Below are 56,795 nucleotides of genomic sequence, written 5' to 3'. Positions count from 1 at the left end.
GCCGCAATGACATCCGCAACCATGCCGCCCTCACACGTGGCCGCCACCGACTGCAGGTTCGTGAACGACGGATCCCGGAAATGCACCCGAAACGGGCGGGTGCCGCCATCGCTCACCATGTGCACACCGAGCTCACCCCGCGGCGACTCCACTGCCACATACACCTGACCCGGCGGCACCCGGAAACCCTCCGTCACCAACTTGAAGTGATGGATCAGCGACTCCATCGAAGAATCCATGATCTCGCGGACGTGCCCGGGCGAATTACCCAGACCGTCGGGACCCAACGTCAGATCCGCCGGCCACGCGATCTTCTTGTCCTCCGCCATGATCGGGCCCGGCCGCAATTTGTCGAGGCACTGCTCGACGATCTTCAGCGACTCCTTCATCTCGTCGACCCGGATCAAATAGCGGCCGTACGCGTCACACCCCGTATCGGTACTGACATCGAACTCGTAATTCTCGTAACCGCAATACGGCTGCGACTTCCGCAGATCGTGCGGCAGACCCGTCGCCCGCAGCATCGGACCCGTGATACCGAGCGCCATGCACCCCGTGAGGTCCAGATACCCGATGCCCTGCGTACGCCCCTTCCAGATGCGATTGTCGTTGAGCAGATTCTCCATGTCCCGCAGCCGTTCCGGCATCAACGCGAGCAACTCGCGCACCTTCTCCACCGCACCCTCCGGCAGATCCTGCGACAAACCACCCGGCCGGATATACGCATGATTCATGCGGAGACCCGTGATCATCTCGAACACGTCCAGAACCAGCTCACGCTCCCGGAAACCGAACAGCATCGCCGTGACCGCCCCCAACTCCATACCACCCGTGGCCAACGCCACCAGATGCGAAGAGATGCGGTTGAGCTCCATCAACATCACCCGGATGACACTCGCCCGCTCCGGCACCTCATCCGTGATGTCCAGCAACTTCTCCACACCGAGGCAATACGCCGTCTCATTGAAGAACGGCGACAGGTAATCCATCCGCGTCACAAACGTCACGCCCTGCGTCCACGTCCGATACTCGAGGTTCTTCTCGATACCCGTATGCAGATAACCGATACCGCACCGGGCCTCCGTGACCGTCTCACCCTCGATTTCCAAGATGAGCCGCAACACCCCATGCGTCGACGGATGCTGCGGACCCATATTGACGACGATCCGCTCCTCGCCGCCCTCCGAACCCCCACCACCCGACGACGCCTTCACCGCATCGACAACCTCGTCCCAGTCCTGACCTGCGACAGTGAAAACCGTGTCCTCGCTCATCAGTTGTACCCCCGCCGTTCGTCGGGCGGCGCGATCTCCGCGCCCTTGTACTCGACCGGAATACCGCCGAGCGGATAATCCTTCCGCTGCGGATGACCCGGCCAGTCATCCGGCATCTCGATCCGCGTCAACGACGGATGACCATCGAACACGATCCCGAAAAAGTCGTACGTCTCCCGCTCGTGCCAATCATTCGTCGGATACACCTCATACAACGACGGGATGTGCGGATCCGCATCCGGTGCCGCCACCTCCAAACGAATCCGCCGATTGTGCGTAATCGACAACAACGGATACACCGCATGCAACTCCCGGCCCGCATCCTGCGGGAAATGCACACCATTCACACCCAGACACATCTCGAACCGCAAATCCGGCTCATCACGCAACACACGCGCCACCAACGGCAAGAACTCGCGCCGCACCCCGAACGTCACCTCACCCCGAAACACCACAACCGACTCGATCGCCACCTCGAAACCCACACCCGACTCCGCCAACGCCGCCCCCAACCCATCCGCGACATCATCGAAATACCCCCCGAACGGCCGCGGCGTACTCCCCGGCAACAACACCGGACGCACCAACCGCCCATACCCCGACGTGTCCCCACTACCCCGCACCCCGAACAAACCCTTACGCACACCGATCTGTTCTGTAACTCGGCTCGCTTTGCTCGCTTGTGCCGGAGCTTGGTCGTGCGGTCTTCCCTCGTCACTCACTCGCTACGCTCCCTCGCTCCTCAGTCCAGACCGCACGGCTCCGGCACCTTCTGCTCGGCTCGCTTCGCTCCCTCGACACCACCACACGGCCCCGACCCCTTCTGCTCGGCTCGCTTCGCTCCCTCGACACCACCACACGGCCCCGACCCCTTCTGCTCGGCTCGCTTCGCTCCCTCGACACCACCACACGGCTCCGGCACCTTCTGCTCGGCTGGCTTGGCTCCCTCGACACCACCACACGGCTCCGGCACCTTCTGCTCGGCTCGCTTCGCTCCCTCGACACCACCACACGGCCCCGTCGCTGAATCTCGGTCCGCTTCACTCCCTCGCCCGCGCCGGTCATCTCAGAAGGCCCTTCATCTGGATGGTGGGGGTGGCGGCCAGCGCCGCCTGCTCCGCCGCACGCGCCACCTCCTCGCGGTGAACACCGAGCGGCATCTGCTGGATCTTCTCGTGCAAGGTGAGGATCGCGTTCAGCAGCATCTCCGGCCGCGGCGGGCACCCGGGCAGATAGATGTCCACCGGCACGATGTGGTCGACGCCCTGCACGATCGCGTAGTTGTTGAACATGCCGCCCGACGACGCGCAGACACCCATCGCCAGCACCCACTTCGGCTCCACCATCTGGTCGTAGATCTGCCGCAGCACCGGGGCCATCTTCTGACTCACCCGGCCCGCCACGATCATCAGGTCCGCCTGCCGTGGCGACGCCCGGAACGCCTCCATGCCGAAACGGGCGATGTCGAAGCGTCCGCCGGCGGTGGCCATCATCTCGATCGCACAGCAGGCGAGCCCGAAACTCGCCGGCCACAGCGAGCCCTTGCGGACATAGCCCGCGAGCCCCTCGACCGTGGTCAGCAGGAAGCCGCTCGGCAGCTTCTCCTCGATGCCCATATCCGACTCTTCTCTTCCGACTTAGCTTTTGGATCGCTGACGGGACCGATCAGTCCCAACTGAGACCGCCACGCCGCCACTCGTACGCGTAGGCGACGGAGACGTTGAAGATGAACAGGGCCATGGCCCCGAGACCGAAGAAACCGAGAGCATCGAAGTGAACTGCCCACGGATAGAGGAACACGATCTCGATGTCGAAAATGATGAAGAGCATGGCCGTCAGGTAATACTTCACCGGGATGCGGCCGGCGCCCAGAGGCGAGAGTGTCGGCTCGATGCCGCACTCGTAGGCGTCGAGCTTGGCACGGTTGTAGCGCCTCGGACCGACGATCCTCGCCACGATCACGGAGAAGACCGCGAACGCGACCGCAATCGCCCCGAGCACGAGGATCGGCACATAGACATTCATGCCGTCTCAGCTCCCCTCTTCCCGAGCCTGTCCGCCCGATTCCCGGACGGTCGTTTCCGAAGCTACGCTCTTGTGAGTTATGCCACAGCGTACAAGGGAAGTCGTCGGGCCCGGTCGATTTGACCGTGCGAGTTCCAGGCGATCTCGAAGCACGGAAAACCCCTGCGGCACAGGCGCTCGATGCACCTTCACGCGGAGGGAAACGGAGTCAGGCGAGCCTAAGCTGAGAGGCGGGTGCGCAGCAGCGCTATGACCGCTTCGGACAACCGGATCGGGTCGAGCGGGTGAGGCACCGCGGCCTCGGCCCGCGACCAGCTGGCCAGCCAGGCGTCGTCTGGGCGGCCGGTCAGCACCAGGATCGGGGGGCAGTCGTCGATCTCGTCCTTCAACTGCTTCGCGATCCCCATCCCGCCGGCGGGCACCGCCTCCCCGTCCAGGACGGCCAGGTCGATACCGCCGGCATCCATCTGCCGGATCACCACGGGCGCGGTCGCCACCTCGACGTACTCCAACTCCGGAAGGTCGGGGTGCGGACGCGTCCCCAGCGCCAGAACGACCTTCTGGCGGGTGTTCGCATCGTCGCTGTAGACGAGGACACGCAACCGATCAGGACGGCTGGTGTTGGCGGTCGCGTCGGTCACGGACCCGATGCTACCGGTACCCCGCCCTCCAGACCGGAGGCTCGCGTCGATCGAAAAACGGCGCGTCGACATCGAATTGGTCCACCAGCGGCGCGAGCCGCCCGGCTACAGCTTCTCGGCGACGGCGAGCGCCGTCGAGCCGAGCTTCGGCAGGCGGAGATCGGCGATCGGGGTCAGCATGTTGCCGAGCCGGTTGGTGACGAAGGCGATCGACAGCCCGGTGTCGGCGTCGGCGAACGCACCCGACCCGCCCAACCCGTAGTGCCCGAAAGTATTCGACGGCTGCCTGCGACGTGCCACCATCCCCGCGTGGTAGCCGAGCCGCCAGTTCATCGGAATGCCCAGGACGTAGTCGCGGGCCGTCGTCTGCACCTGGCTCAGCTGCGCCACGACGTCCGGTGGGAGGAACTCCACACCGCCGACCGTTCCGCCGTTCGCCAGCGCCCCGTACATCCGCGCCAGCGCGCGGGCGCTGAACACGCCGTTCCACCCGGGCATCACGCTGTCGTGGATCGCGGGGTTGCGGACGAGGGCATCGAAACCGGCGGGCATGCCGGCGTCGGCCACGTTGCGCAGACCGGGCAGCCGCGACATCGCGAACGACGTGGCACCCCACGGAACGCCGAACGGGTTGATGTGCGGGAAGGTCCTCGCGATCCGGGCACGCTCGGCCGGCGGCACCTCGTACCAGAACTCCTTCACCCCGAGCGGTTCGGCGACCTCGGTGCGCACCAGTTCCGTGAAGGGTTTCCCAGCCGCGCGGGACGTCAGTTCGGCAACGAGGGAGCCGAACGTCACCGCGTGATAGCCGGGGACCTTCAGCCGCCGCTGATCCGGGGTCGCCGCGGCCAGTGCGGCGCTGACCAGGGAATGGTCCATCAGACTCAGTGGTCCGGGCACGAGCCCGCGTACCCGGTGCAGTCCGGCGCGGTGCGACAGCAGTTCGCGCACCGTGATCTCGTCCTTGCCCTCGGCGGCGAACTCGGGCCAGTACTGCGCCACCGGCGTGTCGTAGTCGACGATCCCGCGTCCCGCGAGACGGTGCAGCACGGTGGACGCGACGCCCTTGCCGGTGGAGAACGTGAGGGTGACCGTGTCGTCCTGCCAGAACGTGTCGCGGCCGGCCCATCCCGCCCACACGTCGACGACCGGTTCACCGTGGAGATAGACGGCCAGCGCGCCGCCCCCCTGGCTGCTGTCGTGGAAGAGTCGGAAGAACTGGTCGACGAGCATCCCGAAGCGACGGTCCGCGAGCATCCCGGCGGGCGGCCGTGCCCTGTGGCCCTTCAACGGCCACGGCGCCGTGGTCGTCATTTCGACTTCCCTCGATCGTCTTCACGTCAGCGACATGTGTATTTAACTTCCTCTTTACACACGAGAGGACGCTGTCGGCACCGCTTCAGGGCCTGCGTGATCGCTTCGTGGCCATACCGCAACGGGAAAGAGTGTCCGGGCGCCGGTTAGGTGACCCAGCGCTCATCATTTCGGCTCCAGCGAGTGGAAGTAATCGGACCTGACCTCGACGTCCTCGACGAGGCGCGTGGTGGTCTGGACACCCAGTGAATGCTCCTTCAACAGGTCGCACAGCCGGTCGCCGTCGATGAGGTCGATCGGCGGCGCCCCGTCCCTCTTGGACTCCGTGCGGGCGTCACCGGTGAAGGTTCCGGTGGTGATGAGCAGGCCCTTCTCGCCGCGGCCCGCCATCGCGCCGCGGAAATCGCGCACCGCCCCCGCACCGACGCTGCCGCTGTAACGCTTGCACTGGAAGAACACGGGGAAACTGAGCAGCGACAACTGGTACACGCCGAGTCCCTCGATGTCCCCGTCGCCGCCGCGACCGGTGACGGACGCGCTCGAGAACCCGGCCTCCCGCAGTAACCGCTGGGTCAGCCGCTCGAACGCGGGCGGCGACATCTTCAGGACCGTGTCGAGGAGGAGGTCCTTCCAGTCCGCGTCGTTCTCGGCCTCGGCGATGTTGGCATCCGGTTCGTCGTTGCGGCGGGACGCCGCCTTCGCCGATTTGCGGGCGGCGTTCTTCTTGCGGTTCTCGGCGGAGAACTCGGCGTGCAGGGGGCGGATCTCGCTCTCGGCGACCTCGCGGCCCTTCGCCGTCACGCTCCACACCCCGCGCCGGCTGTTCGTGAGCAGACCCATCCCCTTGAGGTAGGTGCGGGCCCACGCCAAGCGGTACTCGATCTCGGTGCTCGGACCGTCACCGTGCAGCACCCCCTGCACGTCGGACGAAAGTCCTTCTCGCTCAACGACGGCGCTGTCGAGTTCCTCGTTGGACGCCGAACCACCGAGAGCAATGGCAGCCTGAAGCGCTGGCCAGAGGAGGTCGACGTACTGAGGAACGTGAACAGTCATGGCCACAAGCATGCCGGAATCCACCCGGCCCTCCACACACGGACCCCGATCCGATCATCCCGGGGCGAGCCGAGCCTCCGCGCGGTTCTCGCGCTGCGCCCGGTAGATCGTCTTCCCCGATCGGCGCACGATGAGATAGGCGAGGCCGACGGCGATCATCCCCGGCACCAGCACACCGACGCTTCCCGTCATCTCCGCGACCATCAGCATCACCGCGAGAGGCGCGCGGGCGATGCTCCCGAAGCAGGCCATCATGCCGACGATGACGAAGGGCGCCGGATTGTCGGGGACGCCCGGGGCGATCGGTTCCAGCAGTCGCCACACCGCGGCGCCGGTGAACGCCCCGATCACCATTCCCGGGCCGAAGATGCCGCCTGATCCCCCCGAGCCGATGGACAGCGACGTCGCGAGGATCTTCGCGAACGGCAGGAGCAACACCACCCACAGCGGGATGGCCGTGAGGTCGCCGCGGGCCATCGACTGCTGGATCCAGCCGTAACCGCTGCCCAGCACCTCCGGCAACACGAGCGCCATCAGCCCGACGAGCAGTCCGCCGACCGCCGGTTTGACGATCCGGCTGCCGGGCAGCCGGTGAGTGAGATCGACGGCCGTGTAGAACGTCCCGCTGTACAACAATCCGATCAGGCCGCCGAGCACACCGATGAGCGCGAACCACACCAGCTGGACCGGGGTGTCGAAGACGTAATCCTGAGCGGCATACCCGAACAGTGGCCCGAAACCGAGGAAGCTGCCGAACACGGTGTAGCTGACGATCGACGTGACCAGCGCCGGCACGAGCACCTCGAAATCGAAGTCTTCCTTGTAGGGAATCGTGCAGCACAACACCGCGCCGCCGAGCGGGGCGCCGAAGATCGCGCCGATGCCGGAGCCGATCCCGATCGCCACGGCGATTCGACCGTCCCGTGGGGACAGGTCCAGCCTGCGGGCGAGAAGCGATCCGAAACCCGCCGAGATCTGCGCGGTGGGTCCCTCGCGACCGCCCGACCCGCCGGACCCGATCGTGATCGCGGACGCGACCAGCTTCACGAGGACGACGCGGACGCGGATCATCCGGGGGTCCCGGTGAACGGCGTCGATCGCCGCGTCGGTGCCGTGTCCCTCGGCCTCCGGTGCCAGCGTGAACACGATGATGCCCGACACCAGACCACCCAGGCACACCACGAGCGGGATCGCCCACGGTCTCGTGAACTCCCGGCTGCCGACCGCCCCACCATCGCCCGCCGCGGTGGGCGGGGTGTAGCCGCCGATGCCGACGATCAGCAGTTGCGTCGCCTCCCTCAGCGCAACGTAGAACACGACCGCTCCGAGCCCGGCGACGATCCCGATCACGACGCCGAGAACCAGCCATTTGCGGGTGTAACCCGAAGTCCGGATCCACTTTCCGGCTGACGTCCCGATCGACCGCAGAGCCCTCGACCCGGGCGCCACCCGGATCACTCCAGCTTTCCGAAGACCGTTCGACCCTCCAGGATCGTGGCGAGCACCTCGAGGTCCGCGATGTCGTCGGGATCCACCAGCAGCGGATTGGCCGACAACACGACGAGATCGGCGTGCATACCGGGGACGATCGCCCCGATGGCGTCCTCACTCCGGAGGTGCCACGCCGAGTTGATCGTCTCCGCCCGCAGGGCGTCCGGGACGGAGATCCGTTCCTCGGGAGCGAGCACACGTCCCGACCGGGTGCGGCGGGTGACGGCGTCGGCGATGTTGCGCAGCGGGTTGGTCGGGGTGACCGGGCCGTCGTTGTGGAACGAGATCCGCTGTCCTGCCTTGATCGCGGAACCTGCAGCCGCCCAACGTGCTCCGCGCTCGGGACCGAAGAGGTCGTCGACGAGCACGTCGCCCCAGTAGTAGAGGTGGTCGACGAAAATGCTGCACGTGACGCCGAGTTCGGTCGCTCGGCGGAACTGGTCCGGGGTCATCGCACCGACGTGCTCGAGCCGGAGCCGGTGATCTTCGCGTGGGGAGTCGGCCAGCATCCGCTCCCATGCGTCGAGCACCAGCGTGACCGCGGCGTCGCCGTTGGCGTGACAGGAGATCTGCCAGCCGTTCTCGAAGTACGGCTTGCTGATCTCGAGAATCTCGTCCGTCGTGTAATTGGCCTCCCCACGCGTTCCGGCGAGGCCGAGCGCCCGGGTGACGTCCGTGTCGAGGTACGGAAAGCTGGTGGCCGCGTTGCCCACCCACGGCGAGCCGTCCGACCAGATCTTGATGCCCACCTGGCGCAGCAGGTCGTTGCCGACTCCGGGTGAGACGTCCGTGGCGCGCTCCGGGTTCGACATCTCGTACAGCCGCAGCCGGGTGGTGAGCGCGCCGGACCGGGCGAACGCGGTCAGGGCGCTCCGGAAGCGTGGGTCGAACGCCATTTCACTGGCGGTGGTGATCCCTGCCGCGTTCATCCGCGCGCATTCCGCGGCGAGGAGCTCCGGGAGCCGGGTGCTGGCTCCGGCGAGGATCGTGGCGGCCACCGCCATCACCGCGGGCGCCTCGAACGCCGAACCGTCAAGTTCACCCGACTCGTCGCGGCCGAAACTACCGCCCTCGGGGTCCGGTGTGTCTTTGGTCAATCCGGAATCCCGCGCGGCGACGTCGTTGAAATAGGCCACGTGGCCGGTGTTGTGCAGGATCACCAGGGACGTGTCGGGAGCGATCGAATTGAGCCATTCCCGGGTCGGTTCGGGCAGTCCCTTCTGGAGCAGGGGGTCCCAGCCGTTGAGCACGGCGCCGTCGGGGTGTTCGTCGACGGCGCGGCGTACGGCGTCGACCACCTCCCCCGCATCGGCGATGGTCACCGGCCTGACGTCCACCACCGGTTCGCCGAGCAACACCGCGGAATTCAGTGGGTGGCCGTGCGCCTCGATGAAGCCGGGGAGTATGCACGCGCGGTGCAGGTCGACCGTGATCGTTGCCGGTCCGATCAGCGGAAACACCGCAGAATCGTTGCCGACGGCGGCGATCCGACCGTCACGCACCGCGACCGCCCGAGCGCGTGGAGCGGCGTCGTTCATGGTGACCACGTCACCGAACAGCACCAGATCGGCAGGTTTTCCGTCGTTCGTGCCCATCAGTGCACCCTCCCGTCAGACCGGGCGTGGACGAGAGCCCACGCACCGGCAGCGAGTGTCGACTGTGACTTCAGATTACAACTACACAGCAGGCCGTATGCAGGAATAGTGCGTAACCAAGATCAGTTGCAGACAGGCATGACCGACACACCGCTACCCGTGGACGGGCTCTTCGAGCCGTTCGCCGTCAAATCCCTCCGGCTACGGAACCGCTTCGCGATGGCACCCATGACCAGGGCTTTCTCCCCAGGCGGCGTTCCCGGGGACGATGTGGCGGCGTACTATCGCCGACGCGCGGCAGGCGGGGTCGGACTCGTCATCACCGAGGGGACGTACATTCCCGACCCGGCCGCCGGATCGCACACCCGGGTGCCGGTCCTCTACGGCCAGGACAGCCTGGCGGGCTGGAAATCGGTGGTGGACGCGGTCCACGACGAGGGCGGGCAGATCATCCCGCAGCTGTGGCATCTGGGCGTCGAACGCGGCCCGCAGCCCCGCATGAATCCGGACGTGACCACCGCCAGCCCGTCCGGAATCGCCCTGGACGGAACCCGCCTGGGACGCGAATTCACCGCGTTCGATCTCGACGCGCTGCGCGAGGCCTGGGTGGCGGCCGCCGTCAACGCGCGCGACGTGGGCTTCGACGGCATCGAACTGCACGGGGCGCACGGCTACCTTCTCGACCAGTTCCTGTGGGACCGGACCAACGTCCGGGCCGACGGCTACGGCGGATCCCTCGAGGCCCGCACCCGATTCCCCGTCGAGGTGGTCGCAGCGATCCGCGAGGCCGTCGGCGAGGACTTCGCGATCGTCTACCGCTTCAGCCAGTGGAAGTCGAACCATTACGACTCGCGGATCGCGCAGTCCCCCGACGAACTCGCGGCCGTGCTCGCGCCCCTCGTCGACGCCGGTGTCGACGTGCTGCACCCGTCCACCCGCAGGCACTGGGATCCGGCGTTCCCCGAGCTGGCCGGTGACGACGGGGAACTCGGCCTGGCGGGTTGGACCAAACGGCTGACCGGACTACCCACCATCACGGTCGGTTCGGTGGGCCTCGACGACGTGTTCACGACGGCCTTCACCTCGGACGGCGCGTCGAACACCGCCGGTATCGACCGCTTGCTCGCGCAGTACGAGAACGGCGAGTTCGATCTCGTGGCCATCGGCCGCGCACTGCTGTCCGATCCCGAGTGGGTCCTCAAACTTCGCGAAGGCAGAACCGCCGAGCATATCCCGTACAGCAACGAGCACCGGGCGGTCCTGCACTGACCGGGCCGGTCAGCTGTCCTCGACGGTGATCTCCGCCTGATCGACGTTGACACCTTCGGGCGGGTTGGCCGTTCCGTCGACCGAGATGCGGCCCTTGTCGACGCCCTGCGCTTCGAGCGCGTTGGCGACGGCCTGGGCGCGCTGATCGGCGAGTAGTTCGGCGGCCGCCTCGTCCGAGTTGGTGGCGTACGCTTCGATCTCGATCTTGCTGTCGCCGGCCTTCATCGCGGCGGCCACCGCCTTGATCGTCACGTCCGAGACGGCGTTGAGCTCGGCGGTTCCCGACTCGAATCCGATCGGGACCGCCGCGATGGCCGAGTTGATCGCGTTCTGGGTGGCCTCGCGCGCGGTGTTGACGGCGGACGACGCCGTGGCTTGCACGCTGCTGATCGCGCCCTCCACCCGCTCGGACGCCGACGAGGTCGTCGTGGTCGCGATCGGGGCCTCGTTCGAGCTGTCGTCGGAACAGCCGGCCGCACCGAGCAGCGCGATGGCCGCGACCGCGATACCGGTGACGATGGTCTTGCGCATGATGGATTCCCCTATACGTCGGTATGTCCGGAAGGCGCTACACGTCGTGGGACGAGGATAGCCCCGCCGACGCCCGCCGACGGCGTATTCGAGCACGGCCGCGGCTCCCACATCGTGGGATCCCGAGCGTCGGATGTGAATCCGGACACGGGCTTCTCACCTGGTCGGAACCCGGTAATTCGCCCCGCGTTTCATTTCGGTTAAACCTTCGGATTGCGATCTCATTTCAATAACGGTAGGAATGAATCCGGCGCCCGCTCAGCGCCGACATAAATGCCCACAACCGAGCAAGGAGTTAAAAGCATGGATCTCGCCTTCCTGTCCGAATTCTTCTCCGCCTTCTCCGACCTCGCCGGTGCCCTGGACTTCTTCTCGGGTTCCGCCGACGCATTGGGCGGTGGCGCAGACGCCGCAACCGCGGCCGCGGCCACGATTGGCTAGCATTTTCGCTGGCACAAGACTTGAACACCCGTGACGGGGTTCGCACGCTTCAGGCGCGCGGACCCCGTCACGGCGTTGTCGGCGACCTTCGATCGACTCAATCACGTATCTATCACGACGGCCAATTCCCTACGTGAACATGTTCATTATCCGCGTCACCAGCATTTTTCCCGGAATTGGTCGGGCGACCAATTGAGTCGACCATCGAAGATCAACTTTCCCGCTTCACGGTTGATTTATTCTCGAAATAATCGGCCGCACCGCATATTCTCGGCCCTTCCGTAACACGCGCACATCTCAGTGCACATGCGTACACTCAAATTTCGTGACCGACGCGCAGATCAGACGCCGCTCCGAGGTGCGGGCCCTCGCCCGGCTGGCCCTCGAGGAAATCGGGGGCGCGGCCACCGGCATCGGCAGCATCCACCGCGCCATCGCGGATCGCGTCTTTGCCGGCATCCGGCTCGGCGTCGGCTCCCACGCCCTTCCTGCAAAGCTGCTCCACGACGAGATCTCGGGCGCCGTGTACACACTCGTCGCCGACACCGCGCGTCTCGGCGGCTCCCTCGCAGGACGGTTCCTGGATCTCCCGTCGTCGGAGAATCTCGCCCCGTCCCAGACACGCCGCGGAGCCCCGGCCATCGCCGCGATCCAGGGGCTGATCGGTGACGTACTGGAATCCGAGGGATCGCCGCTCGCCGAACCCCTGGCGATACGGGTGAACGGTGTCGCGCTCGCGCCGGACGCATCCACGCTCGCCGACGCCTTCCCGCACGCCGGCGGCCGCATCGTCGTTTTCCTGCACGGACTCGTCGAAACCGAAGACGCGTGGGCGCTGGGCCGCCGTCCCACCTACGGTGAACGGCTCGGGACGGACCTGGGGCATACGGCGCTGCAGATCCGGTACAACTCCGGCAGGCACATCTCGGACAACGGCAGGAGCCTGTCCGAACTTCTGGACGCGGTCACCGAGAACTGGCCGGTCGAGGTCGAGTCGATCGCACTCGTCGGGCATTCCATGGGAGGCCTCGTGGCCCGCAGCGCCTGCCGGATCGCCTTCCTCGACGACCGGCCGTGGGTGAGACGGGTTCGGCAGGTCGTGAGTCTCGGCTCGCCCCACCTCGGCGCCCCACTGGAGCAGGCCGTCCACTATGCGAGTGCCGGCCTGGCCGCACTGCCGGAGACGCGCGCGATCTCCGGGCTCCTGCGCAGAAGGAGCGCCGGCATCCGGGATCTGAACCAGGGTTCACTCGTCGACGAGGACTGGCGCGATCGCGATCCGGACGCACTCCGCGCCGCGGCGTGCAACGAGGTCCCACTCCTCGACGGCGTGACGTACTACTTCGTCTCCGCGACCATCACGCGCAGCCCGCGGCATCCGCTGGGTCGCCTGCTCGGCGACGGCATGGTGCTCGTGCCGAGCGCGTCCGGCCGGAACAGGACGCGGATGATCGGCTTCCGCGACGAGCACGGCATGCACCTCGCGTCCGCGAACCATTTCACGATGCTCAACCACGAGTCGGTGTACGAAAAGCTGCTCGAATGGCTGGGCACGCCGGAAACCGGCTGACTCCCGGACTCAGGCCATGGTCGTGTGCCACACGATGGCGGCTGCGAGCGCGCCCGCGCCGTTCAGCGACCAGTGCAGCGCGATGGGCGCGATCAGGCTGCCGCTGCGGCGACGGAGCCAGGTGAACACGACGCCCGCGGCGGCGGTGGCGACGACTGCCCCCAGGATGCCCAGCACCTGACCGACAACCCCGCCTCCGAGGAAACCGGACAGCCCCTTGTTACCCGACGTCAGTCCCAGCGACGACGCGATGTGCCAGAGACCGAACATCAGCGATCCGGCCGCGAACACGCCGCGTGCGCCGTAGACCCGGCCGAGGGTGCCCTGCAGCACGCCGCGGAACGCGAGCTCCTCGGGGATGACGGTCTGCAACGGGATGACGATCATCGACGCGACCAGCGCACCGGACAGGGTGGCGTACCGGTCGGCCATGAAGAAGGGGCGGGTGATCGGCAGGGCCGCGCCGATCGCCACGACGCCGATCACGAGTCCCATCGCCGCCAGCGCGTACAGCGAGCCCTTTCGCCAGTGCCGGGGCGAGAGCCCCAGCTCGGCCCAGCCGAGTCCGCGACGGCGGGTGAGCACGAGCAGCACGACAGCGGCGATGGGAACGGTGGCGATGCTCGCCCACGCGGTGGTGAAGTGTGCGATCAGATTCGTGGCCACGAGGACGACCACCACGATCGCGATGTCGAGGTAGGCGTGCAGCACGGGCCGCTTCGCGCGTCCACCGGACGTCTCGCTGTCGACAGCTCCGGCGTACTGGACTTCAAGGGTCATTCGGCCGGCCGATCTGGTTCGTGAACACGCATCAAGTCAAGTGTACGGATTTGTCTGTGAAACCTCTGTGAGCCACGCCACTGCGCAGGTCGAAGCATGCCCCCGCGTCACAGGGCCGCCGGAGCCCGCGTCTAGCCTGGATACGAACTTCACACAACCCGCTGTCCAGGAGATAGAATGGCCGACTTCCTCTACGAGGACTTGCTGCCCATCGGTGAGGACCCCACCGAGTATCGGCTGCTGACCACCGAGGGGGTGTCGACCGTCGAAGGACCCGACGGCCGCACCTTCCTGTCCGTCGAGCCCGAGGCGCTGCGCCTGCTCACCGAGACCGCGCTCCACGACATCTCTCACTACCTGCGCAGCGACCATCTGACGCAGCTCGCGAGCATCCTCGACGACCCCGAGGCTTCGGGCAACGACAAGTTCGTGGCACTGGATCTGCTCAAGAACGCCAACATCTCCGCGGCCGGCGTGCTGCCGATGTGCCAGGACACCGGCACCGCGATCGTCATGGGCAAGCGCGGCCAGCACGTCCTCACCCCCGGCGACGACGAGAAGGCCATCGCCCGGGGCGTCTACGACGCCTACACCCGGCTCAACCTGCGGTACTCGCAGAACGCGCCGATCACGATGTGGGACGAGAAGAACACCGGGAGCAACCTCCCCGCCCAGATCGAGCTCTACGCCGACACGGCGACCGGCCACGAGAACGCCTACAAGTTCCTGTACATGGCCAAGGGCGGCGGCAGCGCCAACAAGTCCTACCTGTTCCAGGAGACCAAGGCGATCCTGAACCCGGACGGCATGATGCGGTTCCTCGAAGAGAAGATCCGCGCCCTCGGCACCGCGGCCTGCCCGCCGTACCACCTCGCGATCGTCGTCGGCGGCACGTCCGCGGAGTTCGCGCTCAAGACGGCCAAGTACGCGTCCGCGCACTACCTCGACGAACTCCCCAACGAGGGAGCGATCACGGGCCGCGGCTTCCGCGACCTGGAACTCGAGGAGAAGGTGCTCGAGCTGACCCGTCAGATCGGCATCGGCGCACAGTTCGGCGGCAAGTACTTCTGCCACGACGTCCGCGTCATCCGCCTCCCCCGCCACGGCGCCTCACTGCCCGTCGCTCTCGCCGTGTCCTGCTCGGCGGACCGCCAGGCCAAGGCGAAGATCACCCCCGAGGGCGTCTTCCTCGAGCAGCTCGAATTCAACCCCGGCCGGTTCCTCCCCGAGGTCACCGACGCCCAACTCGACGCCGAGACCGACGGCATCTCCGGCACCGGCAAGGGCGCCGCCGTGAAGATCGACCTCACCAAGCCGATGCCCGAGATCCTCGCCGAGCTGTCCAAGCACCCGGTGAAGACACGGCTGTCGCTGACCGGCCCGCTCGTCGTCGCACGCGACATCGCCCACGCCAAGATCAAGGAACGGCTCGACGCCGGCGAGGACATGCCGCAGTACCTCAAGGACCACCCGGTGTACTACGCCGGTCCGGCCAAGACCCCCGACGGCATGGCGTCCGGCTCCTTCGGACCCACCACTGCCGGTCGCATGGACTCCTACGTGGAGCAGTTCCAGGCCGCGGGCGGCTCGATGGTGATGCTCGCGAAGGGCAACCGCTCCAAGCAGGTCACCGACGCGTGCAAGTCGTACGGCGGCTTCTACCTCGGGTCCATCGGCGGTCCCGCGGCGCGTCTCGCCCTCGACTGCATCAAGAAGGTCGAGATCGTCGAGTACGAAGAACTCGGCATGGAAGCGGTCTGGAAGATCGAGGTCGAGGACTTCCCCGCGTTCATCGTGGTCGATGACAAGGGCGAGGACTTCTTCGCCGGCGTCTCCACCCCCACCCTCACCATCGGCAAGCGTCCCGGCCTGTAGGCGGCTCCGCCGCCCGTGAGTGGTTGACGAGTCCAGGGACTCGTCAACCACTCACGGGTGCTACGCGCCTACGGCGATCTCGATCACCGGGTTCTTCGCCGGGTCGAGCCGGCCGAGGACTGACGTCAGCGTGCCGCGGTCGATGGCGACGCACCCTTCGGTGGTGGTGCCGTCCGTGACGTGCAGGAACATCGCAGAACCGAGGCCGGGAATGCGGGCGGCGTTGTAGCCGATCGCGACCGCGTGGTCGTACAGCGGTCCAGCCGCGTAGAGATTCTCGCTGTTCCCACCGGGGCTCGCGTCCTGCCGGACGTGCGTGTTGTAGGTCGGCGAGAGTGGATTCGCATCCCACCAGTCACGTCGATCGGACTGGAAGTACGGCATCGCCGTCTCCGGTGCGGGCTGCCGGCCGAACGCCTGCGACAGCGGAAAGACACCGGCCGGCGTGCGGGTGGAGAATTCGTTCGCCGCGCCGATTCCCTCCGCGCCGACGTCGGCGGGGACGGGGCCCGCGAACACCTGCCACGTGCCGTCCGCATTCCGTTCCCAGGCGGTCAGTTCGGCGACCACTGCCCCCGCGGATGGCGCGTAGACGGTGATCACCTGGTCCGATGCGCCGGAGAAGACTGCTCGGTTCGGGGTCGCGGAGGCGCCGGGAACGAGCACCAGCCCGATCAGAGCCACCATCAGTCCCGCCAACCACAGTCGACCCACCCGTAACGTCGTCATGGGGCGAGTGTTCCATCCTCGGGCACTCGTCGCGAGATTTTCCCTCCGCGCTGCTACACGCGGCAGAGGATCTCGCTGTGCAGGAGCGCGAACCAGCCGTCGTCCTCCCGCACCCACGAACGCCAGCCCGCAGCGATGCGTTCCAGGTCCGCCTCGGTGGCGAGCCCCAGTTCGAGCGCGCGGTCTGCGTAGTTCGACTGCAGCGAGCGATCAGCCCAGGACCCTCCCCACCACTCGCGATCCTCGTCGGAGGAGAAGCACCACGTGCTCGCGGTGTTCACGACGTCGGCGAAACCCGCCTCGTGTGCCCAGGCCCGCAGGCGGCGGCCGGCGTCCGGTTCACCACCGTTCGCCCGCGCGATGTTTTTGTAGAGCGTCAGCCATTCGTCGAGTTCCGGTGTCGCCGGAAACCACGTGAAGGTGCCGTAGTCCGCGTCGCGGGCGGCGACGATTCCGCCGGGCCTGCACACCCGCTTCATCTCGCGCAGCGCCTGCACCGGGTCACCGACGTGTTGCAGGACCTGATGCGCGTGCACGACGTCGAAGCTGTCGTCGGGAAAGTTCAGGGCGTGGACGTCCGACACCACGGTCAGGGTGTTCGGGACTCCCCGCTTCGCGAATTCGTTCCGGGCGAGGGACAGCGCGTCGTCGTTCATCTCGACGGCGGTGACGACTCCGGGTGCGACGAGTCCGGCGAGGTCGGCGGTGATCGTGCCCGGCCCGCACCCGACGTCGAGCAACGTCATGCCTGCGCGCAGGTGCGGGAGCAGATAACCGGCGGAGTTCTCGGCGGTGCGCCACCGATGGTTTCGCAGCACCGATTCGTCGTGACCGTGGGTGTAGACCGTCTCGTCGCCGTTCATGCCTCGACGCTAGCAACATCGACCAGATAATGGGATAGTCCTCCCGTATTTTGAGATATCGTGAACTCCGGTAGCGGCGAGTCGTGAGTGTTACGTTGTTGCACACCAACGCGGCAACCGAGGGACTGCCATGACTTTCAGCCTCGCTCTCACTCCGGCGCAGAAAGACCTCGTCGAGCGGACGCACGCCTTCGCGGAGAACGTGATCCGACCGGTGGCTGCCGAGCACGACCGCGCGCAGGAGTTCCCCTGGGACGTTCTCGAGAAGGCCGCCCAAGAGGGTTTCTACAGTCCGCTGTTCTACCGCGACCTCATCGGCGACCCGACCGGCCTGTCCCTCCCCCTGTTCATGGAGGAGTTGTTCTGGGGTTGCGCCGGAATCGGGCTGGCCGTCGTGATGCCCGCGCTGGCGCTGTCGTCGATCGGGCAGGCCGCGACGCCGGAGCAGATGCTGCGGTGGGCGCCGGAGTGCTTCGGCGAGCCTGGCAACCTGAAACTCGCGGCACTGTGTATCTCGGAACCCGAGGGCGGCAGCGACGTGCGGAATCTGCGGACCACCGCGACGCGCGACGGCGACGAGTGGGTGATCGAGGGCCACAAGATGTGGATCGGCAACGGGGGCATCGCCGACGTGCACGTGGTGAACGCGACCGTCGATCCGGATCTGGGCCATCGCGGGCAGGCGCTCTTCGTGGTCCCCGGCGGAAGCCCGGGTATCGAACTCGTCCGCAAGCTCGACAAGCTGGGCTGCCGCGCGTCGCACACGGCGGAGCTGAAATTCCATCAGGTGCGGGTACCCGCCGACCACCTGCTCGGCGGCGACGACAAGCTGCAGAACCGCATGCGGAAGGCCCGTGAGGTGCAGGAGGAGGTGGCCACCGGCGCGCCCCAACGCAAATCGGCCACCCTCGGCACGTTCGAGCAGACACGCCCCATGGTCGCCGCTCAGGCGCTGGGCATCGCCCGCGCCGCGCTCGAATACGCCACCGAGTACGCGAACCGCCGCGAGGCATTCGGCGGCCCCATCATCGACAACCAGGGCATCGCATTTCCGTTGGCCGACCTCGCGACCCAGATCGACGCCGCGCGGCTGCTCACGTGGCGGGCGTCGTGGATGGCGGCGGCGGGCGTGGAGTTCCGCCACGGCGAGGGTTCGATGGCGAAACTCGCGGCGTCGGAGGTCGCGGTGAAGACCACGGAACGCGCACTGCAGACGATGGGTGGGTGGGGGTACATCAGCGACCACCCCGTCGAGAAGTGGTACCGGGACGCCAAGCTGTACACCATCTTCGAGGGCACCAGCGAGATTCAGCGGATGGTGATCGGGCGCGCACTCGGCGCCGCGGACGGCGCCCCGCCCCTCCACTTCGATCAGCCGACCGAGGGATCCGCCTTCAACCGGCGGTTCGGCAGGGGCACGTCCGTGCGCACGAAGGCGGGCGAGTTCGCGATGTCGATGAAGGACCGGATGCCCGAGTCCGCGCAGCGACTCGCGATGAAAATCCTTGCTCCACCAAAGAAGTGATGCCCGCCCGAGATCAGGTCCAGAGTGCGGCCACCAAGACGGTGACGATGCCGAGCCCACCGGTCACGTGGACCAGGTTCGGGTTCTCCTGCCCCTTCTTCTGCTTGCCCCGGACGATCTCGGCGAGCGCGACCACCACCAGTGAGAGCACAAGCTTCACGCCGATCTTGACGTGGTTGTAGTCCTTGTCCAGTACGGCCTCGCCGAGCCCGACCAGGATCAGTCCCGTCACGAATTGGAGCCGCGCACCCCACACCATCACCTCGGAGATCCGCGGCGCTCCGAGCACCGCGAAATAACCGCCCACGAGGGCGGCCATGCCGAGCAGGTGGCAGACGAAGAAGAGGTTGTAGACGACGGTCATCTCCGCAGCCTAGCGACCCGCCCGGTCAGCCGGAAACGCTTCCCGCCTCGATCGCCGCCTCGCGGTACGACGCGGCCAGGGTGGCGACGGTTTCGTGGGCGTTGAGCCCGCTGGGATTGGGTACCAGCCACAACTCCGCGCCCTCGAGGTCGCGGGGTTGCTTACCCTTCTTCGCGGCACGCTCCCCGAATGCCGTGCGATAGGCGGTGATTCCGGCGACGGCGACCACCCGGGGAGCGGTGCCGCGGACCACGGCGCGCAGGCGCTCGGCTCCGACGGCCAGTTCCTCGCCGGACAACTCGTCCGCTTTCGCCGTGGCGCGCGGGGCCAGGTTGGTGATGCCGACACCCCGCTCGATCAGGTGATGGCGATCCGCGTCCGACATCCCGGACGTCGGGTCGATCGGACGCTCGATGATCCCGGCGGCCAGCAGGGCCGGATAGAAGCGGTTGCCCGGGCGCGCGAAATGCGCCCCGGTCGCGGCGGTCCACAGTCCCGGGTTGATACCGACGAACAGCAGCCTGCAGCCCGGTCCGATGAGGTCCGGAACCTCGGCGTCGCGGAACGACTCCAACTCCGCACGAGTAAAGCTCACAGTCGGCCCGCCTCCGCCAGCCCGGCAACGGTGTCGGCCAGGGTTTCCGCCGAATCGCGGTACTTCACACCCAGTTCGCTCTCGCTCGGCCGGTCGTCGGTGTCCGGCATCCGCGTGTAGTACTCCATCGCGGCCTCCGAGATCGGGGTGTCGATGGGGACGAACCGGTCGACGGCGTCGACCAGCCTGCCCACCAGGCGCAGCGCGGCGTCCGGAACCGGGAACACGCCCATCCATTTGCCGGTGATCACGCCCAGCATCTCGGCGATCCCCGCGATCGGAATCCGGGGACCACCGAGCATGTACCGGCGGGCACCGCGTCCCTGCTCGAGGAGGGCGGCGTGCGCGCTCGCCACCTCCCGGACGTCGACCATCGTCCACGCGGCGCCCCGCCCGGGCAGACCCCGCAGGTGGACGGCGGCCTCGACTGCCTGGGCGGCCTCGCCGAACTGGGTCCCCGCCGGCGGGCCGATGATCATGCCCGGATAGGTGATCGCGATGGGTGCGCCGTCGGCCTGAAGGTCGCGAGCGTACTGCTCCACACGTGCCTTGCTCCGGCCGTAGGCGTCGGGGGGCCCGCACACCGGCAGGTCGGGAGTGAGCAGCCGGGCCCCCGGCTGGAACAGCGCAGCGATACTCGAGACGTAGACGATCGGATCGAGGCCCAGCTCGACCGCGGTTCCCAGCACGTTCTGCGCGCCGGCCAGGTTGGTCTGCAGCATCTCCTCCGCGCGCCGCGGGTCGACCGCGACCACGGCGGCGGCGTGGACGACGGCGTCGCAGCCGTCGAGCGCGCGGCGCACGGACTCGGCGTCCGTGATGTCACCGACGACGTGATTCGATGTGTTGAGTCCGAGTGCCGCGGCACTGGTCACGAGGCGAGCAGGATCCCGCACGAGGAAGCGCACCCGGTGACCGGCGTCCACCGCCGCCTTCGCGCTCCATGCCCCGACGAACCCTGTTCCCCCCGTGACCAATACCAGCAAGGTGAACTACACCGTCCTGGCGAGACGGTTGGCGAGCATGGTGGTGAACCGGGCGGGATCCTCGAGTTCGCCGCCTTCTGCCAGCAACGCCATCCCGTAGAGGAGCTCCGCGGTCTCCCCCAGCGCCGGATCCTCGTTGCGTTCGCCGTGCGCCTCCCGCAGCCCGGTGACGAGCGGGTGGGTCGGGTTCAGCTCGAGGATGCGCTTCGTCACGGGGACGGGCTGCCCGGACGCCCGGTACATCCGCTCCAACGCCGGCGACATGCTGAAGGCGTCGCCGACGATGCAGGCCGGTGATGTGGTCAGCCGCGTGGACAGTCGCACCTCCTTGACCTGCTCGCTCAGCGCGTCGGCCATCCAGGAGAGCAAGCCGGCGAAGTCCTTCTCCTGCTCCTCCCGCTCCGATTCGTGTGCCTTCTTGTCTTCCTCGGTGTCGAGATCGACCTCGCCCTTGGCGATCGACTGGAACGACTTGCCGTCGAATTCCGGCACGGCGCCGACCCACATCTCGTCCACGGGATCGGTGAGCAGCAGCACCTCGAAGCCCTTCGCGCGGAAAGCCTCCATGTGCGGTGAGCTCTCGAGCAGCTGCCGGGATTCGCCGGTCGCGTAGAAGATCTGTTCCTGACCGTCCTTCATCCGTGCCACGTAGTCTTCGAGCGAGGTGAGCTCCTCCTCGCTGTGGGTGGACGCGAACGACGAGATACCCAGCAGCACATCCCGATTGTCGGTGTCCGACATCAGGCCTTCCTTGACCGCGCGGCCGAACTCCGCCCAGAACGTGCGGTAGTCGTCGGGCCGCTCGGTCTTCAGGTCCTTGATCGTGGTGAGGACCTTCTTGGTGAGCCTGCGCCGGATGGCACGAATCTGCCGGTCCTGCTGAAGGATCTCACGAGACACGTTGAGGGACAGGTCCTGAGCGTCGACCACACCCTTGACGAAGCGGAGGTACTCCGGCATCAGCTGGTCGCAGTCGTCCATGATGAAGACGCGCTTGACGTACAGCTGCACACCCGTCTTCCCGTCCCGCATGAACAGGTCGAACGGGGCGTGGGACGGGATGAACAGCAGTGCCTGGAACTCGAACGTGCCCTCCGCCTTCATCGGGATGACCTCGAGCGGATCGTCCCAGGCGTGGGCGATGTGCTTGTAGAACTCCTTGTACTCGTCCTCGGAGACGTCGTCCTTCGATCGCGCCCACAGCGCCTTCATCGAGTTGATCGTCTCGGACGTCGTGGTGACCTCGTCCTCACCGTCGCCTTCCGCGGGAACCGTGCGCTCGACGTTCATCCGGATCGGCCACGCGATGAAGTCGGAGTAGCGCTTGACGAGTTCCTTGATCTTCCGTTCCGACGTGTAGTCGTGCAGGTGATCCTCGGCGTCCTCGGGCTTGAGGTGCAGGGTGACGGAGCTGCCTTGCGGGGCGTCGTCGACCGCCTCGATCGTGTAGGTGGCCTCGCCGCTCGACTCCCAGCGCGTGGCCTCGCTCTCGCCGGCCCTCCGCGTCAGCAGCGTCACCTTGTCGGCGACCATGAACGTCGAGTAGAAGCCGATGCCGAACTGTCCGATCAGTTCCTCGGAGGCGGCGGCGTCCTTCGCTTCCTTCAACTTGCGGCGCAGGTCTGCGGTGCCGGACTTGGCCAGCGTGCCGATGAGGTCGACGACCTCGTCGTGCGACATGCCGATGCCGTTGTCGCGGACGGTCAGCGTGCGCTTCTCCGCGTCCACCTCGATCTCGACGTGCAGATCCGACGTGTCGACGTGGAGCTCCTTGTTGCGGAAGGCTTCGAGCCGCAACTTGTCCAGCGCATCCGACGCGTTGGAGATGAGCTCCCGCAGAAACGAGTCCTTGTTGGAGTACACCGAGTGGATCATGAGGTCCAGGAGCTGGCGGGTCTCCGCCTGGAACTCCAGTTGTTCGATTTTCGTGCTCACTTCGATTCCCTTCGACAGCAGAACCCTCGACACCAGATTCGTCGTCGGAATGATAGCCCGCGGCCGAATATCGGATTCATCGCGGCGAGAGGTCCGGAGATGGCTGCGCCAGGGCGGCGAGGAACCTCCCGCGCCGAACCCGGACCGGGGCCGTCAGGCGGCGGCGTCCTCCTTCAGGGTGTGGGCGACCAGCGCGTTGGCGTGGCCGTGACCGAGGCCGTGCTCGGACTTCAGCCAGCTCACCAACTCCATGTGCTTGGTCAGCTCGGACGCCCGGATGAGCGTCTGCCATTCACTGATCGGCCGACCGTACTTCTCCTCGATCGACGGGAAATACGACGCGGGACCCTTCACTGGTTCAGCCATGCGCGACAGGCTAGCCGAACCCTCCGACACATACTGTCCGACAGGGATCTTCGGATGTAGCGACACTCAGACGGGACGCGCCCAATCAGCGAGCTGCCGCGACACCTCCCGGTACCCCTGCTCCCCGCTCGACACAGCGATGACCAAGTCGTACGCCGGATCTTCGGGAGCATCCAGGTCGTAGCCGTTCAGTCCATAGAACACGTGAACCGCCAGCCAGGACAGCCTCTTGTTCCCGTCGACCAGCGCCTGGTTCCTCGTCAGGGACTCGAGCAGAACGGCAGCCTTGTCGTGAATCGACGGGTACGCCTCCTCGCCGACCAATGACGTCTGCGGACGATGAGCCGCCGAGTCGAGCAGTCCGAGGTCCCGGACGGACGCAACGCCGAGATCCTCGGCCAGCGCGAGCAAGTCCTCGAGAGTCAGGTAGTCGATCGTCACTGAGCGAGGCGGTCCAGCAAAGTGGCATACCGCTCGCGGCCGCCACGGGACAGCGCGCGAACCCGCTCGTCATGGGTGTGTCGGGCAGCAGCCTCCACGATCGCGCGGACGGTCGCCTCCTGCTTGCTGACACCTTGAGCGTCGGCGAGAAGCGTGAGCGCGCGCTCCTGCTCCTCAGTCAGTCGCAATGTCATGGCCATGTACCCATGATACCAAAGTGGTACCAGGTGACGGCACCTCCTGGCGAATCACCACGAGTCGCCGCGAACCCCACAACTCTTTCGCGGCGGAAGCCTTCTCGGGTTTGCTCGGGGATCCGTAGGCTGAACGTATGTATCCGTCACGCGCGAAGAGAATTCCGGCAAGGTGACGCCGTGGCGGAGCTGATTCTGGGGCCACTGCTGAGGCATGTCGGCACGTGCGATGCGACGGTGTGGGTCGAGACGTCGGAGGCATGCACCGTCCGGGTCCTCGGCCACGAGGAGCGCACGTGGAACGTGTCGGGTCACCACTATGCGCTCGTCGTCGTGGAGGGTCTGGAGCCCGGGTCGACCACCCCGTACGAGGTGACCCTCGACGGCCGCGCGGTGTGGCCGTTGCCGAGTGCCGTCCCGTCGGTGATCCGCACCCTCCGGGAGGACGACGACACGCTCGTCCTGACGTTCGGGTCGTGCCGGTTCGCCACGATGTCCACGACGGAGGACAACCGGCACCTCGGCGCCGACGCGCTGGACGCCTACGCGGTGCGGATGGCCGAACAGTCCCCGGACCAGTGGCCCGACGCCCTGCTACTGCTCGGGGATCAGGTGTACGCCGACGAACTCTCCCCCGAGACCGAGGCCCGGGTCGCCGAGATCCACGACGTGAAAGAGCCGCCGGGGCCGCAGGTGCGCAATTTCGAGGAGTACACCTGGCTCTACGCCGAGTCGTGGACGGACCCTCAGGTGCGCTGGCTGATGTCGACGGTGCCGACGTCGATGATCTTCGACGACCACGACGTCCGGGACGACTGGAACACCTCGGAATCCTGGCGTGCCGAACTCGAGGCCACGTCGTGGTGGGAGGAGCGCATCGTCGGCGCGCTGTCCTCGTACTGGGTGTACCAGCACCTCGGGAACCTGGCGCCGAGCCTGCTCGCCGAAAATGAACTGTATCAACGGGTTCGGAAGCACGGCGGCGACGTCGAGCCGATGCTCCGCGAATTCGCGTCGGCCGCCGACGAGGAAGCGGACGGGGCGAAGGGCACGCAATGGTCGTATCGCCGGGACCTCGGGGTCGCGCGGCTGCTCGTCATCGACTCGCGGTGTGGTCGTGTCCTCTCCGGCGGTCGCCGCGAGATGGTGTCCGACCCCGAATTCTCCTGGATCGAACGTCAGACCGAGGGCGATTACGACCATCTGCTCGTCGGGACGTCGCTGCCGTGGTTGCTGCCCCGCGCCCTGCACGACCTCGAGTCCTGGGACGAACGACTCGCCGCCGGGTCCCGCGGCCCGCGGGTGGCGGCCGTGGCGGAGAAGATCCGGCGGGGTGCGGACCTCGAGCACTGGGCGGCGTTCCGTGACTCGTTCGACCGGTTGGCCCGCCTCTTCGCCGAGGTCGGAGCAGGCCGCAAGGCCGGTCCGGCCGGCCGGGCGCCGTCCACCATCTCGGTGCTGTCCGGGGACGTCCACCACGCCTATGTCGCGCAGGCGCACTACGCCGAGAAGCTGCAGTCACTGGTGTATCAGCTGACGTGCTCTCCCCTGCACAACTACGTTCCGGCCGCCATGAAAGTGACGTTCCGGATCTCGTGGCGGCGCGCGACCGAGCGGACCGTGCGTTTCATCCTCGGCCGGGTGTCGCGGGTGCCACCCGTTCCCATCGACTGGTCGAAGGTCGCCGGACCGTTCTTCGGCGACCAGGTCGCGACGCTCCACCTGAACGGACGGTCCGCCCGCCTCGTGATGGAACAGGCACGCAACGACAGCGACGGCACACCCCGCTTCAAGACGATGACCGACCTCGAGTTGACGACGGGAACCGACGCCTAACGCTGCTCGGCCGTCGCCTTCAGTTGCGCGAGCCCCTTCTCGAAGTCCTTGCCCACCATCTTGTCCATCGGGAAGAGGACTCCCACGATCTTGAAGAAACGGTTGGTCTTGCCGGTCATCTGCCAGCGGACGGTGGTCCCGGCGCTGTTCGGTTCGAGGAGGAACGTCGTGACGTTGTCCGCCTTGAACGGTTTGAGGAACTTCAGGTCGAGCACGACCTTCGAACCGGGCACCGACTCGGTGATCACCATCGACCCCGCCCCCGCCTTGCGATTGCCCTCCCAGGCGTAGGCGGCGCCGACACCCGACTCGGGGCCGGAGTACGTGCGTTTCAGGTCGGGATCGACGTTCTCCCACGGCGACCACGACTGCCACTGCCGGAAGTTGTCGAGGAGCGGCTGAACGACGTCGGGGCTCGCATCGATGACGGTGGAACGTTCGACGAGGAAGTCGTCCGAAGCCATGCCGGTCTCCATTCGCTGTCGGGTGTGGTGGAACGAGGTCGCGCCCACCTGGACAGGTGGAAGATAACGCCTCGCCGACGGTCGCGCGCGCTGTATCGTCGGGAGCGACCCAACGACAGTGCTGTGGTGGGGGTGGCAGTGACGACCGAGACGGATCTGATCCGCAATATCGCTCTGATGGGACATCAGGGTAACGGGAAGACGACGCTCGCGGAGGCGATGCTCTTCCGCGCCGGTGTCGTCACCCGGCCCGGACGCGTCGAGAGCGGTAACACCGTGCTCGACACCCAACCGGAAGAGCACGACCGCACGCAGTCGCTGGCGCTCGGCCTGGCCTCCTTCTCGTGGGGCGACTACCGGATCAACCTGCTCGACCCGCCGGGTTATGCCGATTTCATCGGCGACGCGATGACCGCTCTCCGGGTCGCGGACGTCGCCGTGTTCGTGATCGACGGCGTCAGCGGTCTGCAGGTGAACGACGAGTTGCTGTGGCAGGCGGCCGGTGAGCGTTCCATCCCGCGCATCCTGTTCGTGAACAAGATGGACAAGGAGCGGGCGTCGTTCGACGTCGTCCTGGCCGGTATCCGCGACCATTTCGGGTCCGGGGTCGAGCCGGTCGACCTGCCCGTCGGCGAGGCGTCGGCGTTCACCGGGGTCGCCGATCTCCTCACCGAGCACGTCATCCTCTACGACAGCGGGTCCGCGAACACGAGCGACGAACTGCCCGCCGATATCGCCGACCGCGAGCACGAACAGCACGAGCATCTCGTGGAGGACGTGGTCGAGATCGAGGACGACCTGCTCTCGAAGTATCTCGACGGGGAGGACATCTCCGTGGCCGAACTCGAGCACGCGCTCCGCGCGGGTTTCGCGGCGGGCTCGCTGTGGCCGGTGCTGTGCGGGTCGGCGGTCGATGCGATCGCCGTCGACCGGTTGCTCGACTTCGTGTGCCGGATCGCGCCCGCACCGTCGGAGGTCCCGGGCATCGAGGTTCACGGCGACGGGGTCGCCGAGGTGCGGTGCGATCCGTCCGGTGATCCGCTCGCGTACGTCTTCAAGACGCAGACCGACGAGTACGTCGGGCAGGTGGCGTTGGTGAAGATCCTGTCCGGCACCGTGCACGCCGACGACGTCCTCGTCAATCAGCGCACCGGAGCGAAGGAGCGCCTGCACAACCTGCTTCGCGTCCTCGGCAGCAAACACACCGCGATCGACACCGCGGAGGCGGGCGACATCGTCGGCGCCATCAAACTGACCGACGTCTCGACGGGTGACACCCTCGCGCCGATCGGCTCGTCCCTCACCGTGCCCCCGATCGTGCACCGGCGTCCCGTCTACGGAATCGCCGTGGCCGCCGAGAGCGCGGGCGACGAGGACAAACTGGCGACCGCCCTGACGGAGCTCGTCAGCGACGACCCGACGCTGGAGGTGACCCGCGACAGCGAAACCCACCAGACGGTGGTCCGGGGCGCCGGCGATGTGCACGTGCAGGTGGCGCTGACCCGGTTGAAGCGGCGGTACGGCATCACCCTCCAGACCGAACCCGTCAAGATCGCGTACCGCGAGACGCTGCTCGGCACCGTGGAGACGGAGGGCCGCCACAAGAAGCAGAGCGGCGGCCACGGCCAGTTCGGGGTGGCGACGGTCCGCTTCGAGCCGCTCCCCCGCAACGAGGGCTACGAGTTCGTCGACGAGACCCGCGGTGGAGTGATACCCAAGTCCCTCATCCCCGCGGTCGGCAAGGGGATCGCCGAATCGATGGGACGCGGAGGCCGGCACGGGTTTCCGCTTGTCGACCTGCGGGCCACCGTTCTCGACGGCAAGCATCACTCGGTCGACTCCGACGATTTCAGTTTCCGGATGGCGGGGGCACTCGCCCTCCGTGCGGCCATCGACAAGGTGGGCACCCTCGTCCTCGAACCCGTCGACCACGTCGAGGTCACGGTGCCGTCGGCGCTTCAGGGCGACGTGATGGCGGATCTCGGACGGCGCCGCGGCCAGATCGAGGGCACCGAACCGGCAGGGGACGGCGAGGTCACCGTCATCGCGTCGGTGCCGACGAGCGAGGTCACCGACTATCCGGTCGCCCTGCGCTCGATGACACACGGGCGTGGCCGTCTCGCACTGAGTTTCAAGTGCTACCAGGAACGGCCCGAACCGCGCTGAGCCGCCGTGGAGGGCGGGGCCGGTTCGTGAGCCGCCGCTAGTGCTCGCGACCGGTCCGCAGCCGAGCGGCGAGCTCCGCGCGGCTGCGGACCCCGGCCTTCGCGTACACCGATTTCAGGTGGTCCTGGACGGTGTTCACAGTGATGCCGCGGCGGTCCGCGATCTCGGACGTCGCGTAGCCGGCCATCACATCGGCGCACACGTCACGCTCGCGTGCGGTCACCGCATACGCCGCGAGCAACAATCCGGTGAGCTCGCCGCCGACGGCGGGTTCGAGGGTGACCACCGTCTGCGGTTCGTCGCCGCCGATCAAGGCCGTGGCGCGCACCAGAATCCAGCCGCCCTCCGCGTCGCGCACACGCGCCTTGAAGATCCCCGAACCGCTCGACCGCGCTCCGAACGTCGCGGCCCGCAGCACCACGGTCAGCCTGCCCGGGGCGACCTCGTCGAAGCGGTCCTGCCAGCCACGGGCAGCGGCCGTGAGCGCAATCGGATCGCCGGCGGCGTCGGTGACCACCACCGCCGGACCCTGGTCGCCGCGACCGGAGACCGCCGGGGCGTGTACGGATGCGGCCCGCGTCGCGACCGCCAGGCCGGGAGCCACGAGTGTGAGGAACTCGAGCTCACGGTCGGTGAAATCCGGCCCGGACCGCACGAATCCGGCTGCGCCCCAGCACACACCGTCGACGCGGAACACGATTCGGACCTCGCTGCCGAGCTGCAGCGGCGCCCACACCGCGCCGTGGCGGAGGCTGTGCGCGACCTCGTCCGCGGGTAAGTCCGAGGCACGCGCGACGGTTCGGCCGCTGCGGGCGAGTTCGGCGAACGTGCCCGGATCGTCGCCGTTGTACTCCGATTCGGCGAGCAGCGGTTCGTACTGCTGCGGTATCCGGCTGCGCCCGCTGGTCATCGAACTGATCGCGAGTGTCTCCGGGTCGAGCATCGCCCAGCACGTCAGGTCGCTGCGCACCGTCTCACCGACCAGTTCGATGGCGCGCTGGTGCAGCTGCGTGACACCGGCACCCGATCCCGCGACCGCGAGCACCTCCCGGCGCAACTTTTCCGCCCGGACCTCCAGCATGAACACAGTATGCGCTGGTCACAGGCACACCACCATCCCAGATTCCGGGGATGGGCAGCGGGGTGCACCGGTCATACCGTCGCAGTATGTCCACTCACGTTCACGTAAACAGAGCAGGCGACGGCCGCCACCTCACCGCGCCGGACGCCGACATCACGGTCCTGGTCGGCGGCGAGCACACCGGCGGAGCGTACGAAGTCTTCCTCGTCGAAGCGTCCCGGACCGCACCGGACGGCCCGCTGCACGCCGAGCCGTGGTCGAAGTCCTACCACGTGCTGCGCGGCCGGATGCTGGTCCAGGCCGGAGACACCGGGTACGAACTCGCGGCGGGGGAAACCATCGCCATCGAGGCGGGAACGATGAATACGTTCACGGTCCTCTCCGAGTCCGCCGACTTCCTCCTCGTCTCCGCCGGGGCATCCCACAGCCGTTTCTTCGGTGATCTCGACGCGGTCGGCCGTGGCGGGGACTCGCCGGGAGAAATGGACCGGCTGCTGCACGGGGTCACCGATCGGTACGGCGTCGAACTCGCGACCGGGTCGGGTGCGCCGTGACCATCGTCGCGCAGATCGCCACACTGGTCGCCGCGGGCGTGCACCTGCTGGCATTCGTGTGGGAGTCGGTCCTGTTCTGCGCGCCGTCGGTGCACGAGGGCATCTTCCGCATCCCCGGCCGCGATGTGCCCGCCGCCCATCTGTGGGCGTTCAACGTCGGCTTCTACAACCTGTTCCTCGGTTCCGGCGCCATCGCCGGCGTCGTCCTGTGGTGGGCGGGTCACGACACTCCGGGTCGCACCCTCGTCGTCTACACCTGCCTCTTCATGTTCCTGGCGGGCATCGCCCTGGCCGTTTCGGACCGGATGGCGCTCAGCCGACAGCGCGGGGACGGCGTCGTCGGCGCACTGTCGCAGAGCGTGCCCCCGCTGGTGGCCTTGATCGCGCTGACGATCGGGTGACAACCCACGGCGCTCGATTGCCAGGAACTTCTCAGGGTCGCCCGAACGGATCCTTACCCGCGGTCGGCATGATGGGAGCCATGTCCCAGGTGACCGTTCTCGCCGTCGGTGGCACCGGAGAGTCCCACCCCGATGACCACCGACGCCACGTCTCCGGACTGTTGCGTGACGTCACCGACGCCCTCGACGACCGGTTCGCGTCGCGGTGGGTCGGCTATCCGGCGTCGTACGGGCCGGTCGCCGCGGGCGGGCTCAGCTACCGGGAGAGCACCGAGGTCGGCGTCCGCCGCTTGACCGACGCCATTGAGGACGCTCCGGGATCGGTCATGCTGATCGGCTACTCGCAGGGATGCACCGTGATCCGTGAAGTGCTCGGACAGATCGCCACCGGCGCCCTGCGCGCCGACAACCTCTCCGCGGTGGGTCTCGTCTCCGACCCCGAGCAACCCGCGGGGGTGGTGCCGGGCTGCCGCGGGCGCGGTGTCGCGGGCGACGGCGCCCCGATCCCCGACTCCGTACCGGTCCAGTGGATCGCGCACCCGGACGACATGATCTGCAATGCCAGCGAAGACAGCTACGTGCGCGACATCGCGGACCTCACCCGGTGGATGTCGTTTCGCGCGCTGCGGACGTGGCTCGCACAGACGTGGGAACTGATCCGCAACAACAGCTTCCAGAATGCGACCAAGACCCGCGTCAGCCCCCGGCAGTGGCGCACCGACCTGCGCCGGCTGCGGACCGCGGCCATCGAGGTGCTCGGCTACCTGCCGCCGCGCCTCGCCTGGCGCGGTGTGCGCGTCGTCAATGCGCGGGGTGGGCGGCACGTCGCGTACGCCAGCGAACCCCTCGATGCGAGCGGGCTCACCGGATGCCAGATCCTCGCCCAGTGGTTGCAGGTGCGGGCGACGTTCGAACCGGCCCTGCCCGTCGCGGCGTGAGGGTCGCGTCGATCAGGCGCTGTGCGGCCGCAGTGGAGTGAGCATCCGGCGCGGCTCACGCAGGGCCACGGCGACGGCGTCGCTGCGGGGACGGACGGCCTCCCCCGGCCCGGGCGCGACCACCAGGTCCTCGGGGCCCGGGATCGTGCCGCAGTCGGGGCATCGCCCGAAACGATCGAGTTGCGCTCCGCACACCGCGTGCGAGAACACGCGACCCGGGTAACTGCCGGGCGACACGTACTGCTCACCCCATTGCGACAGCGCATAGATGCTCGGCCACAGAGCCTTCCCGGCCTCGGTGAGTTCGTACTCGGGATGACCGCCGTCTGCGACACGGACGAGGACGCCGGCCTCGACGAGAGCGGTCAGCCGGTCCGTCAGGACGGCGCGCGAGATGTCGAGGTGGGCAAGCAGATCACTGAAGCGGCGGACCCCGTAGAAACAGTCGCGCAGCACAAGCATCGTCCACCGCTCACCCACCACTTCGAGGGCGCGAGCGAGGTTGCAGTTCTGCTGCGAGTACCCGGTTCCCAGTGCCACACCCACATGCTAACGCAATTCAGTCTTGTCACCAGACCAAAATGGTTCTAAGTTCAGTCTTGTGAACAGACCAACTGCGGTTGCCCCACTGATCCGTGCACACACTCCCCGCCCGGGGACCACGCTGGCCGTCGCATCGCTCGGGACGTTCGTCGCCCTGGTCGCGTTCTGCGCCCCGCTCGGCAACATGCCCACCGTTGCCGCGGCGCTGTCGGCGGGCCCGGCAGCGCAGACGTGGATTCTCAGTTCGATGAGCGTCGGCCTCGCCGCGGTCCTGCTGACCGCGGGCGCACTCGCCGACGACTACGGCAGGCGCCGGGTGTTCCACTGGGGTGCCTGGCTTCTCGCCCTGGGCGCGGTGGTCGGCGCGGTCAGTCAGGAACCCGTCCTATTCATCGTCGGACGACTGATCCAGGGAGTGGCGGGGGCGGCATTGATCGCGGCCAGCCTCGGCGCCGTCGCACATGCCTTCACCACCCCGGCGGCAAGGGCGACGGCGAGTGGAATCTGGGGTGCGAGCGTCGGCGCCGGCATCGCCGTCGGCCCCGTCGTCGCGGGCCTCCTCGACCTCGCCGGGTGGTGGCGCGGCCTGTACTGGGCACTCGCCGTCGCATCGCTCGTGATCGGACAGGTCGCGACGCGCGCGCTCGCGGAGTCACGCTCCGCCGTCCCCAAGCGGATCGACGTCCCGGGAGCGGTCACGCTGTGCGCCGCGATGGTCCTGGTGCTCGTCGCACTTGTCGAGGGCAGACAGGGCAACATTGCCGCCACCGTGCTCTGCGGCGTCGGCGCGGCCGTGTTCACCCTTGTCTTCGTCGCGGTCGAGCGGCGGCGACCGTTCCCGATGCTCGACCTCACATTGTTCCGTCGACGCGACTTCCTGGCCGCCACCCTCGCGGCCCTCGCGACCGGGGCGGGCATCATCGGCCTGATGTCGTTCGCGTGCACGTTCCTGGTCAAGACGATGCACGTCAGCACGCTGGCCGCAGCCGGGGTGATCGCGCTGTGGTCGGGCACGAGTGTCGTGGCGTCGCTGCTCGCCCGCACACTCCCGGCAAGGCTCGCCGGCTCACCACAACTCGTCATCGGACTCGCCGGCGTCGGCCTCGCCATGCTCACGATGACGGGCCTCACCCCCGACTCGTCCCTGCTGCGATTGGTCCCGGGACTGCTGCTCGCCGGCGTCGCGAGCGGCCTGCTCAACGCCGGCCTCGGCCGCCAAGCCGTCGCCAGCGTGCCCGCCGATCAGGGCGGACTCGGCAGCGGCGCCAACAACACCGCCCGCTACCTCGGCTCCTCCATCGGCGTCACCGTCGTCAGCATCATCGCCCTCGACCCGGCAGGCACCGTCGATGGCATGATGTTGGGCTGGAACTCCGCCGCCGTCACCACCGGGCTGATCTCACTCGTCGGCGCAGGAGTGGTCGGGGTGCTCGTGCGAGGAACCGCCGTCAGACGTTGAAGCGGAACTCCACCACGTCGCCGTCGGCCATGATGTAGTCCTTGCCCTCCATGCGGACCTTGCCAGCGGCCTTGGCGGCTGCCATGGATCCGGCGGCGATGAGGTCGTCGAAGGAGACGATCTCGGCCTTGATGAAGCCGCGCTCGAAGTCGGTGTGGATGACGCCGGCGGCCTGGGGGGCGGTGTCGCCCTTGTGGATGGTCCAGGCGCGGGATTCCTTGGGACCGGCGGTGAGGTAGGTCTGCAGGCCGAGGGTGTGGAAGCCGGTGCGGGCGAGTGCGTGCAGGCCCGGCTCGGACTGTCCGATGGAGTCGAGCATCTCCTGCCGGTCCTCTTCGTCCAGCTCGAGCAGCTCCTGCTCGACCTTGGCGTCGAGGAACACAGCGTCTGCCGGGGCGACGGAGGCGCGCAGTTCGGCGACCTTCGCGTCGTCGGTGAGCACGGCCTCGTCGGCGTTGAACACGTACAGGAACGGCTTGGTGGTGAGCAGGCTCAGCTCGCGCAGCAGCGCGAAGTCCAGCTTGTCCTTCGCACTGAACAGGGTCTTGCCCTCGTCGAGGACTTCCTGCGCCTTCAGCGCCTCCTCGTGGATGGGCTTGAGTTCCTTGTTCTTCTTCGCTTCCTTCTCCAGGCGCGGCAGGGCCTTCTCCAGCGTCTGCATGTCGGCGATGACGAGCTCGGTCTCGATCACCTCGATGTCGGATGCCGGGTCGACGCGGCCGTCGACGTGCACGACGTCGTCGTCGTTGAAGACGCGAACCACCTGGCAGATGGCGTCGGCCTCGCGGATGTTGGCGAGGAACTTGTTGCCGAGGCCGGCGCCCTCGGAGGCGCCCTTGACGATGCCGGCGATGTCGACGAACGACACCGTGGCGGGCAGGATGCGCTCGGAACCGAAGATCCGGGCGAGCTCGGACAGCCGCGGATCGGGCAGTTCGACCAGGCCGACGTTGGGTTCGATGGTCGCGAACGGGTAGTTCGCGGCCAGCACGTCGTTGTTGGTCAGCGCGTTGAACAAGGTGGACTTGCCGACGTTGGGCAGTCCGACGATTCCGAGGGTAAGGCTCACGGTCGTTGGATTCTACGGCGTCGGCGTCCGATCAACGACCATCGCCCTCACCAGCTGGAGGTATTGCTGTTCGCGACGAGGGCGATGATCAGGATCGCGTACCCGATCACGAAGACGACGATCAGCGCCACCCAGATCCACAGGGCGATCTTGCCGAGCGCCTTCGCGCGGTCGGACGCGTACTGGGCGCCCTGATAGTCGCCCATCGCCCACTTGGGGTACACGTCGTGGACGTGGTTGAACGCGGCGAAGGCGAGCGGCCAGAAGAAGAGGACGGCAGCCACCGCCCATCCGGCGTTCGAGGGCGGCAGTGGCGGCGGGCCGTACTGGCCCGGGTACGGCTGCGACTGCGGCGGCTGCTGTTGCTGCGTCGGGTACTGGTAGCCGTAGGTACCCGTGTCGCCGGGCTTCGGCGGCACCGGGTTGCTCGACGATTCCGGATTGCTCGGCGACTCCGACATGACTCCCCCTGTCGTGGCAGCTGACCTCGTGCGTCCACTATCCCACCTGTCTCCCCATGTGAGTGCGAAAGTGCGCCGGAGTACGCGTCGGCACTCATGTGAGGTTCTAGTCTCAGCGAGTGACCCGCTGGTTGATCGTCCTCGCGCTATGGATCCTCGGACTGGGCGCTCTTGCGTTGACCCTCGGTGTGGCGACCGGGTGGTGGTTCGCCGCGGTCGTCCTTCTCGCGCTCGCAGCCCTGGGGACGTGGGATCTGCTGCAACGGCGCCACAGCATTCTGCGGAATTATCCGGTGCTGGGGCACGCGCGGTTCCTGCTCGAGAAGATCCGCCCCGAGATCCAGCAGTACTTCGTCGAATCGTCCACGGACGGAACGCCCTTCGACCGCGACACCCGCGACCTCGTCTACGAGCGGGCCAAGGGGACGCTCGCCGAGGAACCGTTCGGCACCGAGCGGGACGTGCACGCCGTCGGCTACGAGTTCATGGCCCACTCGCTGCGCGCCCGGATGGCACCGCCCGAGCCGCCGACCGTCCGCATCGGCGGCCCCGACTGCGAACGGCCCTACGACATCGCGCTTCTCAACGTGTCGGCGATGAGCTTCGGCTCGCTCTCCGCGAACGCCATCGAAGCCCTCAACGCCGGGGCCGCGCGCGGCGGGTTCGCGCACGACACCGGCGAGGGCGCGATCAGCCCGTACCACCGCAAGCACGGCGGCGACCTGATCTGGGAGATCGCGTCCGGCTACTTCGGCTGCCGCACGGACGACGGCCACTTCGACCCCGGCAAGTTCGCCGAACATGCGGCATCAGACCAGGTGAAGGCGATTTCGATCAAGCTGTCGCAGGGCGCGAAACCCGGGCTCGGCGGCGTGCTGCCCGGGGCGAAGGTGTCGCGGGAGATTGCCGAGACGCGCGGCGTGCCGGTCGGGAAGACGGTGATCTCCCCGCCCTCGCACACCGCGTTCTCCACCCCGAACGAGCTGATCGACTTCATCGTCACCCTGCGAACGCTCTCCGGCGGCAAACCCGTCGGGTTCAAATTGTGCGTCGGATCGCGCACCGAGTTCCTCGGCATCTGCAAGGCGATGCTCGAACGCGACGTCACCCCGGACTTCGTCATCGTCGACGGCTCCGAGGGCGGAACCGGTGCAGGTCCAGTGGAATTCGAGGACAACATGGGCATGCCCCTCACCGAGGGGCTGATGCTCGTGCACAACGCGCTCACCGGCGCCGGACTGCGGAACCGCATCAAGATCGGCGCGTCCGGGAAGGTCGCCAGCGCATCCGACATCGTCAAACGGATCATTCAGGGCGCCGACTTCACCCTGGCCGCCCGCGCGATGATGTTCGCCGTCGGCTGCATCCAGGCGCAGATGTGCCACACCAACCGCTGCCCCGTCGGAGTGACGACGCAGGACCCGGCGCGGACCCGCGCGCTCGACGTCCCCGACAAGGCGGCCAGGGTGTTCCGGTTCCAGAAGTCGACGGTGGCCGGCGCCCAGCAGATGGTGGCATCGATGGGTCTCGACAGCTTCGACCAACTGACACCGTCGATGCTCAACCGCCGGATCGACGGGGTCACCACGCGCACCTACGCGGAACTGTACGAGTGGCTGATGCCCGGCGAACTGCTCGAGGATCCGCCCTCGGATTGGCTCACCGACTGGATCGACGCCGATTCGTCTCGCTTCTGACGTCGTTTTTTCGTCGAACCGAACGTCGGCGCAATAGGGTGACGGGGGCCACAAAAGATGTGGCATCTGTCGACGGCGTCACCCCCGGCACACAATGACGACGGGGGCGCTGGGAAGGAGTTCGCGATGGCCCTGAGAGCCGCCCCCGAATCCGAGATCGAGTACCTGAAAACGGATCCGGATCTGCCAGCGGTCGGCGTCGTGGACCGCACCCCCATCTCACCGGCGGCGCGGATCACGTTCGCCGTCCTCGGCCTCCTCGGTGGCATCGCCTGGGTGATGATCGCGTTCATCCGCGGCGAGAACATCAACGCCGTCTGGTTCGTGGTGGCCGCCGTCTGCACGTACCTCATCGCCTACCGCTTCTACGCGCGGATGATCGAGCGCAAACTCGTCCAGCCCCGTGACGACCGGGCCACCCCCGCCGAAATCCTGGAAAACGGCAAGGACTACATGCCGACGGACCGGCGGGTGCTGTTCGGGCACCACTTCGCCGCAATCGCCGGCGCAGGTCCCCTCGTCGGTCCCGTCCTCGCCGCACAGATGGGCTACCTGCCCGGCACGCTGTGGATCATCATCGGCGTCGTCTTCGCCGGAGCGGTCCAGGACTTCCTCGTCCTGTGGATCTCGACGAAACGCCGCGGACGCAGCCTCGGTCAGATGGCCCGCGACGAACTCGGCCTCGTCGGCGGTGTGGCCGCCATGATCGGCGTCTTCGTCATCATGATCATCCTCATCGCGGTACTCGCCCTCGTCGTCGTCAACGCGCTCGCGGAAAGCCCGTGGGGCGTCTTCTCGATCGCCATGACCATCCCGATCGCCCTGTTCATGGGCGTCTACCTGCGGTACCTGCGCCCGGGCAAGGTCGCGGAGGTGTCGCTGATCGGCGTCGTGCTGCTGCTCCTCGCCATCGTGTCCGGCGGCTGGGTCGCCGACACCGGTTGGGGCGCCGACTGGTTCACGCTCTCCAAGGTGACCATCGCCTGGCTGATGATCGCCTACGGTTTCGCCGCCTCCGTCCTGCCCGTGTGGCTGCTGCTGGCCCCGCGCGACTACCTGTCGACGTTCATGAAGATCGGCACGATCATCCTGCTGGCCATCGGCATCCTGGTCGCGCAGCCCACCATCAAGATGCCCGACGTCACGACGTTCGCCATCCAGGGCAACGGTCCCGCGTTCGCGGGCTCGCTGTTCCCGTTCCTGTTCATCACGATCGCGTGCGGCGCGCTGTCGGGCTTCCACGCCCTCATCTCCTCCGGCACCACACCCAAGCTGCTGGCGAAGGAAAAGCAGATGCGGCTGATCGGATACGGGGGCATGCTCACCGAGTCGTTCGTCGCGATCATGGCGCTCGTCACCGCGTGCATCATCGACCAGCACCTGTATTTCGCGCTCAACGCGCCGGCCACCCTCACCGGCGGAACCCCCGAGACGGCCGCCGCCTACGTGAACGGCCTCGGACTGTCCAGCCCGAACATCAGCCCCGACACCCTCTCGCAGGCCGCGGAGAACGTGGGCGAGGAGTCGATCATCTCCCGCACCGGCGGTGCCCCGACGCTCGCGTTCGGCATGTCGGAAGTGCTCAGCCAGTTCCTCGGCGGCGCCGCCCTCAAGTCGTTCTGGTATCACTTCGCGATCATGTTCGAGGCGCTGTTCATCCTCACCACCGTCGACGCAGGCACCCGTGTCGCCCGGTTCATGCTGTCGGACTCGCTCGGCAACTTCGGTGGACCCGCCCGCAAGTTCAAGGATCCGTCGTGGCGCGTCGGAGCCTGGGTGTGCTCGCTGGCCGTCGTCGGACTGTGGGGCGCGATCCTGCTCATGGGCGTCACCGACCCGCTCGGTGGAATCAACACCCTGTTCCCGCTCTTCGGCATCGCGAACCAGCTGCTCGCCGCGATCGCGCTGACGGTGGTCCTCGCCATCGTCATGAAGAGGGGCCTCTTCAAATGGGCATGGATTCCCGGCGTTCCCCTCGTCTGGGACCTGATCGTCACCATGACGGCGTCCTGGCAGAAGATCTTCTCCGGCAACACCGCCGTCGGCTACTGGTCCCAGCACGCCGCGTTCAAGGAGGCGAAGGAAGCCGGCAAGACCAGCTTCGGTTCCGCCAAGACTCCCGAGGCCATCGACGCCGTCATCCGCAACACGTTCATCCAGGGCACCCTGTCGATCGTGTTCGCCGGACTCGTCCTCGTCGTCGTGGTGGCCGGAGCGCTCGTCTGCATCAAGGCATTCCGGGCGGGTGGACTGCCGACCACCGAGTCACCCGAGCAACCGTCGAAGATCTTCGCGCCCGCCGGGTTCGTCCCCACCGCCGCCGAGAAGGAACTCGACAAGGAATGGAACGAACTCATCGCATCGGGCGTCGTGCGCGCACCCGGTGCTGCACACACCCACACGGACAGGGCACATCACCATGATGAATAGGGTCGTGGGGGCCGTCCGGACCGCCTGGTGGTGGACGGGGTCGCTGATGGGCGACCACGACTACAGCAGGTACGTCGAACACCTTCGCCGGAACCATCCGGAGGCCGAGGTGCCGACCGAGCGCGAGTACTGGAAGGCCCGCTACGCGGACGCCGACGCGAACCCGGGTGCCCGCTGCTGCTGACCTCACCGGGCCGTCCCGGCGTCCCCCAGTACTGTCAGTACTGATCGGCTGAGCAGACACGGCAGGGAGGACCATCTGTGACGGAGAAGGAAGCCCCGGCACCGTCCGGGAGCGCAATCACGAAACCGGACCGCGGGCATCTCATCGGGGTGGGTGCGATGTGGGTGGCCAAGTGGTCGCTGGTCCTCGTGGCCATCTCGCTGGGCGCGTTGTTGTTCGGGTGGATCATCGAAAAGCTCTGGGTGATCGTCCTCCCCGTGCTGCTGGCCGTCGTGGTGTGCACGGTGCTGTGGCCGCCGACGCGGGCGATGACGCGACGGCGTATCCCCCCGGCGGCGGCCGCCGCGACGTCGCTCGTCGTGTTCATCGCCGTCGTCGCCGGAATCATCGCGGGCATCGTGCCGTCCGTGGTCAACCAGGCACCCGAGCTGGCCAACAAGGCCACCCAGGGCATCAACCAGGTGCAGGACTGGTTGAAGGGTCCGCCGATCAACCTGCAGGACGATCAGATCGACCAGGGCATCCACACCATCGTCGTGAAGGTGCAGGAAAGTGGGACGGTCATCGCGTCCGGTGTGTTCACCGGCGTCAGCACCGCCAGCTCCCTGCTGCTCACACTCGGCCTCGTGCTGGTGCTGTCGTTCTTCTTCATCAAGGACGGCCCGCGGTTCATCCCGTGGCTGCACTCCGTCGGCGGCGGCCGCGCGGGCCGTCACCTCGAAGTGGTGCTGGGCCGCATGTGGGACACGCTCGGCGGGTTCATCCGGACGCAGGCACTGGTCAGCCTCATCGACGCCGTCTTCATCGGCGCCGGACTGCTCATTCTCGGTGTGCCGCTCGCACCGGTCCTCGCGATCCTGACGTTCATCGGTGGCTTCGTCCCGATCGTCGGTGCGTTCGTCGCCGGTGCTCTCGCCGTGCTCGTCGCGTTGGTGGCCAACGGTCTCACCACCGCGGTGATCGTGCTGATCATCATCCTCGTGGTGCAGCAGATCGAGGGCAACGTGCTGCAGCCCGTTCTCCAGAGCAAGAGCATGAAACTGCACGCCGTCGTGGTTCTGCTCGCCGTCACCGCCGGTGGCTCCGTGTTCGGGATCGTCGGCGCCTTCCTCGCGGTGCCCGCCGCCGCCGTCGCCGCCGTGGTGGTGCGCTACATCGGTGAGCAGATCGACGAGCACAGCGCCGAAAGCAACATCGCCGACGCCGTCGCCGCGAACGACGACCTCGACGACGCCGAACGGGAGGGCGTCACCGTCGACGAGGCCGCCGTCGCGCCCAAGGCGGACTGACCGGCGGTCAGCCGGCGACCACCTCCACGGTGGAGCCGGTGCGTCCGCGAATCACGTGCAGTCGGCTCGGGATTCGCTGACGCATCTCGTCGACGTGACTGACGATCCCGACCACCCGGCCGCCGTCACGAAGCTCGTCGAGCACGCCCATCACCGAGTCGAGGGTGTCCGCGTCGAGGGTGCCGAATCCCTCGTCGATGAACATCGTGTCGAGGACGACGCCTCCCGACTCCGCCGCGACGACATCGGCGAGACCGAGCGCCAGCGACAGCGACGCCAGGAACGACTCACCGCCGGACAGGGTCTTGGCCGAACGCACCACCCCGGTGTAGTCGTCGCGGATGTCCAGCCCCAGACCGCCGCGGCGGCCTCGCGGACCGGCCTCGTCGCTGTGGACGAACTCGTACCGTCCCGCCGACATCCGGCCGAGCCGCGCGGATGCCGAGACGGCCACCTCTTCCAGCCGGGCCGCCAGCACATACGATCGCAGCGACATCTTCCTGGCGTTCTGGCCACGGCCCGCGATCACCTCGGCGAGGGCAGCCAGCTCCTCGTGCGCGGCCTGCATCGGCGCAATCGCCTCGGCGGCCTTGTCGAGCTGACCGACGAACCGTTCCAGATCGAGCAGTCGGCGCTCGGCGTCGGACGCCGCCGCGACGGCGACGTTCACGACCTCCGCGGCCACGTCGTGCGCGTGCTGGACGGACGCCAGTTCCACGGGATCCGCCTCGGCGACGGCAACGACCTCGGGGTCGTCGAGCACGCTGCGCGCCCCGACCTCGGCGTCTCGCGCCGCCGTGAGGACGGCCTCGATCTCGCCCTGACGGGCGGCCGTCCGGACCGCGGCCACGGCGTCGGCAGTGCTGTCGAAACCGGCGTCCCCGGCCAGTGTTTCGGCCTTGGCCGCGAGTTCACGGGCCGCCGACTCGGCTCCGGCACCAGCGTCCCGCGCGTCGAGCAGCTCGGATGCGGACTCGGCGAGCGCGTCGAGTCGTGCGCGGCGCGCCTCCACGCTCGGGTCGTCGCCCGCCGCCTCGCTCACCCGGGCCCGGATCTCCCCGAGCTGTGTCGTGCTCGCCGTGATCCTCTCGGCGACGGTGGCGGCGTCGACGCCCAGGTCCCGCGACCGTTCCTGCAGGTGACTCTCGCGGTCCCGTAGCTCGGTGAGCGACGCGGACCGACGCTCGACCTCGTCGCCGAGCGCAGTCGCCTCCCCCACCGCCGTCTCCGCGGCCGTGAGTGCCTGGGCGAGTTCGTCCGCGTCACCGTCGCCACCGCGCTGGACGAGCACGCCGATCGCGCGCTCCACCGCGCCCAGTTTCTCGGTCGCGGTCGTCATCGCCGCCGCGGCCTTCTGCTCCGCGGCGAGGGCCTTGTCCTCGTCGGTCTTCGTCACCGACAGCTCGGACGGTTCGGCAGGCTGCGGGTGCTCGGATGAACCGCACACCTGGCACGGGACACCGTCCTCGAGCGTGCCCGCCAATTCGGCTGCCATGCCCGCGATCCGACGTTGCAGAAGGTCGAGCCAGTGCTCCCGCGCGTCCTGATGCTGTCGCCGGGCATCGAGCACACCGCGCTCGAGCCGATCCCGCTCGGCCCGGCGGGTGCGGAGATCCGCCGCCGCCGAGGCAGCGTCGGCCGCCCGGTCCCGGGCATCGACGAGCCCGGGCACCGCGGCGCGGGCCTTCTGCGCCGAGTCGAGCGCCTTCTCCGCTTCCCTCAGAGCGAGCGGCAATTGTTCGCGCTCCCGGGACAGCGCGTCGCCGGCCTCGGCGAGTTCGACCTGCCGGGTACGCAGCCGCTCCACTTCGACAGCGAGCCGGTCGGCGGCGACGGATTCGGCGAGTGCCCCGTCGAGGCGGACGATCTCATCACGCCAGTCCCGGATACTCGACCGGATGTGCTCCCGTTCGTCGGCGGTCGGAGGCCACGACAACTCCGCCACGAGATCGGCGCCGCCCACCGTCGAACGCAACCCGTCGGTGATCGCCTCGACGTTCCGCGCCGCGGCCGCGGCCTTGGCCCGGGCGGCGTCGGCGTCGCGTGCCACGGTCGCGACCGGTTCGGCCCGGCGCGCATCCGCCAATTCGGCGACGAGGACCGCCCGCCGGTCCGCTCCCGCTGCGTGCGCCTCGAGTTCCGCCTCGGCTCGCCGCCTGCGGTTCTGCAGTTCGAGGACACGGCGCGCCTCCGTCAGCGCATCGCGGGTCACCTTCGCCTGACTCTTGGCCGTCTGCAGGTCGTCCGCGGCCAGGTCGCGAGTCTCGCGCGCCTCGGCCTCGAGCTTGTGAGCCCAGGTCACCGGATCGGCGTCGGCGCCCCCCTCGATGCCTGCGGCAGTCGCGACCCGCGCCAGCAGGACGTCGACGGCCCGTTGATGCTCGTCCAGGTCGTGGGCGCTGGTGCGCCTGCGGTCGAGGAACCACTCCTCCACCGTCCCGAATCGGGTGGTGTCGAACAGCCTCTCCAGAAGCTGACCGCGTTCTTCGTTGTCGGCGCGCAGGAACTTCGCGAACTCTCCCTGCGGCAGCAGGACCACCTGGAAGAACTGGTCGGCGCTCATGCCCATCAGCCGCCCGACCTCGTCGGCGATGTCGGGGATTCGTGACAGATTCTCCCCGCGACCGTCGAGCCAGGTGAGCGTGGCCTTCGCGTTTTCCTTGATGGTCCCCGACCCACGGCGCTTGGGACGCTCGAACTCCGGGCTGCGGACGAGTCGCAGATGCCGGCCCGCGATCGTCGCCTCGAGCGTCACCGTCGGAACGGAACCGGCGGGCGCGTGGTCGGACAGGAGGCGCTTGCCGTCCTTCCGTGCCCCGGGCACCGTGCCGTACAGCGCGAACGCCACCGCGTCGAGGACCGTCGTCTTACCGGCGCCGGTATGACCGTGCAGCAGAAAGAGCCCGTCGGCGCCGAGCCGATCGAAGTCGACTTCCACGGATCCTGCGAACGGCCCGAAGGCTTCGACCTCGAGTCGATGCAGCCTCATGCCGTCTGTTCCAGCGCGACGACCTCGGCGGTGCCTTCGCCGGACCGGCCGGCGAAGCCGAGTGCGGCCTCCACCAGCCGGATCTCGCCGGTCGACGGCTCGCTGCGCACGTCGGTGAGGAAGCTGCGCGTGATCTGCAGATCACTGCGCCCGTGGACCTTGTCGCGGTAGCGCAGATCGTCGCCGCCTTCGGGGCGTTGCCACTCGAGGTGCACGGCGAACGGGAATCGCGTCTGGAGTGAGCGCATGGCGTCGACCGGACGTTCCGGGTCGGTGAGCACCGCCGACACGTAGCAGTCCTCGGCGTCGCGGAACGTGTCGTCCTCGAGCAACTCCTGCACCGTCCCGGTCAGTTGCCGGAGACCGCGGACCACCGGCAGGTCGACCCGCTCGACGGCCCGCAGTCCGTCGGCGTCGAGATCCACGAGGTAGACCGCCTTGCTGTGGGTGCGCTCGCCGAAGGAATACGGCAGCGGCGAACCCGAGTACCGGATGTTCTCGGCGAGGGTCTGCGGCGAGTGGAGGTGGCCGAGCGCGACGTAGTCGACCCCGCCGAAGGCCGACGCCGACACCGTCTCGACGCCGCCGACGGAGATGGACCTCTCCGATCCGGTGGCCTCTGCGCCCACGACGAACGCGTGCGCCAGGACGACGGACCTGGTGCGCGGACCGGTGTCGTTGCGACCGTCGAGGTCGGCGCAGACGCGGTCCATCGCGGCGTCGAGGATCTCGGCGTGCGAGCGGGCGGTCGGCACGTCCAGTTGCGCGCGGGTGATCTCGGGCTCGAGATAGGGAATGCCGTAGAACGCGACGGGACCGTGTTCGTCGTCGAGCACCACGGGCGAGCCGATCCCGGCGACCGTCGTCATGAGGTGCAGCCCGCCCGCGCGGGAGAACGCGGCACCCGCCCCGAGCCGCGCCGCGGAGTCGTGGTTCCCGGACGTGGCGACGATGACCGCACCGGCGTCCCGGATCGCTTCGAATCCGCGGTTGCACACGGTGACGGCGTCCGCGCTGGGGATCGACCGGTCGTACACGTCCCCGGGAACGACGACGACGTCCACGCCGTGCTCGGCGACGAGGGCGGCGATCGCGTCGAGCACACGGGCCTGGTCGGTGAGCAGGTCCACCCCGTGGAACGTGCGTCCGATGTGCCAGTCCGAAGTGTGCAGGATCCTCATGTCCCGAGACCGTAGAGCACGGTGCCGACAACCTCGAACACCTCGGCCGCGTGGCGTCGGAGCGATTGGACGTGTCGCTGGGGCGGTGCCCCACATGTCGCTGGGGCGGTGCCCCACATGTCGCTGGGGCGGTGCCCCACATGTCGCTGGGGCGGTGCCCCACATGTCGCTGGGGCGGTGCCCCACATGTCGGTGGGTCGGTGCACCATGAGCCACATGAATGCACTCGCTGCACTCGGAATGCTCCTGGCGCTGGCCGCGGGCACCGCCCTCGGGTGGCTGTTGCACGCGGCGCGGAGCGGTGATCGGGCGGCGCGAGCGGAGGCTCAGCTCGCCGCGCTGCGCGAGAACGAGGCCCTCCTCCGGCAGTCGCTCGGCGCGGTCAGCGAAGACTCCGCGCGCCGCCACTCGGGTGCGATCGGCGAGCAGATCTCGCGACTGGTCGGGCCGCTGCACGAGGCCGTCGGCGCCCTGGCGGAACAGGTGGACCACGTCGAACGCAACCGGGTTCACGCGTACGCCGGGCTCAGTGAGCAGGTCGAGGGCATGCACCGCACCTCACAGATGCTGTCCACGCAGACGAACAGACTCGTCACGGCGCTACGGGCGCCGCAGATCCGGGGCAGGTGGGGCGAGATCCAACTCGAGCGGGTGGTCGAACTGGCCGGGATGGTTCGGCACTGCGACTTCGACACCCAGGTGTCGAAGGACGGTGTCCGTCCCGACCTGCTCGTGTACCTCGCGGGCGGCAAGCAGATCGTGGTCGACGCCAAGGTCCCGTTCGCGGCGTATTTGGACGCCGCGCAGACGGAAGACCCGACCGCCAGGGAACAGCACCTCATCCGGCACGCCCGGCAGCTGCGCACGCACGTCGACCAGTTGGCCGACAAGACGTATTGGGAGTCGTTCGACCCGACGCCGGAGTTCGTGGTGCTGTTCGTGCCCGGTGACCCGTTCCTGGACGCGGCGCTGATCGCCGACTCCGGGCTGCTCGAGCACGCGTTCTCGCGGAACGTGATCCTCGCCACCCCCACCACTCTCATCGCGTTGCTGCGGACCATCGCGCACACCTGGCGGCAGGAGGCGCTGTCGCAGGACGCCGCGAAGATCCACCAACTCGGCCGGGAGCTGTATTCGCGGCTGGGCACGGTCGGCGCGCATCTCGACCGCCTCGGCTCACAACTCGGCAAGGCCGTCGACTCGTTCAATCTCACCGTCGCGTCGATGGAGTCCCGGGTCACAGTCACCGCCCGCAAGCTCCACGACCTCGACGTGTTCGACGGCGACGTCACCGAGGTCAGCGCCGTCGATTCGTGGCCGCGACGCACAAATCTCGAGGATCTCTCAGGCTCTACCGGTCACGCCAACGAGGCTAGTTAACAAGTTGCCGCTACTGTCGTTGTGTGTCTGCAACCCAACGTGCTCGCTCTGGGGTGCCGCTCGACAGGCGGTCGATTGTCCCTACGGTCCCCGGTCTCCCCTGGTGGGGTGTCATTCTCCTGGCCGTCGGAGTCACCTTTGTCGGATTCGCTGTCGATGCGGCTCGTGGCACGGAACTCACGGCTGCGTTCTCCACGTTTTATTTCCTCGGCTGCGTTCTCGCCGTGGCGGCTGCCGGCAATCGGGCGCTGTTCACCGCGATCGTCCAGCCGCCGCTGATCCTGTTCGTCGCGGTGCCGCTCGGGCAGAGTCTCATCGCGGAGGAGAACAGCACCGCACTGAAAGACCTGGCGATCAACGTCGCATATCCGCTGGTCAACCGTTTTCCGGTGATGCTCGCCGCCACCGTGGTGACCCTGCTGATCGGCGGCCTCCGCCTCTTCCTGCTGCAGCAACGCAAGACCGGTCCCGCCCGTACGTCCGAGCGGCGACGCGCGCAGCGGGCGCCACGCGCCGCCCGCCCTCGGCGCGCACCCGAGGAGTCGGAGCAGTCTCCGCCGCCGCGCCGGGCGCGTGACAAGGACGCTGCGCGGGAACATCCCCGCTCGGCGCGACGGGCAGCCACCCCACCGCCTCGCCGCTCCTCGTCGTCGGGAGGACGCACCGCGCCCCCACCACCGATGGTCGACCGGGCAGCGCAGGCTCCCCGCTCGGCGCCTCCGCGCACCAGTCAGGCGCCGCGTTCGGTCCCGCCGCGGACGACGCCGCGACCCCGGCCGAACCCCGACGTGCCGGCCCACCCCATTCCGCAGGTGCGCTACCGCGACCGGTACGAGCCGCCGTTCGAGACGGAGCAGCCCCGCTAGAGCAGCGGCGGGGCAGGTAGCGGGCCGATCAGGTCCGCGCGGCGCGCAGCTCGCGCGGCAGTGCGAAGACCAGTGTCTCGTTGGCGGTGGTGACCGGCTGGACGTCGTGAAATCCGTGTTCGTCGAGCAGATCGATCACACCGCGCACCAGGATCTCCGGCACGGACGCACCGGACGTGATCCCGACCGTCCGGACGCCGTCGAGCCAGGCCGGATCCACTTCGCGCGCGTAGTCCACCAGGTACGACGCCTTCGCGCCCGCGTTCAGAGCGACCTCGACGAGACGAACGGAATTCGAGGAGTTGCGGGATCCGACGACGATGACGAGGTCGCATTCGGGTGCCATCGCCTTGACCGCCACCTGACGGTTCTGGGTGGCGTAGCAGATGTCGTCGCTCGGGGGGTCCTGCAGATTGGGGAAACGCTCCCGCAGCCGGGCAACCGTCTGCATCGTCTCGTCGACGCTCAACGTGGTCTGCGACAACCAGATGACCTTCGATTCGTCGCGGACCGTCACCGCGTCGACGGAGTCGGGCCCGTCGACCAGTTGCACGTGATCGGGGGCTTCACCGGCGGTGCCCTCCACTTCCTCGTGGCCCTCGTGTCCGATCAGGAGGATGTCGAAGTCGTCGCGGGCGAAGCGCTTGGCTTCCTGGTGGACCTTCGTGACCAGCGGGCACGTGGCGTCGATGGTGCGCAGGTTGCGCGCCGCAGCTGATTCGTGGACCGCGGGAGACACGCCGTGGGCGGAGAACACCAGCAGCGCGCCCTCCGGAACCTCGTCGGTCTCGTCGACGAAGACGACACCCTGATCGGTGAGCGTATCGACGACGTGCCGGTTGTGGACGATCTCCTTGCGGACGTAGATCGGGGCGCCGTGCTTCTCGAGCGCCTTCTCCACCGTCTCGACGGCGCGGTCCACGCCGGCGCAGTAGCCGCGGGGCTCCGCGAGCAGTACCCGCTTCTCGCCGTCGGCACGCGACGCCCCCGAATCTGCCGAACGTGTGATACCCACATTGAGTGGAACAGCCGAAGACATGGTTCCAGACTACGGGTCACCCCGGACGGACGACACTTTCGCGGGGTCTCCGCCCGGTAGTGTGCGCATCGTCGCACCGATGTCGTCGGCGCTGTGGGCACGTCGGCTACCCAAACGTGCCGTTGTCAGGCAGGCTGTGGGAATGATTCGTCCCCCCTTCGTGGCGCGTGTCGCCGCTGGAATCGCCGTGACGGCCGTCGAAGAGGCCAGGAAGCTGCCGACCACCGCGGCGACCCTGCCCATGACCGCGGTCAGTCAGGTGCTGCAGACCACGATGCGTGTTCAGCAGTCCATGACGGCGCTGGCCATCAAGGGCGACCAGGCTTTCGCACTGATCAACTGGACCCACGACGACGAGCAGCCGGCATGGGCCGTCTTCGACGACGACACCGATCCGGAACCCGTTGTCGACGGCGTGACCGACGAGCGGCCGGCCGGACCGGGCCGGTTCGCCCTGTACTCGCTGAGCCCGCAGGACGAGAGCACACCCGAGAAGGTCTCGACCCCGAAGGCTGCTCCCGCCGCCGCGACCAACGGCTCGACCCCCGTGAAGGCGGCGAGCAAGAAGGCCGCGACCTCCGCGCCGACGGTGGCCGAACCCGAGATCGCCGTCGTACTCGACTACGGCACGCTGACGCTCGCCCAGCTGCGGGCGCGCCTGCGTAGCCTGTCCGTCGAGGACCTCACGACGCTGCTGGACTACGAGAACGCGACCCTGGCACGAGCGCCGTTCCAGACCATGCTGACCAACCGCATCACCTCCGCCAAGGCGAAGTGACCTCCGCACAGCCCCGCGCAACCAGTACCGGACCGAGTACCGCCGAGCAGCCCTGGCCGGTCCGCACCGTGTCGGCCAAGGTCGCACAGTGGATCGACCGGCTCGGGAGTGTCTGGGTCGAGGGGCAGATCACCCAGATCAACGCGCGTCCGGGAACCCGGACCGCGTTTCTGGTGCTGCGGGATCCGTCCGTCGACATGTCGCTGTCGGTGACCTGTTCCCCGCAGCTGTTGCAGAACTCCCCCGTCCCGCTCACCGAGGGCAGCCGGGTGGTGATGTTCGGCAAGTTGTCGTTCTACACGGGCCGAGGGTCGGTCTCGCTGCGGGTGACGGAGATCCGCGCGATCGGGATCGGTGAACTCCTCGCCCGGATCGAGCGGTTGCGCGCGCTGCTGGCCGCGGAGGGTCTGTTCGCCCCTCGGCTGAAGCGTCCGCTGCCGTTCCTGCCGGGCACCATCGGGCTGATCACCGGTCGCGCGAGCGCCGCCGAGCACGACGTCCTCAGTGTGGCGCAGCGCCGCTGGCCCGCCGTGCGCTTCGAGGTCCGCAACACCCCGGTGCAGGGCGCGACCGCCGTTCCGCAGATCCTCGACGCGTTGAAGGAATTGGACGCCGACCCGCACGTCGACGTGATCATCCTCGCGCGCGGCGGCGGCAGTGTGGAGGATCTGCTGCCGTTCTCCGACGAGACGCTGTGCCGCGCGATCGTCGCCTGCCGAACTCCGGTGGTCAGCGCCATCGGCCACGAGCCGGACAGTCCGCTCAGCGATCACGTCGCCGACCTGCGGGCCGCGACACCGACGGATGCCGCCAAGCGGGTGGTGCCGGACGCCGTCGCCGAGCAGGCACTCGTCGGCGAATTGCGGTCACGGAGCGCGGCGGCGCTGCGCAACTGGGTGCAGCGCGAGTCGCACCTGATCTCCCAGCTGCGGAGCCGGCCGGTGCTCGCCGACCCGCTGCGCGCACTCGACCACCGGTCGGACGAGGTCGAGCGACTGCGGGAGGCCGGGCGACGCGATATCAGCCGGGCGATCGCCGCGGAGAGCACCACGATCGAGCACCTTCGTGCACGGCTGACGACCCTCGGGCCCGCCGCGACCCTGGCCCGCGGCTACTCCGTGGTTCAGCGGATCGTGCCCGACGGCGATCCCGAGGTACTGCGTTCGGTCGACGACGCCCCACCGGGCACCCAGATTCGCGTTCGAGTCGCCGACGGCGCAATCCGTGCCGCGGTGATGGGAAAGGACAAGTAGGACATGAGCAAGCCCACCGGAAACGACACCGACATCGCGGAGCTCGGTTACGAGGCGGCGCGCGACGAACTCGTCGACGTGGTCAAGGTGCTCGAACAGGGCGGCCTCGACCTCGACGCGTCACTCGCGCTGTGGGAGCGGGGCGAGGCCCTGGCCAAACGCTGCGAGGAGCACCTCGCCGGGGCACGCAAGCGCGTCGAGACGGCCCTCGCCCACGCCGACGACGAGGACTGACCCTCCCCTGATCGTCAGGCGGCGAGGATCGGGGCGTCGGCCGCGGCGGTGGTGAGCTGCTCGAACGCCTCGGGTGATGCACTGCCCGTCACGAGGAGCCGAACGTCGCCGAAGTCGGAGACCCAGATCGGCTCGACACCCTCCCCGCCGTACACGATCCAGCTGTGACCTGCGACGTCCTCGGTTCCCGTCGCCGTACGCGGACCGCCGGCGACGAACGGCACGAGCACCGTCTCGACGGCGTTGCTCTGCGTCAGCTGGATGTAGCGGCCGGCCTCGGTGATGAAGCCGACGGTGCTCGAATCGCCGCCGCCGTCGCCGCTGACGATGCTGCGGCTGCCCGAGTTGGGCGTCCAGCCCTCCGGCGTCTCCGGCTTGCGCACCGGGAACGGAAGGTCCTGTGCGTCGTATTTCAGCGCCGCGTCGACGTCGAAGCTGGGGATCGGGCCACTGGTGGGTCCGCCCGGGCTGAACGTGCACTGGCTGGCGATACCCGCGATCAGTACGCAGAACAGAACAAGGGGTACGAGCGACCACACCATGTCGCGGTTGTTGTGCAGGATGCGGGGTTTATCGGATGCCACGCCCACCAGTATCCAGGGTCGGTCCCGGAACAACGATTCTCGGTCTCGTGATTCGCGCCCCAGCAGCGCACGTCACACTTCTTTCTGGGAGAATCAGCAGCGAGATCCACTCGACACTCGGCGGCCGACGGCCACCGACACAGCGTCGACGTACAACGTCGACCGTGACTGCACCAGGAGGCACTGCCCATGACGGCTAGCACCACTTCGAGTCGCCGCGAGGCCCCGGACCGAAATCTTGCTCTGGAATTGGTCCGAGTCACCGAGGCTGGTGCGATGGCTGCCGGTCGCTGGGTCGGCCGTGGCGACAAGGAGGGTGGCGACGGCGCCGCCGTCGACGCCATGCGCCAGCTCGTGAGCTCGGTCTCGATGCGCGGCGTCGTCGTCATCGGCGAGGGCGAGAAGGACGAAGCCCCGATGCTGTTCAACGGCGAAGAGGTCGGCAACGGCGACGGACCCGACTGCGACTTCGCCGTCGACCCGGTCGACGGGACGACCCTGATGGCGAAGGGCATGCCCAACGCGATCGCCGTCCTCGCGGTCGCCGAGCGCGGCGCGATGTTCGACCCGTCCGCCGTGTTCTACATGGAGAAGATCGCCGTCGGCCCCGACGCCGCCGATGTCATCGACATCACAGCGCCCGTCGCGGAGAACATCAAGCGCGTCGCGAAGGTCCGCAAGGCGTCCCCCTCCGACGTGACGGTCTGCATCCTCGACCGTCCCCGGCACGCCAGGCTCATCCAGGAGGTCCGGGACACCGGCGCCCGGATCCGTCTCATCTCCGACGGCGACGTCGCGGGTGCGATCGCCGCCGCGCGGCCCGAGTCGGGCACCGACATCCTGATCGGCACCGGCGGCACGCCGGAGGGCATCATCGCCGCCGCCGCCATGCGCTGTATGGGTGGTTCGCTGCAGGGCCGGCTGGCCCCCACCGACGACGCCGAGCGTCAGAAGGCCATCGACGCAGGCCACGACCTGGACCGCGTGCTCACCACCGAAGATCTCGTGTCCGGTGAGAACGTCTTCTTCTGCGCCACCGGCGTCACGGACGGCGACCTGCTCCGCGGTGTCCGCTACTACGGCGGCGGCGCCTCGACCCAGTCGATCGTGATGCGGTCGAAGTCGGGCACCGTCCGCATGATCGACGCGTACCACCGTCTCGAGAAGCTGCGCGAGTACTCGTCCGTGGACTTCACGGGCGAAGACGGCGCCGTTCCGCCGACGTTCTAGGCAGCTCCGCTGCCCGTGCGCCTTTCCGGTAGCTGCGGCTACCGGAAAGGCGCACGGGGAGCGCCCCCACGACGCGCTCGGAAGTGGCATGTTTGACGCATGACCGAGAGCAACGAGCAGAAGTACCGGATCGAACACGACACCATGGGCGAGGTGCGGGTGCCCGTGGATGCCCTGTGGCGCGCGCAAACTCAGCGCGCCGTCGAGAACTTCCCGATCAGCGGTCGAGGTCTCGAGCGCACCCAGATACGTGCAATGGGTCTGCTGAAGGCAGCCTGCGCGCAGGTCAACAAGGACCTCGGCCTCCTCGACGCCGAGAAGGCGGACGCCATCATCGCGGCGGCGGGCGAGATCGCCGAAGGCAAGCACGACGATCAGTTCCCCATCGACGTCTTCCAGACGGGCTCGGGCACCAGTTCCAACATGAACGCCAACGAGGTGATCGCGTCGATCGCCGCGGCGAACGGCGTGGTCGTCCACCCCAACGACGACGTCAACATGTCGCAGTCGTCCAACGACACCTTTCCCACCGCGACGCACGTCGCGGCCACCGAGTCCGCGGTGAAGGACCTCCTCCCCGCCCTCGACCACCTGCGCCTGGCCCTGCTCGACAAGTCCACCGAGTGGAAGACCGTCGTGAAGTCGGGCCGCACCCACCTCATGGACGCCGTTCCGGTGACCCTCGGCCAGGAGTTCGGCGGTTACGCCCGCCAGATGGAGGCGGGGATGGAGCGGGTCGTGGCCTGCCTTCCCCGGCTCGGTGAGCTGCCCATCGGCGGCACCGCGGTCGGAACGGGGCTCAATGCCCCCGACGGGTTCGGCCCGAAGGTCGTCGCCGAACTGGTCAAGGCGACGGGTGTCGACGCCCTCACACCGGCGAAGAACAGTTTCGAGGCGCAGGCGGCGCGGGACGGCCTGGTGGAGGCGTCCGGCGCACTGCGCACGATCGCGGTGTCCTTGACCAAGATCGCCAACGACATCCGGTGGATGGGATCGGGACCGCTGACCGGTCTCGGCGAGATCCGTCTCCCCGACCTGCAGCCCGGCAGTTCGATCATGCCCGGCAAGGTCAATCCGGTGCTCCCGGAGGCGGCCACCCAGGTCGCCGCACAGGTGGTCGGCAACGATGCCGCGGTCGCCTGGGGCGGTGCCGCGGGCGCATTCGAGCTCAACGTCTACATCCCGATGATGGCGCGGAACCTGCTCGAATCGCTGACGTTGCTGGCCAACGTCACGCGGCTGTTCGCCGACCGGTGCGTCGTCGGGCTCGTCGCTAACATCGAGCACCTCAAGACCCTCGCGGAATCGTCGCCGTCCATCGTGACGCCACTGAACTCCGCGATCGGGTACGAGGAGGCGGCGGCCGTCGCCAAGCAGGCGCTGAAGGAGAAGAAGACCATCCGCGAGACCGTCGTCGACCGTGGTCTGATCGGCGACAAGCTGAGCGAGGAGGAACTCGACAAGCGTCTCGACGTGCTGGCGATGGCGAAGGTCGAGGACTGACCCTGCCGACGGAGAGGGCCCGCACTCGCTCGAGTGCGGGCCCTCTCGCGCAGAAGTCCTACAGCAGCGCGGACAGCTCGTCGCGGGCCTTCTCGCCCTCGGGGCCGAGATCGGAGCGCCCGGCGATGTTCCAGGAGCGGAGCAGCGGGGCGAACACCTTCTCCCCTTGCTGGGCGGGGTCGTAGATGCCGGCCTCGGCGAGCACCGCGGTGCTGTCGGTTCCGCCGGGCAGGGCCACGCTCGGTACGTCGAAGGCCTCGATCCGCGACGCGATGGCCCGCATCGTCTGGTCGGGTACCAGCTCGAACGCGGCCTCGACGATGTTCCGGTAGAACAGCGACTGCAGTTCGTCGTCCGTGGCCAGCCGCTCGGCGATCACTGCCACCAGCGGGTCCTCGCCGAGTGCCGCCGTGTTGTGATGACGGACCGCCGCGGCCTTCTCCTCGAACGCGGAATTCGCGAGCATCTCGAGCAGGTGCATCGGCGGCATCGCGTAGCCGCGGACCATCTCGTCCATCCGGGCGCGCTCGAGGGCAACGGGGTCGACGGCGCGCGTCACCATCAGGTAGTTCCGGAGCACGATGGAGTGCCGGTTCTCCTCCGCGGTCCAGCGGCCCACCCAGCGCCACCACGGACCCACCTGGGCGAGGTGCTTGGCGATCTCCCGGTGGTACGCGGGGACGTTGTCCGCCACCAGCACACCCACGGTCAACGCGAGCGCCTCGACGTCGCTCAGGGTCGACTGATCTGCCGACCAATCCGTTCCACCCATGAACGCGAAGTTCTTGCCCTGGTCCCACGGGACCAGATCGTGCGGCTGCCAGCCGTCCGCCTCGGCGATGTGACGTGTCAGGTTTTCGTCCACCACCGGGGCCAGCTCACTGAGCAGCTGCGAGTCGTTCTTTTCAATCGGCATCCGCACACCGTAGCGTCCGCGCCCGGGCGCCGGGTCGACCACTGGTGAATTCGACGGGAACAACGGCGGCGTTGTGACGAAAACAGCCTGGTCATGGGCTTGCAGTCGTTACGCTGGCAGTTCACGGTTACCCCGGGCCCGAGCAGAGGATCACCCATGCGCAGACAGCGGAACCTGACGATACTTCTGTCGGCTCTCGCGCTCGGCGGGTCACTCGTGACGGGTTGCGGCTCCGGCTCCGACGACGCCGGTTCCGACGCGAGCCCCACCTCGGAGTCGTCGCAGCCGCCGAACCCGGGGACGGTCGCGGGCGTCGACATCCCCGACGGTCAGATCGACGACGCCGTGGGCCGTCTCGACGAACTGGCGAACGAGTTGATGGAGAGTTCCGGGCTGCCGGGTATGGCGATCGCCGTCGTCCACGGTGGGCAGACCGTGTACGCGAAGGGGTTCGGCGTGCGCGAGGCGGGCACCGATCAGAAGGTGGACGCCGACACCGTGTTCCAGCTGGCGTCGATGTCGAAATCGGTGGGGTCCACGGTGGTGGCGCATCAGGTCGATGCCGGCGTCGTCGGCTGGGACACTCCCGTGGTGTCCAAGTCGCCCGGTTTCGCGCTCGCCGACCCATGGGTCACCGAGCACGTCACGGTGGGCGATCTGTACTCGCACCGATCGGGGCTGCCCGACCACGCCGGCGATCTGCTCGAGGACCTGGGTTACAACCAGCAGCAGGTGCTCGACAAGCTCCGGCTCGAACCGCTGAACCCGTTCCGGATCACCTACGAGTACACCAACTTCGGCCTGACCGCGGCGGCGGAGGCCGTCGCGGCGGCGTCCGGGACAGATTGGGCCACGCTGTCCGAGCAGACGATCTACCGGCCGCTCGGGATGTCCTCCACGAGTTCGCGATTCGCCGACTATCAGGCACGCAGCGACCGCGCAGTCGCGCACCAGCTCGTCGACGGCAAGTACGTCGCCGACGCGGTACGCGACCCCGACGCCCAGTCCCCTGCAGGCGGGGTGAGCTCCTCCGTCAACGATATGGGCAAATGGCTGGCGATGCTGCTGGCCGACGGAACGTTCGAGGGCAAGGAGATCGTGTCACCCGAGGCGCTGCTCCCCGCGGTCAGTCCTCAGATGGTGTCCAGCCCACCGCGGTCGATGGACAGCCGTCCGGGGTCGTACGGGTACGGGTTCAACGTGTCGACCACCCCGGCAGGGCGGGTCTCCCTCAGCCACTCCGGCGGGTTCCAGCTCGGGGTGGCGACGAACTTCGTCGCGATACCGTCCGCCGACGTCGCCATCGTCGCGCTGACCAACGGGTCGCCCATCGGCATTCCCGAGTCCCTCACCGCCGAGTTCGCCGACCTCGTCCAGTTCGGGGAGATCCGTGAGGACTGGAGGTCGTTGTACCGGCAGGCGATCGCGCCGATGGACGAGCCCGAGGGTAGTCTCGTCGGCCAGACGGCCCCCGCGAACCCGGCACCGCCGCAACCCCTCCCGACCTACGCCGGCACCTACGGCAACCCGTATTGGGGCCCCGCCGTCGTCACCGAGAGCAACGGTGCGCTGACGCTCCAACTCGGGCCCGCCGGGCAGACCTTCCCACTCACCCACTGGGACGGCGACACCTTCACCTTCACACCCCGCGGTGAGAACGCCCCACCTGGAACCATCTCGAAGGCGACGTTCGCCGGCAACAACGTCACACTCGAGTTCTACGACACGGAAGGCCGGGGTACATTCGTCCGCTGAGCCGACACATCGACGGGAAGAAGATCATGAGCACGAACTCGCACGCACCCACGGGAACCGCTCGAACGGACACGGCAGATGTCCAGGTGGTCCGGGCATTCCTGGACGCACTCGTCGCAGGCGACCCGGACGCCGCGCAGCAGTATCTGCACCAGGACATCTTGTGGCACAACGTGTCGCTGCCCAAGATCCGCGGCCTCGGCGCCGTCATGCGGATACTCCGCGGAATGAGCCGCCCCGGTGTCGGATTCGACGTGCGCCTGCACCACATCGCCGGCGACGGTACGGCCGTGCTGACCGAACGCACGGACGTCCTGATCTACAAGCGGCTGCGCAGCGAATTCTGGGTGTGCGGCACGTTCGAGATGAAGGACGGCAAGATCGCCGTCTGGCGCGACTACTTCAGCAGCCGGGACTTCCTGTGGGGCACGCTCAAAGGGATCGTGCGCGCCTTCTGAAGTGTCCGCCCGATGCCGCACGGATCGTGCGGCATCGGGCGGATCACGCTGCGGGGCAGGCGCCTACGGCGTCGGACCGAACTCCTCCAGCATCTCCGTCACGAGCGCCGCGATCGGCGAACGCTCACTGCGCGTCAACGTGATGTGCGCGAACAGCGGATGCCCCTTGAGCTTCTCGATCACCGCGGCCACACCGTCAT

At 67.9% G+C, this 56,795-nt stretch carries 55 protein-coding genes (2 of these 55 only partly in view); 24 read left to right on the top strand and 31 right to left on the bottom strand.

The genetic code is table 11. The features are described from left to right. The 9 genes from nuoD to PSR88_RS30020 form a co-directional block, all read right to left on the bottom strand. Window positions 1-1,274: the 5' portion of an NADH dehydrogenase (quinone) subunit D gene (gene nuoD, locus PSR88_RS30060; RefSeq protein WP_016883340.1), read on the bottom strand. 43 nt of this gene lie to the left of the window's left edge; only the first 1,274 of its 1,317 coding nucleotides appear in the window; it begins with the start codon at window positions 1,272-1,274; its stop codon lies beyond the left edge, outside the window. After that, a complete protein-coding gene (locus PSR88_RS30055; RefSeq protein WP_011597996.1) occupies window positions 1,274-1,996 on the bottom strand; it encodes an NADH-quinone oxidoreductase subunit C in 723 nt (240 codons plus the stop codon). Before PSR88_RS30055 ends, nuoD begins: the two co-directional genes overlap by 1 nt. Before the next feature lie 339 nt (window positions 1,997-2,335). After that, the gene (locus PSR88_RS30050) at window positions 2,336-2,890 is read right to left on the bottom strand and encodes a NuoB/complex I 20 kDa subunit family protein (protein WP_005239105.1); all 555 of its coding nucleotides are present in this window, start codon (window positions 2,888-2,890) and stop codon (window positions 2,336-2,338) included. Window positions 2,891-2,939: 49 nt separating this feature from the next. Further along, window positions 2,940-3,299, bottom strand: a complete 360-nt coding sequence (locus PSR88_RS30045) for an NADH-quinone oxidoreductase subunit A (RefSeq protein ID WP_005239104.1) — start codon at window positions 3,297-3,299, stop codon at window positions 2,940-2,942. A 218-nt stretch (window positions 3,300-3,517) separates the two neighbouring features. Then, window positions 3,518-3,940 (bottom strand): response regulator transcription factor, encoded by a 423-nt coding sequence (locus PSR88_RS30040; protein WP_029539495.1) that lies wholly within the window; start codon window positions 3,938-3,940, stop codon window positions 3,518-3,520. A gap of 105 nt (window positions 3,941-4,045) precedes the next feature. Then, window positions 4,046-5,254 (bottom strand): serine hydrolase domain-containing protein, encoded by a 1,209-nt coding sequence (locus PSR88_RS30035; RefSeq protein WP_016883342.1) that lies wholly within the window; start codon window positions 5,252-5,254, stop codon window positions 4,046-4,048. A 165-nt stretch (window positions 5,255-5,419) separates the two neighbouring features. Continuing rightward, a complete protein-coding gene (locus PSR88_RS30030) occupies window positions 5,420-6,319 on the bottom strand; it encodes a restriction endonuclease (protein WP_037197401.1) in 900 nt (299 codons plus the stop codon). A gap of 42 nt (window positions 6,320-6,361) precedes the next feature. Further along, window positions 6,362-7,765, bottom strand: coding sequence for a chloride channel protein (locus tag PSR88_RS30025; protein ID WP_009479158.1), 1,404 nt, complete (start codon window positions 7,763-7,765; stop codon window positions 6,362-6,364). Beyond that, window positions 7,762-9,393 carry an amidohydrolase gene (locus tag PSR88_RS30020; protein WP_009479157.1) on the bottom strand — a complete coding sequence of 544 codons (1,632 nt, stop codon included), beginning with the start codon at window positions 9,391-9,393 and terminating at the stop codon, window positions 7,762-7,764. The genes PSR88_RS30025 and PSR88_RS30020 overlap by 4 nt, the downstream gene beginning before the upstream one ends. Window positions 9,394-9,531: 138 nt before the next feature. Here PSR88_RS30020 and PSR88_RS30015 point away from each other — a divergent pair, with 138 nt between their 5' ends. Beyond that, window positions 9,532-10,662, top strand: a complete 1,131-nt coding sequence (locus tag PSR88_RS30015; protein WP_016883344.1) for an NADH:flavin oxidoreductase — start codon at window positions 9,532-9,534, stop codon at window positions 10,660-10,662. A 9-nt stretch (window positions 10,663-10,671) separates the two neighbouring features. On the opposite strand, the gene PSR88_RS30010 is transcribed toward PSR88_RS30015, so the two are convergent. After that, the gene (locus PSR88_RS30010; protein ID WP_005253674.1) at window positions 10,672-11,193 is read right to left on the bottom strand and encodes an OmpA family protein; all 522 of its coding nucleotides are present in this window, start codon (window positions 11,191-11,193) and stop codon (window positions 10,672-10,674) included. Between the two features lie 303 nt (window positions 11,194-11,496). Here PSR88_RS30010 and PSR88_RS30005 point away from each other — a divergent pair, with 303 nt between their 5' ends. Beyond that, entirely contained in the window at window positions 11,497-11,634 is a 138-nt protein-coding gene (locus tag PSR88_RS30005; RefSeq protein ID WP_009479155.1) for a hypothetical protein, read from the top strand. 325 nt (window positions 11,635-11,959) lie between these two features. After that, window positions 11,960-13,204 carry an esterase/lipase family protein gene (locus PSR88_RS30000; protein ID WP_016883345.1) on the top strand — a complete coding sequence of 415 codons (1,245 nt, stop codon included), beginning with the start codon at window positions 11,960-11,962 and terminating at the stop codon, window positions 13,202-13,204. Window positions 13,205-13,213: 9 nt separating this feature from the next. Here PSR88_RS30000 and PSR88_RS29995 read toward each other — a convergent pair whose 3' ends face one another. Continuing rightward, entirely contained in the window at window positions 13,214-13,984 is a 771-nt protein-coding gene (locus PSR88_RS29995) for a CPBP family intramembrane glutamic endopeptidase (RefSeq protein ID WP_016883346.1), read from the bottom strand. 177 nt (window positions 13,985-14,161) lie between these two features. On the opposite strand from PSR88_RS29995, the gene PSR88_RS29990 reads away from it, so the two are divergent. Beyond that, a complete protein-coding gene (locus tag PSR88_RS29990; RefSeq protein ID WP_016883347.1) occupies window positions 14,162-15,859 on the top strand; it encodes a fumarate hydratase in 1,698 nt (565 codons plus the stop codon). Window positions 15,860-15,919: 60 nt separating this feature from the next. On the opposite strand, the gene PSR88_RS29985 is transcribed toward PSR88_RS29990, so the two are convergent. Further along, window positions 15,920-16,588 carry a L,D-transpeptidase gene (locus PSR88_RS29985; RefSeq protein ID WP_011597987.1) on the bottom strand — a complete coding sequence of 223 codons (669 nt, stop codon included), beginning with the start codon at window positions 16,586-16,588 and terminating at the stop codon, window positions 15,920-15,922. A 53-nt stretch (window positions 16,589-16,641) separates the two neighbouring features. Then, complete coding sequence (locus PSR88_RS29980) at window positions 16,642-17,451, bottom strand: class I SAM-dependent methyltransferase (RefSeq protein ID WP_009479151.1); 810 nt, start codon at window positions 17,449-17,451, stop codon at window positions 16,642-16,644. Window positions 17,452-17,581: 130 nt separating this feature from the next. Here PSR88_RS29980 and PSR88_RS29975 point away from each other — a divergent pair, with 130 nt between their 5' ends. Further along, complete coding sequence (locus tag PSR88_RS29975) at window positions 17,582-18,976, top strand: acyl-CoA dehydrogenase family protein (RefSeq protein ID WP_009479150.1); 1,395 nt, start codon at window positions 17,582-17,584, stop codon at window positions 18,974-18,976. Window positions 18,977-18,989: 13 nt separating this feature from the next. Here the strand turns inward: PSR88_RS29975 and PSR88_RS29970 are convergent, their stop codons facing one another. From PSR88_RS29970 to PSR88_RS29940, 7 genes are all read right to left on the bottom strand, one after another. Further along, entirely contained in the window at window positions 18,990-19,340 is a 351-nt protein-coding gene (locus PSR88_RS29970) for a hypothetical protein (protein ID WP_009479149.1), read from the bottom strand. A gap of 25 nt (window positions 19,341-19,365) precedes the next feature. Beyond that, complete coding sequence (locus PSR88_RS29965; RefSeq protein WP_016883348.1) at window positions 19,366-19,935, bottom strand: mismatch-specific DNA-glycosylase; 570 nt, start codon at window positions 19,933-19,935, stop codon at window positions 19,366-19,368. Next, window positions 19,932-20,921 carry an SDR family NAD(P)-dependent oxidoreductase gene (locus PSR88_RS29960; RefSeq protein WP_016883349.1) on the bottom strand — a complete coding sequence of 330 codons (990 nt, stop codon included), beginning with the start codon at window positions 20,919-20,921 and terminating at the stop codon, window positions 19,932-19,934. The genes PSR88_RS29965 and PSR88_RS29960 overlap by 4 nt, the downstream gene beginning before the upstream one ends. A 6-nt stretch (window positions 20,922-20,927) precedes the next feature. Further along, window positions 20,928-22,856: a molecular chaperone HtpG gene (gene htpG / locus PSR88_RS29955; RefSeq protein WP_029539497.1), complete on the bottom strand. Its 1,929-nt coding sequence runs from the start codon at window positions 22,854-22,856 to the stop codon at window positions 20,928-20,930. Between the two features lie 153 nt (window positions 22,857-23,009). Next, window positions 23,010-23,222, bottom strand: coding sequence for a DUF4287 domain-containing protein (locus PSR88_RS29950; RefSeq protein ID WP_011597981.1), 213 nt, complete (start codon window positions 23,220-23,222; stop codon window positions 23,010-23,012). A 66-nt stretch (window positions 23,223-23,288) separates the two neighbouring features. Beyond that, window positions 23,289-23,663: a type II toxin-antitoxin system death-on-curing family toxin gene (locus tag PSR88_RS29945; protein ID WP_009479144.1), complete on the bottom strand. Its 375-nt coding sequence runs from the start codon at window positions 23,661-23,663 to the stop codon at window positions 23,289-23,291. Beyond that, on the bottom strand, window positions 23,660-23,863 hold the full coding sequence (locus tag PSR88_RS29940) for a hypothetical protein (protein ID WP_016883351.1): 204 nt from the start codon (window positions 23,861-23,863) through the stop codon (window positions 23,660-23,662). The genes PSR88_RS29945 and PSR88_RS29940 overlap by 4 nt, the downstream gene beginning before the upstream one ends. Before the next feature lie 174 nt (window positions 23,864-24,037). Here PSR88_RS29940 and PSR88_RS29935 point away from each other — a divergent pair, with 174 nt between their 5' ends. Then, window positions 24,038-25,693 (top strand): alkaline phosphatase D family protein, encoded by a 1,656-nt coding sequence (locus PSR88_RS29935; protein ID WP_011597979.1) that lies wholly within the window; start codon window positions 24,038-24,040, stop codon window positions 25,691-25,693. Here PSR88_RS29935 and PSR88_RS29930 read toward each other — a convergent pair. Further along, window positions 25,690-26,157: an SRPBCC family protein gene (locus PSR88_RS29930; RefSeq protein WP_011597978.1), complete on the bottom strand. Its 468-nt coding sequence runs from the start codon at window positions 26,155-26,157 to the stop codon at window positions 25,690-25,692. The genes PSR88_RS29935 and PSR88_RS29930 overlap by 4 nt on opposite strands. A 138-nt stretch (window positions 26,158-26,295) precedes the next feature. On the opposite strand from PSR88_RS29930, the gene PSR88_RS29925 reads away from it, so the two are divergent. Then, entirely contained in the window at window positions 26,296-28,323 is a 2,028-nt protein-coding gene (locus tag PSR88_RS29925; RefSeq protein ID WP_009479140.1) for an elongation factor G, read from the top strand. Between the two features lie 37 nt (window positions 28,324-28,360). Here PSR88_RS29925 and PSR88_RS29920 read toward each other — a convergent pair whose 3' ends face one another. Beyond that, entirely contained in the window at window positions 28,361-29,404 is a 1,044-nt protein-coding gene (locus tag PSR88_RS29920; RefSeq protein WP_037197403.1) for a helix-turn-helix transcriptional regulator, read from the bottom strand. 86 nt (window positions 29,405-29,490) lie between these two features. Between PSR88_RS29920 and PSR88_RS29915 the strand changes: the two genes are divergently transcribed. From PSR88_RS29915 to PSR88_RS29905, 3 genes are all read left to right on the top strand, one after another. Beyond that, a complete protein-coding gene (locus PSR88_RS29915) occupies window positions 29,491-29,958 on the top strand; it encodes a hypothetical protein (protein WP_029539498.1) in 468 nt (155 codons plus the stop codon). Further along, window positions 29,955-30,359 carry a DUF1304 domain-containing protein gene (locus tag PSR88_RS29910; RefSeq protein WP_016883358.1) on the top strand — a complete coding sequence of 135 codons (405 nt, stop codon included), beginning with the start codon at window positions 29,955-29,957 and terminating at the stop codon, window positions 30,357-30,359. The genes PSR88_RS29915 and PSR88_RS29910 overlap by 4 nt, the downstream gene beginning before the upstream one ends. A gap of 68 nt (window positions 30,360-30,427) precedes the next feature. After that, window positions 30,428-31,297, top strand: coding sequence for a cutinase family protein (locus PSR88_RS29905; RefSeq protein WP_016883359.1), 870 nt, complete (start codon window positions 30,428-30,430; stop codon window positions 31,295-31,297). 12 nt (window positions 31,298-31,309) lie between these two features. Here PSR88_RS29905 and PSR88_RS29900 read toward each other — a convergent pair whose 3' ends face one another. After that, complete coding sequence (locus tag PSR88_RS29900) at window positions 31,310-31,843, bottom strand: winged helix-turn-helix transcriptional regulator (RefSeq protein WP_011597972.1); 534 nt, start codon at window positions 31,841-31,843, stop codon at window positions 31,310-31,312. Between the two features lie 55 nt (window positions 31,844-31,898). On the opposite strand from PSR88_RS29900, the gene PSR88_RS29895 reads away from it, so the two are divergent. Beyond that, on the top strand, window positions 31,899-33,299 hold the full coding sequence (locus tag PSR88_RS29895; RefSeq protein WP_011597971.1) for an MFS transporter: 1,401 nt from the start codon (window positions 31,899-31,901) through the stop codon (window positions 33,297-33,299). Here PSR88_RS29895 and ychF read toward each other — a convergent pair. Together ychF and PSR88_RS29885 are read right to left on the bottom strand one after the other, a co-directional pair. Next, the gene (ychF, locus tag PSR88_RS29890) at window positions 33,289-34,368 is read right to left on the bottom strand and encodes a redox-regulated ATPase YchF (protein WP_016883360.1); all 1,080 of its coding nucleotides are present in this window, start codon (window positions 34,366-34,368) and stop codon (window positions 33,289-33,291) included. The two genes, PSR88_RS29895 and ychF, sit on opposite strands and share 11 nt — an antisense overlap. Window positions 34,369-34,415: 47 nt before the next feature. Continuing rightward, window positions 34,416-34,829, bottom strand: coding sequence for a CD225/dispanin family protein (locus PSR88_RS29885; protein WP_011597969.1), 414 nt, complete (start codon window positions 34,827-34,829; stop codon window positions 34,416-34,418). Between the two features lie 119 nt (window positions 34,830-34,948). Between PSR88_RS29885 and PSR88_RS29880 the strand changes: the two genes are divergently transcribed. From PSR88_RS29880 to PSR88_RS29865, 4 genes are all read left to right on the top strand, one after another. Beyond that, on the top strand, window positions 34,949-36,526 hold the full coding sequence (locus PSR88_RS29880) for an FMN-binding glutamate synthase family protein (RefSeq protein WP_016883361.1): 1,578 nt from the start codon (window positions 34,949-34,951) through the stop codon (window positions 36,524-36,526). 126 nt (window positions 36,527-36,652) lie between these two features. Next, window positions 36,653-38,956 carry a carbon starvation CstA family protein gene (locus PSR88_RS29875; protein WP_016883362.1) on the top strand — a complete coding sequence of 768 codons (2,304 nt, stop codon included), beginning with the start codon at window positions 36,653-36,655 and terminating at the stop codon, window positions 38,954-38,956. After that, window positions 38,949-39,140, top strand: coding sequence for a YbdD/YjiX family protein (locus PSR88_RS29870; protein WP_029539499.1), 192 nt, complete (start codon window positions 38,949-38,951; stop codon window positions 39,138-39,140). Before PSR88_RS29875 ends, PSR88_RS29870 begins: the two co-directional genes overlap by 8 nt. 77 nt (window positions 39,141-39,217) lie before the next feature. Next, window positions 39,218-40,429, top strand: a complete 1,212-nt coding sequence (locus tag PSR88_RS29865) for an AI-2E family transporter (protein WP_011597967.1) — start codon at window positions 39,218-39,220, stop codon at window positions 40,427-40,429. Between the two features lie 7 nt (window positions 40,430-40,436). Here the strand turns inward: PSR88_RS29865 and PSR88_RS29860 are convergent, their stop codons facing one another. Further along, entirely contained in the window at window positions 40,437-43,418 is a 2,982-nt protein-coding gene (locus tag PSR88_RS29860) for an AAA family ATPase (RefSeq protein ID WP_016883363.1), read from the bottom strand. Then, a complete protein-coding gene (locus PSR88_RS29855; protein ID WP_011597965.1) occupies window positions 43,415-44,599 on the bottom strand; it encodes an exonuclease SbcCD subunit D in 1,185 nt (394 codons plus the stop codon). Before PSR88_RS29855 ends, PSR88_RS29860 begins: the two co-directional genes overlap by 4 nt. Window positions 44,600-44,815: 216 nt before the next feature. Between PSR88_RS29855 and PSR88_RS29850 the strand changes: the two genes are divergently transcribed. Beyond that, a complete protein-coding gene (locus PSR88_RS29850; RefSeq protein WP_016883364.1) occupies window positions 44,816-45,979 on the top strand; it encodes a DNA recombination protein RmuC in 1,164 nt (387 codons plus the stop codon). A 23-nt stretch (window positions 45,980-46,002) separates the two neighbouring features. Beyond that, window positions 46,003-46,845: a DUF6542 domain-containing protein gene (locus tag PSR88_RS29845; protein ID WP_029539501.1), complete on the top strand. Its 843-nt coding sequence runs from the start codon at window positions 46,003-46,005 to the stop codon at window positions 46,843-46,845. A gap of 28 nt (window positions 46,846-46,873) precedes the next feature. Here PSR88_RS29845 and PSR88_RS29840 read toward each other — a convergent pair whose 3' ends face one another. Beyond that, window positions 46,874-47,884 carry a 4-hydroxy-3-methylbut-2-enyl diphosphate reductase gene (locus PSR88_RS29840; protein WP_011597962.1) on the bottom strand — a complete coding sequence of 337 codons (1,011 nt, stop codon included), beginning with the start codon at window positions 47,882-47,884 and terminating at the stop codon, window positions 46,874-46,876. A 142-nt stretch (window positions 47,885-48,026) separates the two neighbouring features. Here PSR88_RS29840 and PSR88_RS29835 point away from each other — a divergent pair, with 142 nt between their 5' ends. The 3 genes from PSR88_RS29835 to PSR88_RS29825 are packed head-to-tail and all read left to right on the top strand — an operon-like array spanning window position 48,027 to window position 50,149. Then, window positions 48,027-48,662: a lipid droplet-associated protein gene (locus tag PSR88_RS29835; RefSeq protein ID WP_029539502.1), complete on the top strand. Its 636-nt coding sequence runs from the start codon at window positions 48,027-48,029 to the stop codon at window positions 48,660-48,662. Beyond that, on the top strand, window positions 48,659-49,915 hold the full coding sequence (xseA, locus tag PSR88_RS29830) for an exodeoxyribonuclease VII large subunit (protein ID WP_016883367.1): 1,257 nt from the start codon (window positions 48,659-48,661) through the stop codon (window positions 49,913-49,915). The genes PSR88_RS29835 and xseA overlap by 4 nt, the downstream gene beginning before the upstream one ends. Window positions 49,916-49,918: 3 nt before the next feature. Beyond that, window positions 49,919-50,149, top strand: coding sequence for an exodeoxyribonuclease VII small subunit (locus PSR88_RS29825; protein ID WP_011597959.1), 231 nt, complete (start codon window positions 49,919-49,921; stop codon window positions 50,147-50,149). A gap of 14 nt (window positions 50,150-50,163) precedes the next feature. Here PSR88_RS29825 and PSR88_RS29820 read toward each other — a convergent pair whose 3' ends face one another. After that, a complete protein-coding gene (locus PSR88_RS29820; RefSeq protein WP_009479114.1) occupies window positions 50,164-50,733 on the bottom strand; it encodes a DUF4245 domain-containing protein in 570 nt (189 codons plus the stop codon). A 189-nt stretch (window positions 50,734-50,922) separates the two neighbouring features. Between PSR88_RS29820 and glpX the strand changes: the two genes are divergently transcribed. Beyond that, window positions 50,923-51,963 carry a class II fructose-bisphosphatase gene (gene glpX, locus PSR88_RS29815; RefSeq protein WP_005238998.1) on the top strand — a complete coding sequence of 347 codons (1,041 nt, stop codon included), beginning with the start codon at window positions 50,923-50,925 and terminating at the stop codon, window positions 51,961-51,963. 99 nt (window positions 51,964-52,062) lie between these two features. Beyond that, entirely contained in the window at window positions 52,063-53,466 is a 1,404-nt protein-coding gene (locus PSR88_RS29810) for a class II fumarate hydratase (RefSeq protein ID WP_009479113.1), read from the top strand. Between the two features lie 58 nt (window positions 53,467-53,524). Here PSR88_RS29810 and PSR88_RS29805 read toward each other — a convergent pair whose 3' ends face one another. Further along, window positions 53,525-54,382: an acyl-ACP desaturase gene (locus PSR88_RS29805; RefSeq protein WP_011597957.1), complete on the bottom strand. Its 858-nt coding sequence runs from the start codon at window positions 54,380-54,382 to the stop codon at window positions 53,525-53,527. Between the two features lie 156 nt (window positions 54,383-54,538). Between PSR88_RS29805 and PSR88_RS29800 the strand changes: the two genes are divergently transcribed. Then, window positions 54,539-56,137, top strand: a complete 1,599-nt coding sequence (locus tag PSR88_RS29800) for a serine hydrolase (RefSeq protein WP_009479111.1) — start codon at window positions 54,539-54,541, stop codon at window positions 56,135-56,137. A gap of 26 nt (window positions 56,138-56,163) precedes the next feature. After that, window positions 56,164-56,595 (top strand): limonene-1,2-epoxide hydrolase family protein, encoded by a 432-nt coding sequence (locus PSR88_RS29795; protein ID WP_016883369.1) that lies wholly within the window; start codon window positions 56,164-56,166, stop codon window positions 56,593-56,595. A gap of 63 nt (window positions 56,596-56,658) precedes the next feature. On the opposite strand, the gene PSR88_RS29790 is transcribed toward PSR88_RS29795, so the two are convergent. After that, on the bottom strand, window positions 56,659-56,795 hold the 3' portion of the coding sequence (locus tag PSR88_RS29790; protein ID WP_016883370.1) for a PhoH family protein. 1,231 nt of this gene lie beyond the right edge of the window; only the last 137 of its 1,368 coding nucleotides appear in the window; its start codon lies beyond the right edge, outside the window; its stop codon occupies window positions 56,659-56,661.

The organism is Rhodococcus sp. DK176 (assembly GCF_038447315.2).
GTDB lineage: Bacteria > Actinomycetota > Actinomycetes > Mycobacteriales > Mycobacteriaceae > Rhodococcus_F > Rhodococcus_F jostii_A.
Note: the sequence above shows the minus strand (reverse complement) of the source record. Positions and strands in the feature narration are given on the sequence as shown.

What these genes read in the sequence shown, in the direction of transcription:
- glpX (WP_005238998.1), top strand. Translation starts at nt 50,923, where the DNA reads ATGACGGCTAGCACCACTTCGAGTCGCCGCGAGGCCCCGGACCGAAAT.
- PSR88_RS29920 (WP_037197403.1), bottom strand. Translation starts at nt 29,404, where the DNA reads ATGCTGGAGGTCCGGGCGGAAAAGTTGCGCCGGGAGGTGCTCGCGGTC.
- PSR88_RS29950 (WP_011597981.1), bottom strand. Translation starts at nt 23,222, where the DNA reads ATGGCTGAACCAGTGAAGGGTCCCGCGTCGTATTTCCCGTCGATCGAG.
- PSR88_RS30005 (WP_009479155.1), top strand. Translation starts at nt 11,497, where the DNA reads ATGGATCTCGCCTTCCTGTCCGAATTCTTCTCCGCCTTCTCCGACCTC.
- PSR88_RS29810 (WP_009479113.1), top strand. Translation starts at nt 52,063, where the DNA reads ATGACCGAGAGCAACGAGCAGAAGTACCGGATCGAACACGACACCATG.
- PSR88_RS30010 (WP_005253674.1), bottom strand. Translation starts at nt 11,193, where the DNA reads ATGCGCAAGACCATCGTCACCGGTATCGCGGTCGCGGCCATCGCGCTG.
- PSR88_RS29805 (WP_011597957.1), bottom strand. Translation starts at nt 54,382, where the DNA reads ATGCCGATTGAAAAGAACGACTCGCAGCTGCTCAGTGAGCTGGCCCCG.
- PSR88_RS30050 (WP_005239105.1), bottom strand. Translation starts at nt 2,890, where the DNA reads ATGGGCATCGAGGAGAAGCTGCCGAGCGGCTTCCTGCTGACCACGGTC.
- PSR88_RS29800 (WP_009479111.1), top strand. Translation starts at nt 54,539, where the DNA reads ATGCGCAGACAGCGGAACCTGACGATACTTCTGTCGGCTCTCGCGCTC.
- PSR88_RS29975 (WP_009479150.1), top strand. Translation starts at nt 17,582, where the DNA reads ATGACTTTCAGCCTCGCTCTCACTCCGGCGCAGAAAGACCTCGTCGAG.
- PSR88_RS29915 (WP_029539498.1), top strand. Translation starts at nt 29,491, where the DNA reads ATGTCCACTCACGTTCACGTAAACAGAGCAGGCGACGGCCGCCACCTC.
- PSR88_RS29885 (WP_011597969.1), bottom strand. Translation starts at nt 34,829, where the DNA reads ATGTCGGAGTCGCCGAGCAATCCGGAATCGTCGAGCAACCCGGTGCCG.
- PSR88_RS29855 (WP_011597965.1), bottom strand. Translation starts at nt 44,599, where the DNA reads ATGAGGATCCTGCACACTTCGGACTGGCACATCGGACGCACGTTCCAC.
- PSR88_RS29970 (WP_009479149.1), bottom strand. Translation starts at nt 19,340, where the DNA reads ATGACCGTCGTCTACAACCTCTTCTTCGTCTGCCACCTGCTCGGCATG.
- PSR88_RS30015 (WP_016883344.1), top strand. Translation starts at nt 9,532, where the DNA reads ATGACCGACACACCGCTACCCGTGGACGGGCTCTTCGAGCCGTTCGCC.
- PSR88_RS29795 (WP_016883369.1), top strand. Translation starts at nt 56,164, where the DNA reads ATGAGCACGAACTCGCACGCACCCACGGGAACCGCTCGAACGGACACG.
- PSR88_RS29850 (WP_016883364.1), top strand. Translation starts at nt 44,816, where the DNA reads ATGAATGCACTCGCTGCACTCGGAATGCTCCTGGCGCTGGCCGCGGGC.
- PSR88_RS29835 (WP_029539502.1), top strand. Translation starts at nt 48,027, where the DNA reads ATGATTCGTCCCCCCTTCGTGGCGCGTGTCGCCGCTGGAATCGCCGTG.
- PSR88_RS30035 (WP_016883342.1), bottom strand. Translation starts at nt 5,254, where the DNA reads ATGACGACCACGGCGCCGTGGCCGTTGAAGGGCCACAGGGCACGGCCG.
- PSR88_RS30030 (WP_037197401.1), bottom strand. Translation starts at nt 6,319, where the DNA reads ATGCTTGTGGCCATGACTGTTCACGTTCCTCAGTACGTCGACCTCCTC.
- PSR88_RS29905 (WP_016883359.1), top strand. Translation starts at nt 30,428, where the DNA reads ATGATGGGAGCCATGTCCCAGGTGACCGTTCTCGCCGTCGGTGGCACC.
- PSR88_RS29825 (WP_011597959.1), top strand. Translation starts at nt 49,919, where the DNA reads ATGAGCAAGCCCACCGGAAACGACACCGACATCGCGGAGCTCGGTTAC.
- PSR88_RS29870 (WP_029539499.1), top strand. Translation starts at nt 38,949, where the DNA reads ATGAATAGGGTCGTGGGGGCCGTCCGGACCGCCTGGTGGTGGACGGGG.
- PSR88_RS29980 (WP_009479151.1), bottom strand. Translation starts at nt 17,451, where the DNA reads ATGAACGGCGACGAGACGGTCTACACCCACGGTCACGACGAATCGGTG.
- PSR88_RS29860 (WP_016883363.1), bottom strand. Translation starts at nt 43,418, where the DNA reads ATGAGGCTGCATCGACTCGAGGTCGAAGCCTTCGGGCCGTTCGCAGGA.
- PSR88_RS29985 (WP_011597987.1), bottom strand. Translation starts at nt 16,588, where the DNA reads ATGACGACGTTACGGGTGGGTCGACTGTGGTTGGCGGGACTGATGGTG.
- PSR88_RS30045 (WP_005239104.1), bottom strand. Translation starts at nt 3,299, where the DNA reads ATGAATGTCTATGTGCCGATCCTCGTGCTCGGGGCGATTGCGGTCGCG.
- PSR88_RS29875 (WP_016883362.1), top strand. Translation starts at nt 36,653, where the DNA reads ATGGCCCTGAGAGCCGCCCCCGAATCCGAGATCGAGTACCTGAAAACG.
- PSR88_RS30020 (WP_009479157.1), bottom strand. Translation starts at nt 9,393, where the DNA reads ATGGGCACGAACGACGGAAAACCTGCCGATCTGGTGCTGTTCGGTGAC.
- PSR88_RS29990 (WP_016883347.1), top strand. Translation starts at nt 14,162, where the DNA reads ATGGCCGACTTCCTCTACGAGGACTTGCTGCCCATCGGTGAGGACCCC.
- PSR88_RS29995 (WP_016883346.1), bottom strand. Translation starts at nt 13,984, where the DNA reads ATGACCCTTGAAGTCCAGTACGCCGGAGCTGTCGACAGCGAGACGTCC.
- PSR88_RS29840 (WP_011597962.1), bottom strand. Translation starts at nt 47,884, where the DNA reads ATGTCTTCGGCTGTTCCACTCAATGTGGGTATCACACGTTCGGCAGAT.
- PSR88_RS29930 (WP_011597978.1), bottom strand. Translation starts at nt 26,157, where the DNA reads ATGGCTTCGGACGACTTCCTCGTCGAACGTTCCACCGTCATCGATGCG.
- PSR88_RS29940 (WP_016883351.1), bottom strand. Translation starts at nt 23,863, where the DNA reads ATGGCCATGACATTGCGACTGACTGAGGAGCAGGAGCGCGCGCTCACG.